The 55,258-nt window shown below is 71.8% G+C and carries 55 protein-coding genes and 3 pseudogenes (2 of these 58 only partly in view); 25 read left to right on the top strand and 33 right to left on the bottom strand.

The annotated features are described in order from the left end of the window. Positions 1-174 carry the end of a hypothetical protein gene (locus HCC61_RS06155; RefSeq protein ID WP_346777049.1) on the top strand. The gene continues 210 nt to the left of window position 1, outside the view, so the window shows 174 of its 384 coding nt (coding positions 211-384); its start codon lies beyond the left edge, outside the window; it ends in the stop codon at positions 172-174. Between the two features lie 384 nt (positions 175-558). Further along, the gene (locus HCC61_RS06150) at positions 559-1,053 is read left to right on the top strand and encodes a hypothetical protein (RefSeq protein ID WP_169134226.1); all 495 of its coding nucleotides are present in this window, start codon (positions 559-561) and stop codon (positions 1,051-1,053) included. 28 nt (positions 1,054-1,081) lie between these two features. Here the strand turns inward: HCC61_RS06150 and HCC61_RS06145 are convergent, their stop codons facing one another. Next, positions 1,082-1,402 (bottom strand): DUF397 domain-containing protein, encoded by a 321-nt coding sequence (locus tag HCC61_RS06145; RefSeq protein WP_169134225.1) that lies wholly within the window; start codon positions 1,400-1,402, stop codon positions 1,082-1,084. Beyond that, a complete protein-coding gene (locus HCC61_RS06140) occupies positions 1,399-2,166 on the bottom strand; it encodes a helix-turn-helix transcriptional regulator (RefSeq protein ID WP_346777048.1) in 768 nt (255 codons plus the stop codon). Before HCC61_RS06140 ends, HCC61_RS06145 begins: the two co-directional genes overlap by 4 nt. Positions 2,167-2,582: 416 nt before the next feature. On the opposite strand from HCC61_RS06140, the gene HCC61_RS06135 reads away from it, so the two are divergent. After that, positions 2,583-3,062, top strand: a complete 480-nt coding sequence (locus HCC61_RS06135; RefSeq protein WP_169134223.1) for an ATP-binding protein — start codon at positions 2,583-2,585, stop codon at positions 3,060-3,062. 67 nt (positions 3,063-3,129) lie between these two features. Here the strand turns inward: HCC61_RS06135 and HCC61_RS06130 are convergent, their stop codons facing one another. From HCC61_RS06130 to HCC61_RS06120, 3 genes are all read right to left on the bottom strand, one after another. Continuing rightward, positions 3,130-4,923: a phospho-sugar mutase gene (locus HCC61_RS06130; protein WP_169134547.1), complete on the bottom strand. Its 1,794-nt coding sequence runs from the start codon at positions 4,921-4,923 to the stop codon at positions 3,130-3,132. Positions 4,924-5,044: 121 nt separating this feature from the next. Then, positions 5,045-5,863 carry a purine-nucleoside phosphorylase gene (locus HCC61_RS06125; protein ID WP_169134222.1) on the bottom strand — a complete coding sequence of 273 codons (819 nt, stop codon included), beginning with the start codon at positions 5,861-5,863 and terminating at the stop codon, positions 5,045-5,047. A 289-nt stretch (positions 5,864-6,152) separates the two neighbouring features. Further along, positions 6,153-6,590, bottom strand: a complete 438-nt coding sequence (locus HCC61_RS06120; RefSeq protein ID WP_169134221.1) for a gamma-glutamylcyclotransferase — start codon at positions 6,588-6,590, stop codon at positions 6,153-6,155. 199 nt (positions 6,591-6,789) lie between these two features. On the opposite strand from HCC61_RS06120, the gene HCC61_RS06115 reads away from it, so the two are divergent. Together HCC61_RS06115 and HCC61_RS06110 are read left to right on the top strand one after the other, a co-directional pair. Next, a complete protein-coding gene (locus tag HCC61_RS06115; protein WP_169134220.1) occupies positions 6,790-8,250 on the top strand; it encodes an NAD(P)H-quinone dehydrogenase in 1,461 nt (486 codons plus the stop codon). A 204-nt stretch (positions 8,251-8,454) separates the two neighbouring features. Beyond that, a complete protein-coding gene (locus tag HCC61_RS06110; RefSeq protein ID WP_169134219.1) occupies positions 8,455-9,495 on the top strand; it encodes a DeoR/GlpR family DNA-binding transcription regulator in 1,041 nt (346 codons plus the stop codon). A 173-nt stretch (positions 9,496-9,668) separates the two neighbouring features. On the opposite strand, the gene HCC61_RS06105 is transcribed toward HCC61_RS06110, so the two are convergent. Then, complete coding sequence (locus HCC61_RS06105; RefSeq protein WP_169134218.1) at positions 9,669-11,441, bottom strand: biotin carboxylase N-terminal domain-containing protein; 1,773 nt, start codon at positions 11,439-11,441, stop codon at positions 9,669-9,671. 429 nt (positions 11,442-11,870) lie between these two features. Between HCC61_RS06105 and HCC61_RS06100 the strand changes: the two genes are divergently transcribed. Next, positions 11,871-12,362, top strand: a complete 492-nt coding sequence (locus tag HCC61_RS06100) for a hypothetical protein (protein ID WP_346777047.1) — start codon at positions 11,871-11,873, stop codon at positions 12,360-12,362. Between the two features lie 134 nt (positions 12,363-12,496). Here the strand turns inward: HCC61_RS06100 and HCC61_RS06095 are convergent, their stop codons facing one another. The 4 genes from HCC61_RS06095 to HCC61_RS06080 form a co-directional block, all read right to left on the bottom strand. Further along, positions 12,497-13,183 (bottom strand): Maf family protein, encoded by a 687-nt coding sequence (locus HCC61_RS06095; protein ID WP_169134217.1) that lies wholly within the window; start codon positions 13,181-13,183, stop codon positions 12,497-12,499. A gap of 51 nt (positions 13,184-13,234) precedes the next feature. After that, positions 13,235-13,372 carry a hypothetical protein gene (locus tag HCC61_RS06090; RefSeq protein WP_169134216.1) on the bottom strand — a complete coding sequence of 46 codons (138 nt, stop codon included), beginning with the start codon at positions 13,370-13,372 and terminating at the stop codon, positions 13,235-13,237. Between the two features lie 128 nt (positions 13,373-13,500). Next, positions 13,501-13,755 (bottom strand): acyl-CoA carboxylase subunit epsilon, encoded by a 255-nt coding sequence (locus HCC61_RS06085; protein ID WP_169134215.1) that lies wholly within the window; start codon positions 13,753-13,755, stop codon positions 13,501-13,503. Between the two features lie 14 nt (positions 13,756-13,769). After that, complete coding sequence (locus HCC61_RS06080; RefSeq protein WP_169134214.1) at positions 13,770-15,371, bottom strand: acyl-CoA carboxylase subunit beta; 1,602 nt, start codon at positions 15,369-15,371, stop codon at positions 13,770-13,772. A gap of 234 nt (positions 15,372-15,605) precedes the next feature. On the opposite strand from HCC61_RS06080, the gene HCC61_RS06075 reads away from it, so the two are divergent. The 6 genes and pseudogenes from HCC61_RS06075 to HCC61_RS06050 all read left to right on the top strand — a co-directional run bounded on the left by HCC61_RS06075 (position 15,606) and on the right by HCC61_RS06050 (position 24,637). Further along, complete coding sequence (locus HCC61_RS06075) at positions 15,606-16,523, top strand: biotin--[acetyl-CoA-carboxylase] ligase (RefSeq protein WP_169134213.1); 918 nt, start codon at positions 15,606-15,608, stop codon at positions 16,521-16,523. 550 nt (positions 16,524-17,073) lie between these two features. After that, positions 17,074-18,099, top strand: a complete 1,026-nt coding sequence (locus tag HCC61_RS06070) for an adenylate/guanylate cyclase domain-containing protein (protein ID WP_346777077.1) — start codon at positions 17,074-17,076, stop codon at positions 18,097-18,099. 197 nt (positions 18,100-18,296) lie between these two features. Further along, a complete protein-coding gene (locus tag HCC61_RS06065; RefSeq protein WP_346777046.1) occupies positions 18,297-19,112 on the top strand; it encodes an enoyl-CoA hydratase-related protein in 816 nt (271 codons plus the stop codon). Between the two features lie 212 nt (positions 19,113-19,324). Next, a pseudogene (locus HCC61_RS30550) lies at positions 19,325-20,488 on the top strand (diguanylate cyclase); the annotation flags it as partial. 1,204 nt (positions 20,489-21,692) lie between these two features. Beyond that, positions 21,693-23,240, top strand: coding sequence for a histidine ammonia-lyase (hutH, locus tag HCC61_RS06055; RefSeq protein ID WP_206322218.1), 1,548 nt, complete (start codon positions 21,693-21,695; stop codon positions 23,238-23,240). A gap of 173 nt (positions 23,241-23,413) precedes the next feature. Next, positions 23,414-24,637 carry an aromatic acid exporter family protein gene (locus HCC61_RS06050; RefSeq protein WP_169134211.1) on the top strand — a complete coding sequence of 408 codons (1,224 nt, stop codon included), beginning with the start codon at positions 23,414-23,416 and terminating at the stop codon, positions 24,635-24,637. On the opposite strand, the gene HCC61_RS06045 is transcribed toward HCC61_RS06050, so the two are convergent. After that, positions 24,623-24,961 (bottom strand): hypothetical protein, encoded by a 339-nt coding sequence (locus tag HCC61_RS06045; protein ID WP_346777076.1) that lies wholly within the window; start codon positions 24,959-24,961, stop codon positions 24,623-24,625. The two genes, HCC61_RS06050 and HCC61_RS06045, sit on opposite strands and share 15 nt — an antisense overlap. A 164-nt stretch (positions 24,962-25,125) precedes the next feature. Between HCC61_RS06045 and HCC61_RS06040 the strand changes: the two genes are divergently transcribed. Together HCC61_RS06040 and HCC61_RS06035 are read left to right on the top strand one after the other, a co-directional pair. Then, complete coding sequence (locus tag HCC61_RS06040) at positions 25,126-25,605, top strand: hypothetical protein (protein WP_206322137.1); 480 nt, start codon at positions 25,126-25,128, stop codon at positions 25,603-25,605. A gap of 290 nt (positions 25,606-25,895) precedes the next feature. Continuing rightward, positions 25,896-27,122 carry an Ig-like domain-containing protein gene (locus HCC61_RS06035; RefSeq protein WP_169134210.1) on the top strand — a complete coding sequence of 409 codons (1,227 nt, stop codon included), beginning with the start codon at positions 25,896-25,898 and terminating at the stop codon, positions 27,120-27,122. A 150-nt stretch (positions 27,123-27,272) separates the two neighbouring features. Here HCC61_RS06035 and HCC61_RS06030 read toward each other — a convergent pair whose 3' ends face one another. Together HCC61_RS06030 and HCC61_RS06025 are read right to left on the bottom strand one after the other, a co-directional pair. After that, the gene (locus HCC61_RS06030; protein ID WP_169134209.1) at positions 27,273-27,800 is read right to left on the bottom strand and encodes a type 1 glutamine amidotransferase domain-containing protein; all 528 of its coding nucleotides are present in this window, start codon (positions 27,798-27,800) and stop codon (positions 27,273-27,275) included. A gap of 202 nt (positions 27,801-28,002) precedes the next feature. Continuing rightward, positions 28,003-29,349: an MFS transporter gene (locus HCC61_RS06025; protein ID WP_169134208.1), complete on the bottom strand. Its 1,347-nt coding sequence runs from the start codon at positions 29,347-29,349 to the stop codon at positions 28,003-28,005. A 510-nt stretch (positions 29,350-29,859) separates the two neighbouring features. On the opposite strand from HCC61_RS06025, the gene HCC61_RS06020 reads away from it, so the two are divergent. Then, positions 29,860-30,408 (top strand): hypothetical protein, encoded by a 549-nt coding sequence (locus HCC61_RS06020; RefSeq protein ID WP_169134207.1) that lies wholly within the window; start codon positions 29,860-29,862, stop codon positions 30,406-30,408. 483 nt (positions 30,409-30,891) lie between these two features. On the opposite strand, the gene HCC61_RS06015 is transcribed toward HCC61_RS06020, so the two are convergent. Further along, positions 30,892-31,260: a hypothetical protein gene (locus HCC61_RS06015; protein WP_169134206.1), complete on the bottom strand. Its 369-nt coding sequence runs from the start codon at positions 31,258-31,260 to the stop codon at positions 30,892-30,894. A gap of 359 nt (positions 31,261-31,619) precedes the next feature. On the opposite strand from HCC61_RS06015, the gene HCC61_RS06010 reads away from it, so the two are divergent. Further along, on the top strand, positions 31,620-32,054 hold the full coding sequence (locus HCC61_RS06010; protein ID WP_169134543.1) for a helix-turn-helix transcriptional regulator: 435 nt from the start codon (positions 31,620-31,622) through the stop codon (positions 32,052-32,054). A 185-nt stretch (positions 32,055-32,239) separates the two neighbouring features. On the opposite strand, the gene HCC61_RS06005 is transcribed toward HCC61_RS06010, so the two are convergent. From HCC61_RS06005 to HCC61_RS05985, 5 genes are all read right to left on the bottom strand, one after another. Continuing rightward, positions 32,240-32,851, bottom strand: coding sequence for an ATP-dependent Clp protease proteolytic subunit (locus HCC61_RS06005; protein ID WP_169134205.1), 612 nt, complete (start codon positions 32,849-32,851; stop codon positions 32,240-32,242). A gap of 1 nt (position 32,852) precedes the next feature. Then, entirely contained in the window at positions 32,853-33,608 is a 756-nt protein-coding gene (locus HCC61_RS06000) for an ATP-dependent Clp protease proteolytic subunit (protein ID WP_240968498.1), read from the bottom strand. Between the two features lie 274 nt (positions 33,609-33,882). Further along, entirely contained in the window at positions 33,883-34,608 is a 726-nt protein-coding gene (locus HCC61_RS05995) for an MmgE/PrpD family protein (RefSeq protein WP_169134204.1), read from the bottom strand. Continuing rightward, positions 34,608-36,014 carry an MmgE/PrpD family protein gene (locus HCC61_RS31455; RefSeq protein WP_169134203.1) on the bottom strand — a complete coding sequence of 469 codons (1,407 nt, stop codon included), beginning with the start codon at positions 36,012-36,014 and terminating at the stop codon, positions 34,608-34,610. Before HCC61_RS31455 ends, HCC61_RS05995 begins: the two co-directional genes overlap by 1 nt. Before the next feature lie 208 nt (positions 36,015-36,222). Then, positions 36,223-37,947, bottom strand: coding sequence for an SLC13 family permease (locus tag HCC61_RS05985; protein WP_169134202.1), 1,725 nt, complete (start codon positions 37,945-37,947; stop codon positions 36,223-36,225). 163 nt (positions 37,948-38,110) lie between these two features. Here HCC61_RS05985 and HCC61_RS05980 point away from each other — a divergent pair, with 163 nt between their 5' ends. Continuing rightward, the gene (locus HCC61_RS05980; protein ID WP_169134201.1) at positions 38,111-39,157 is read left to right on the top strand and encodes an IclR family transcriptional regulator; all 1,047 of its coding nucleotides are present in this window, start codon (positions 38,111-38,113) and stop codon (positions 39,155-39,157) included. 43 nt (positions 39,158-39,200) lie between these two features. Here HCC61_RS05980 and msrA (HCC61_RS05975) read toward each other — a convergent pair whose 3' ends face one another. After that, entirely contained in the window at positions 39,201-39,842 is a 642-nt protein-coding gene (gene msrA, locus HCC61_RS05975; protein ID WP_169134200.1) for a peptide-methionine (S)-S-oxide reductase MsrA, read from the bottom strand. A gap of 285 nt (positions 39,843-40,127) precedes the next feature. Then, the gene (locus tag HCC61_RS31450; RefSeq protein ID WP_346777045.1) at positions 40,128-40,811 is read right to left on the bottom strand and encodes a hypothetical protein; all 684 of its coding nucleotides are present in this window, start codon (positions 40,809-40,811) and stop codon (positions 40,128-40,130) included. Positions 40,812-41,148: 337 nt separating this feature from the next. On the opposite strand from HCC61_RS31450, the gene HCC61_RS05965 reads away from it, so the two are divergent. Next, positions 41,149-42,495 (top strand): hypothetical protein, encoded by a 1,347-nt coding sequence (locus tag HCC61_RS05965; protein WP_169134199.1) that lies wholly within the window; start codon positions 41,149-41,151, stop codon positions 42,493-42,495. Between the two features lie 80 nt (positions 42,496-42,575). Here HCC61_RS05965 and HCC61_RS05960 read toward each other — a convergent pair whose 3' ends face one another. After that, positions 42,576-43,637 carry a WYL domain-containing protein gene (locus tag HCC61_RS05960; protein ID WP_169134198.1) on the bottom strand — a complete coding sequence of 354 codons (1,062 nt, stop codon included), beginning with the start codon at positions 43,635-43,637 and terminating at the stop codon, positions 42,576-42,578. Between the two features lie 61 nt (positions 43,638-43,698). Here HCC61_RS05960 and HCC61_RS05955 point away from each other — a divergent pair, with 61 nt between their 5' ends. Then, positions 43,699-44,283: a DinB family protein gene (locus HCC61_RS05955; protein WP_169134197.1), complete on the top strand. Its 585-nt coding sequence runs from the start codon at positions 43,699-43,701 to the stop codon at positions 44,281-44,283. A 1-nt stretch (position 44,284) separates the two neighbouring features. Continuing rightward, complete coding sequence (locus tag HCC61_RS05950; RefSeq protein ID WP_169134196.1) at positions 44,285-44,722, top strand: VOC family protein; 438 nt, start codon at positions 44,285-44,287, stop codon at positions 44,720-44,722. A gap of 143 nt (positions 44,723-44,865) precedes the next feature. Here the strand turns inward: HCC61_RS05950 and HCC61_RS05945 are convergent, their stop codons facing one another. Continuing rightward, positions 44,866-45,669, bottom strand: coding sequence for an aminoglycoside 3'-phosphotransferase (locus HCC61_RS05945; protein ID WP_206322135.1), 804 nt, complete (start codon positions 45,667-45,669; stop codon positions 44,866-44,868). Between the two features lie 190 nt (positions 45,670-45,859). Beyond that, positions 45,860-46,231, bottom strand: coding sequence for a hypothetical protein (locus tag HCC61_RS05940; protein WP_346777044.1), 372 nt, complete (start codon positions 46,229-46,231; stop codon positions 45,860-45,862). 10 nt (positions 46,232-46,241) lie between these two features. Here HCC61_RS05940 and HCC61_RS05935 point away from each other — a divergent pair, with 10 nt between their 5' ends. Continuing rightward, entirely contained in the window at positions 46,242-46,766 is a 525-nt protein-coding gene (locus tag HCC61_RS05935; RefSeq protein ID WP_169134194.1) for a DUF1648 domain-containing protein, read from the top strand. 58 nt (positions 46,767-46,824) lie between these two features. On the opposite strand, the gene HCC61_RS05930 is transcribed toward HCC61_RS05935, so the two are convergent. From HCC61_RS05930 to HCC61_RS05915, 4 genes are all read right to left on the bottom strand, one after another. Then, on the bottom strand, positions 46,825-47,829 hold the full coding sequence (locus HCC61_RS05930; protein WP_169134193.1) for a MerR family transcriptional regulator: 1,005 nt from the start codon (positions 47,827-47,829) through the stop codon (positions 46,825-46,827). Further along, on the bottom strand, positions 47,823-48,503 hold the full coding sequence (locus HCC61_RS05925) for a HEAT repeat domain-containing protein (RefSeq protein ID WP_169134192.1): 681 nt from the start codon (positions 48,501-48,503) through the stop codon (positions 47,823-47,825). The genes HCC61_RS05930 and HCC61_RS05925 overlap by 7 nt, the downstream gene beginning before the upstream one ends. A gap of 702 nt (positions 48,504-49,205) precedes the next feature. Further along, a complete protein-coding gene (locus HCC61_RS05920; RefSeq protein WP_169134191.1) occupies positions 49,206-49,586 on the bottom strand; it encodes a nuclear transport factor 2 family protein in 381 nt (126 codons plus the stop codon). Positions 49,587-49,679: 93 nt separating this feature from the next. Continuing rightward, positions 49,680-50,519 carry an NAD(P)H-binding protein gene (locus HCC61_RS05915; RefSeq protein ID WP_346777043.1) on the bottom strand — a complete coding sequence of 280 codons (840 nt, stop codon included), beginning with the start codon at positions 50,517-50,519 and terminating at the stop codon, positions 49,680-49,682. Between the two features lie 241 nt (positions 50,520-50,760). Here HCC61_RS05915 and HCC61_RS05910 point away from each other — a divergent pair, with 241 nt between their 5' ends. Both HCC61_RS05910 and HCC61_RS05905 read left to right on the top strand, forming a co-directional pair. Then, entirely contained in the window at positions 50,761-51,084 is a 324-nt protein-coding gene (locus tag HCC61_RS05910; RefSeq protein ID WP_169134189.1) for a helix-turn-helix domain-containing protein, read from the top strand. A 28-nt stretch (positions 51,085-51,112) separates the two neighbouring features. Next, a pseudogene (locus HCC61_RS05905) lies at positions 51,113-51,367 on the top strand (sporulation protein); the annotation flags it as partial. Between the two features lie 35 nt (positions 51,368-51,402). On the opposite strand, the pseudogene HCC61_RS30545 reads toward HCC61_RS05905, so the two are convergent. The 4 genes and pseudogenes from HCC61_RS30545 to mca all read right to left on the bottom strand — a co-directional run. Beyond that, positions 51,403-51,540 (bottom strand): annotated as a pseudogene (locus tag HCC61_RS30545) (aminoglycoside phosphotransferase family protein); the annotation flags it as partial. A 139-nt stretch (positions 51,541-51,679) separates the two neighbouring features. Then, positions 51,680-52,345, bottom strand: a complete 666-nt coding sequence (gene msrA, locus HCC61_RS05900) for a peptide-methionine (S)-S-oxide reductase MsrA (protein ID WP_169134188.1) — start codon at positions 52,343-52,345, stop codon at positions 51,680-51,682. 78 nt (positions 52,346-52,423) lie between these two features. After that, a complete protein-coding gene (locus HCC61_RS05895; RefSeq protein ID WP_169134187.1) occupies positions 52,424-52,795 on the bottom strand; it encodes a hypothetical protein in 372 nt (123 codons plus the stop codon). Between the two features lie 4 nt (positions 52,796-52,799). After that, positions 52,800-53,669 (bottom strand): mycothiol conjugate amidase Mca, encoded by an 870-nt coding sequence (mca, locus tag HCC61_RS05890; protein ID WP_169134186.1) that lies wholly within the window; start codon positions 53,667-53,669, stop codon positions 52,800-52,802. Between the two features lie 124 nt (positions 53,670-53,793). Here mca and HCC61_RS05885 point away from each other — a divergent pair, with 124 nt between their 5' ends. Both HCC61_RS05885 and greA read left to right on the top strand, forming a co-directional pair. Next, positions 53,794-54,291: a DUF4307 domain-containing protein gene (locus HCC61_RS05885; protein WP_169134185.1), complete on the top strand. Its 498-nt coding sequence runs from the start codon at positions 53,794-53,796 to the stop codon at positions 54,289-54,291. A gap of 131 nt (positions 54,292-54,422) precedes the next feature. Continuing rightward, the gene (gene greA, locus HCC61_RS05880) at positions 54,423-54,920 is read left to right on the top strand and encodes a transcription elongation factor GreA (protein WP_169134184.1); all 498 of its coding nucleotides are present in this window, start codon (positions 54,423-54,425) and stop codon (positions 54,918-54,920) included. A 202-nt stretch (positions 54,921-55,122) separates the two neighbouring features. Here greA and HCC61_RS05875 read toward each other — a convergent pair whose 3' ends face one another. Next, positions 55,123-55,258, bottom strand: the final stretch of a protein-coding gene (locus HCC61_RS05875; RefSeq protein WP_169134183.1) for an ABC transporter permease. The gene runs 731 nt beyond the window's last position; the window shows 136 of its 867 coding nt (coding positions 732-867); its start codon lies beyond the right edge, outside the window; the stop codon is at positions 55,123-55,125.

The following is a 55,258-nucleotide window of genomic DNA, read 5'->3' as shown; positions in this document are numbered from 1 at the left end:
TACATCTCGGGCCGGACGTTCGGCATCTCGTGTTCGGGCACGTACTGGCGGGCGTTCGCCGACTGCTCGAACCGCGTCCGCTACGTCACGCCGGCACTGAGCGGTTCGAAGCGTGTGGCCATTCACTGCCCGGCCGGTACGCGTGCGGTGCGCGGCGGTGCGTACGGTCGCTGATCCGGGTTTCCGGGCCGGGAAAGGAGCCGGTTTCCGGACCGGCTGAACCGGCTGAACCGGCTGAACCGGCTGAACCGGCTGGACCGGGATTCCTGACCGGAATTCCGGACCCGCTCCAAGGACCGGGTTCCTGAGCCGAACCCCCAAGGCCCGCTGAGGAGTTCAGCAGAAATCCTCAGCGGGCTCCGTCATGTCCGTACGAAGTCCTCAGTCCGTACGAAGTTCTCGTGTGCCCTTCGCCCACCGGGCCTCCGAGCCCGCGGCATCCGATGAGCGCCGGGGAGATTGCCGCCGCCGTGAGCGGGGAGGCGCCGCACAGGGGTGCCGGCCGCTGCGGCGGTGCGACGGCGCCGTACCGCGAGAGGGAACGAACGGGACGAGGACATGAGCGAGAGCGTGCGGGACAGGGGCGGCGGGCCCGTGGAGTGGAGCGGCGGTGTCGCCGCTCCGGGGATGATGATCGGCGGCGCCGTGCTGGTGCTGGTCTTCCTCGTGCTGGCTCCGATCTATCCCGACGAGGTCTTCGCCCATGTCGGGGCGCTCGTCGGTGCGGTGGCGCTGTTCGCCCTCGGCTCGGTGCGGGTGCACGTGAACGCCTTCGGCGTCACCGTCCGTTCGGCCATCATCCCGCCGATGCGCCGCCGCATACCGCTCGCCCGCATTGCCGAGGCCTCCGCGAAGCGCGCGCGTCCGCTCCAGCTCGGCGGCTGGGGCTACCGCTGGCGTCCCCGCCGCACCGCGATCTCGCTGCGCGGCGGGGATGCGCTGTTCCTCCGGCTCAACAGCGGCAGGGAGTTCGTCATCACCATCGACGACGCCGATCGCGCCGCGCAGGCCGTCAACTCCCAACTGGCCCGCGACGGGCGGGAGAAGGGCTGAGCCGGTCGGTGTGCGGGGTGCGGGCGCGTCAGGCGTCCGCGCGTGCCTCGTGTGCCGCGTGGGCGACGAAGGCCGACCAGGCCTCGGGGGAGAGCGCCAGGCCGGGGAGGGCGGTGTCCTTGGAGTCCCGTACGTGCACGGTCTCCGGGCAGGCGGCCACCTCCACGCAGTCGTCGCCCTGCGAGCCGCTGTAGCTGGACTTGTGCCAGGAGAGGGCGACTTCGAGGCAGCTGTCGCCCTGCGAGCCGCTGTAGCTGGACTTGAACCAGGAGAGGGCGACTTCAAGGCAGTTGTCGCCCTCGGATCCGCTGTAGCTGGACTTGAACCAGGTCAGTTCGCCGGTGCTCATAGCGCTCCTCGCAATCGCGTCAGCAGGCTCGCAGAGTCCGTCGGGGTCAGAGCCTGTGATCGCATCCTGGCATATCGCTGGTGGAGCACGCTGATGTCTTTTGTGTCGGACAGCAGTTGGCCCGTCTGCTGCCCCTCCGAGTAGCCCAGCCATCGGTTGTCGGGGGCCTCCAGAAGCTGCATCGACCCGTCGGTGCCCGCGTGGTCCGGCTGGCACAGCGGCATCAACTGAAGCTCGACGTTCGGCAGTTCGGCGCAGCCCAGCAGATGGTCGATGAGCGCCCGTGTCGCCTCGGCGCCGCCCGTGCGCCGCTCGATCACGGCCTGCTCGATGATGAAGCTGAGCGCGATCGGCCGCCTGCGGTGCAGCAGCTCCTGCCTCGCGATACGGGCCGTCACGCGCTCCTCGACCTCCTCCGGACCGGGCGGCGGCGGGACGCTCAACGTCACCGCCCGCGCATACGCCTCCGTCTGCAACAGGCCCGGCACCACCCGGCATTCGTATGTGTAGAGGCTGACCGCTCCCGCCTCCAGCTGCGCCCACTGGCGGAACCAGGAGGCCAGCCCGGGCTGCCGCGACAGATGCTGGGCCGCCTTGCGCAGCGCGCCGAAGGCGCCCAGAACATGCTCCGCCCGCTCGATGAAGTCCCGCTGCGGGAACCGCCGTCCCTGCTCGATGGAGGCCACCGTCTGCCGCGAGTACTGCACCCTCGGCGCGAACTCCTCCTGCGTGAGCCCCGCGTGCTCGCGGAACGCCTGGACCACCGCCCCGAACGTCCTGAGGCTGTCGGAGGTCTCCGGCTCCCCGCCCCAGCCCGTCCCGGCCGTACGTGCCGGGCCGGTTCCCCCGGGTGTCCCGCCCGGCCCGCCTTCTCCGGGTGCCGCGTCCGGCCCTTCCGCCGTATCCGGCCCGTCTGTTGAGTCCCGCCCGTCTGCCGTGTCCGGTCCTCCGGCCGTGCCGCCCGCGTATTCCGCACCATCCGTCATGTCAAGGCCCGCCCCTTCCCCCTGCCTTCAGCGGGAGCCTCCGAGGGCATCGGTCCAGCCCGCGCTCGCCGCTCTCAACTCACGAAGAGTGACTGCACGTAGCTACTCCTGTCCACCATGTGTATGCGTACGCTGACTCAGCGTACGAGCCGGCGAGCTGGTGCGGAGCCCGCGCGAGCGGCAGCCTGCCCGCCATGCCAGCCCGCATCCAGGCCCGCAGTGAGGCCCGACAGACCTTCCGGGACCAACAGCCCGTCACCGTCCGCGTGTTCGCCCAGCGCTTCAGCGCCACCCCGCGCGGGGCGAGACTGGCGCGGCTGCTCGCGCTGTTCCAGCTCGACGCGTGGGACGTCCCGTACGGCAGCACGGCGTCCGACGACGCCGCCGCGATCGTGGCGGAGCTGGCCGCCAACGCCGTCACCCACGGACGAGTCCCCGGACGGGACTTCCGGCTGGGCCTCGCCCTCGCGCCGTACGACGGACTGCGCATCGAGGTCACCGACACCCGCGACGAGGCCCGCCCCTCGCCCGTGCAGGGCGATCCCTCCGACCCCGAAGCCGAGGCCGGGCGCGGCCTGTTCCTCGTCGACGCGCTCGCCTCGGACTGGGGCGTCCGCGAACGGGTCGGGGGCGGTCCGGGCAAGACGGTCTGGGCCCGGCTGAAGCTGGAGTGACGGGAGCGGTCCGCGGGAGCCGGAGCCGGAGCCGGGGCCGGGGTCGTGGGGCCGGGGGAGCCGCGGGTCAGACGCCCGCGGCCGCGCCCAAGTCGGCCTTGAGCGCGGCCAGTACGGACTCCGCGCCCGTGCGTGCCGCGGCCAGCGCCGCCTGGTCCCGTACGGGGACGACGACCTCCAGATAGCACTTCAGCTTCGGCTCCGTACCGCTGGGACGCACCACCACGCGGCCCTTCTCCACTCCCGCCAGGGGGTCGCCGGCCAGCCGGTAGCGCAGCCCGTCCGTGGGCGGAAGGAGGTCCGAGCCCTCGCTCAGGTCCTCGGCGGCGACGACGGCCAGACCCGCGAGGGAGACGGGCGGCGCGGAACGCAGCCGCTCCATCGCCTTCGCGATCTGCGCCAGGTCGTCGACCCGTACGGACAGCTGGTCGGTGGCGTGCAGGCCGTGCTCGACGGCGAGGTCGTCCAGCAGATCGGCCAACGAGCGGTCGGCCTGCTTGAGTTCGGCGGCGAGTTCGGCCACGAGGAGCGCCGCCGTGATGCCGTCCTTGTCGCGTACGGCCTCGGGGTCGACGCAGTAGCCGAGCGCCTCCTCGAAGGCGTAGCGCAGCCCCCCGACCCGTGCGAGCCACTTGAAGCCGGTCAGCGTCTCCTCGTACGGGAGGTCGGCGGCGTGCGCGATCCGCGACAGCAGCGACGACGAGACGATCGACGTGGCGAAGGTGCCGTGCGCCCGCTTGTGCACGAGATGCGTGGCGAGCAGCGCACCCACGTCGTCGCCGCGCAGCATGCGCCAGCCCTCCCCGGCGGACGGGTCGGGCACGGCGACGGCGCAGCGGTCGGCGTCCGGGTCGTTGGCGACGACGAGGTCCACCGGGCCGGAGGACGCCGCCGTCGCGCGGGCCGTGGCGAACGCGAGGTCCATGGCGCCCGGCTCCTCCGGATTGGGGAAGGAGACCGTGGGGAAGTCCGGGTCGGGCGCAGCCTGTTGACCCACCGGCACGGGCTCCGGGAAGCCCGCGCGGCGGAAGGCGGCCAGCACGGTGTCCGAGCCGACGCCGTGCAGAGCGGTGTGCACGATCCGTACGTCACGGGGCGTGCCCTCGGTCAGCACCGCCCCCGTACGGGCCAGATAGCTCTCCACGATGTCCTCGCCGAGCACCTCCCAGCCCGAGTCGGCAAGGGGCACGTCGGCGAGCGGCCCGACCGCCTCGATGCGGGCGGCGATGTCGGCGTCGGCGGGCGGGACGATCTGCGAGCCTCCCCCGGACTCCGTCCCGGAGTGCCCCCGGCCCAGATAGACCTTGTAGCCGTTGTCGCGGGGCGGGTTGTGGCTCGCGGTCACCATCACGCCCGCGGCGGCGCCCAGCCGCCGGACGGCGAAGGCGAGCACGGGCGTGGGCAGCGGGCGCGGCAGCAGCACGGCCCGCAGCCCGGCGCCCGTCATCACGGACGCGGTGTCGCGGGCGAAGTCGTGGCTCTTGTGGCGGGCGTCGTAGCCGATGACGACGGGACCGGGACCGGGCCGGTCCGGATCCTCCCGGCCGCCGATGTCGTCGCGCCCGTAGTCGTGGCGCCCGTACTGGTCGCGCAGATAGGCGGCGAGCCCGGCCGCGGTGCGGATCACGACGGAGCGGTTCATCCTCATGGGACCGGCGCCCAGCTCACCGCGCAGTCCCGCCGTACCGAACTCAAGGGTCCCCGAGAAGCGCGCCGCCAGCTCCGTGCGCGCACCGGAACCGTCGCCGTCGGCCCGTGCGGTGCCGCCGTCGACCTCGATGAGCTTCGCCAGCTCCTCACGGGTCTCCGGATCCGGGTCCTCGGCGTGCCAGGCCCGGGCTCGCGCGACCAGCTCCGTCATCTCGTCCTGCACAGCTCCGCCTCTCTCTTCCCGTGGGCACCGGCGCCCGGCGGTCACGCCCGGCGGGTCGAGCCCGGCACTTGCGCCCGGCCGGTCGGGCCCGGCGGTCACGCCGGACCGCTCACATCCGGTTCAGCACCCGCGCCAGCAGCGAACCCATGCGGGCGGCCGACTCACGGCCCGCCTGAAGCACTTCCTCATGGTTGAGGGGTTCACCCGTCATGCCCGCCGCGAGATTCGTCACGAGAGAGATGCCGAGCACCTCCGCCCCGGCCTCCCGGGCCGCGATCGCCTCCAGCACGGTGGACATTCCCACCAGGTCCCCTCCGATCGAGCGGACCATGCCGATCTCGGCGGGGGTTTCGTAATGGGGGCCCGGGAACTGCACGTACACGCCCTCTTCGAGCGACGGATCGACCTCCTGGCAGAGGCCGCGCAGGCGGGGCGAGTACAGGTCGGTGAGGTCGACGAAGTTGGCGCCGACGATGGGGGAGGTGGCCGTGAGATTGATGTGGTCCTTGATCAGCACCGGCTGCCCCGGGACCATGTCGCCCCGCAGACCGCCGCAGCCGTTCGTGAGCACGACCGTCTTGCAGCCCGCGGCGACGGCCGTACGGACGCCGTGCGTGACTGCCGCTACACCGCGGCCCTCGTAGAAGTGAGTCCGGCCGAGGAAGACCAGCACCCGCTTGTCGCCCAGCTCGTGGGAGCGCACGGTGCCCGCGTGGCCCTCCACGGAGGGTGCGGGGAATCCGGGCAGCTCGGTCACCGGGAACTCGGACTCTGGGGCCCCGAGCGCGTCCGCGGCGGGCACCCAGCCGGAGCCCATCACGAGGACGACGTCGTGGCAGTCCGCACCGGTCAGCTCCCGCAGCCGGTCGGCTGCGGAATCGGCGGAACGGTACGGATCGTCGGCGGTGTTCGATACGGATTCGTTCACGCGATGAGCGTAGCGGTTATGAGCCTACGCGCGTAGAGGACCCCGGGTTCGCGTTCGGTTCGTTTCGGGGTTCGGGTTCCGGGTTCGGGCTTTGGGTTCGGGCTCTGGGTTCGGGCCTGGGCTCCGGGTGCCGGGGCGGGTACCGGGCGTCCGCGGGCGGGCTTATCGGCTAGCGGGTCAACCGGCCCTGGCGGGGCGCCGGTTGTCGGCGGTCGGCGGTCGGCGGTCACGCCGGTGAGCGGGCCGGGTGCGCGCAGGCCACCCCCGGCCATGCCCGGCAGGGCCACGGCTAGCAGGGCCGCTTGCGGATCTCCATCACGTAGTCGTGCGGCGCCCCCGCCGACTCCGCCGCGTCCGCGATGTCCCCGAGGTAGCGGGCCGAGGGGAGGCCGCCCTCATAGCCGTTGAGGACGTAGCACCAGGCCGTCTCGCCGCCGTCCAGCGTGTGCACGCGCAGCTTCGTACGCCGGTAGATGCCCATGCCGACGCCCTCCCAGCGGTCCATGGACTCCTCGTCCATGGGCGCGATGTCGTACAGCGCCACGAAGACCTGCGCACCGGGCGCCTCGACGACCGTCGCCAGCGCGCCCTCCCAGCCCATCTGCTCGCCGCCGAACGTCAGGCGCCAGTCGGTGACCCATCCGGTGCCGCGCAGCGGTGAGTGCGGGGCTCGGCGCGACATCAGCCGCGCGTCGAGGTTCGCGGCGTAAGCGGCGTAGAGGGACATGACGACGAGGGTACGGGAGTCCTTCGCCGGGCCGGTGGTGGCGATCGGGGTGGCGCAACCCGGCCTCACCCGTCGGGGAGCGGTCCGGCGCCGAGCGGCCCCGCCGGCGGCAGGTCACGCGCCCGGCGGCCCCGGCCGGCCCGTACCCGGCACCGGGCGAAGGCCCCCGCGCCCCGGCGGGTCCCGCTCGTACGGGACAATGGGGAACGTGACTCGGATCGTGATCATCGGTGGTGGACCCGGCGGCTACGAGGCCGCCCTCGTCGGGGCGCAGCTCGGCGCCGAAGTGACCGTCGTGGACTGCGACGGCCTGGGAGGCGCGTCGGTGCTCACCGACTGCGTGCCCTCCAAGACCCTGATCGCGACGGCCGAGGTCATGACGAACTTCGACTCCTCGTACGAGGAGCTCGGCATCCGCGTCGAGGACAGCACACACGACCCGGACGACCCCGCCCGCGTCGTCGGCGTCGACCTCGGCAAGGTCAACCGCCGGGTCAAGCGCCTCGCGCTCGCGCAGTCGCACGACATCGTCGCGTCCGTGACGCGGGCCGGCGTACGGGTGCTGCGCGGCCGGGGGCGGCTGGAGCCGTCGCAGGGCCCGGACGGTTCGCGGGAGGTCGTGGTCACGCCGACCGGCGACGCCGCGGGCGAGGCCGAGGAGCGGCTGGCGGCCGACGCCGTGCTGGTCGCGACCGGCGGGCATCCCCGTGAGATCCCCGACGCGCAGCCGGACGGCGAGCGGATCCTCAACTGGAAGCAGCTGTACGACCTGGACGAGCTGCCCGAGGAGCTGATCGTGGTCGGCTCGGGCGTCACGGGAGCCGAATTCGCGGGCGCCTACCGGGCGTTGGGCTCGAACGTCACGCTCGTCTCGTCGCGGGACCGGGTGCTGCCGGGGGAGGACCCGGACGCGGCCGCGGTGCTGGAGGACGTCTTCCGGCGGCGCGGGATGAACGTGATGGCCCGTTCCCGCGCGGCCTCCGCGAGGCGCGTCGGGGACAAGGTCGAGGTGGAGCTCCAGGACGGCCGCACGATCACGGGAAGCCACTGCCTGGTCGCCGTCGGCGCGATCCCCAACACCGCGGACATGGGCCTGGAGGAGGCCGGGGTCCGGCTGAAGGACTCGGGGCACATCTGGACGGACAAGGTCTCGCGTACGTCCGCGCCCGGCGTGTACGCGGCGGGCGACTGCACGGGCGTGTTCGCGCTCGCGTCGGTCGCGGCGATGCAGGGCCGCATCGCGATGTACCACTTCCTCGGGGAGACGGTCACGCCCCTCAATCTGAAGGCCGTGTCGGCGAACGTCTTCACCGACCCCGAGATCGCCACCGTCGGCTACAGCCAGGCGGACGTCGACAGCGGGCGCATGGACGCCTGGTCGGTGAAGCTGCCGCTGCTGCGCAACCCGCGGGCGAAGATGCAGGGCATCAGGGACGGCTTCGTGAAGCTGTTCTGCCGCCCCGGCACGGGCATCGTGGTCGGCGGTGTCGTGGTGGCACCGCGAGCGAGCGAGCTGATCCACCCGCTGTCGGTGGCCGTGGACAACAACCTGACGGTGGGGCAGATCGCCAACACCTTCACCGTGTACCCGTCGTTGACGGGCTCGATCGGCGAGGTCGCGCGGCAGCTGCACACGCGGAAGACGGCGCAGGACGCCTGAGCAGAGCCCGGTACGGGGCCCGAAGTGACGGGCTGAGGCCGCTGGTTGAAGTGACCGGCTGAGGTGACTGGCCGAAGTGACCGAAGCGGACGAGCCGTTCGTCCGGTTCTGTCTATATCATGCGGCAAGTGCAGCTATGGACAGCTTCCAATAATCGGCGAAAACTGCTGAAAGCAGACGGTCGTTGGGGTTACTGTCAGTTCCGTGTTCGCTGCAGAACGTCGCCAACTGATCCTGGAAATGGTGCGCGCCAACGGGGCCGTCTCGCTCCGTGAGCTCGCCCGCGTCGTCCAGACCTCCGAAGTGACCGTGCGCCGGGACGTACGGGCTCTGGAGGCGGAAGGACTGCTCGACCGGCGGCACGGCGGTGCCGTGCTGCCGGGCGGTTTCACCCGCGAGACCGGCTTCCCGCAGAAGTCCCATACGGCGACCGCGGAGAAGACGGCCATCGCCGATCTCGCCGCGGGTCTCGTCGAGGAGGGCGAGGCCGTCGTCGTCGGTGCGGGCACCACGACGCAGGAGCTGGCGCGCCGCCTGGCGCGCGTGCCCGGCCTGACGGTCGTGACCAACTCCCTGCTCGTCGCACAGGCGTTGGCGCATGCCAACCGGGTGGAGGTGGTGATGACGGGAGGCACCCTGCGCGGCTCGAACTACGCGCTGGTGGGCAGCGGTGCCGAGCAGTCCCTCCAAGGGCTGCGCGTCTCGCGTGCCTTCCTCTCCGGCAGCGGCCTGACCGCCGAGCGCGGGCTCTCCACGTCCAACATGCTCTCGGCCAGCGTCGACAGGGCGCTGGTGCAGGCGGCGGCGGAGGTCGTCGTACTCGCCGACCACACCAAGCTCGGTACGGACACGATGTTCCAGACGGTCCCCACGGACGTCATGACGCGGCTGGTGACGGACAAGCCGCCGCCTCACGAGGACCGCGCAGGCACGGAGTTGCAGGCCCTGGCCGACCAGGGCGTGCAGATCACGGTCGCCGGCACGGCCCCCGCGGGCGCCGGCGAGGCGCCCGGTCACGTGCAGGGCGGCGGCGGACGTGGCGGCCGCGACGGGCGCGGCGGCCGCGGGGACAAGGGCCCGGACGGGCAGGGCCGCCGGGAGATGCCCCCGATGCCGGGGCAGCGGCGCAACATGCCGCCGGGCGCGGGCGGTTCGCCGGCGCCGCAGCTACGCAGCGCCCCCCAGCCGGGCGAGCAGCAGTCCGTGCCGGGCCGGGTGGCGGACCTGGCCCCGAGGCGCCGCTGAGCGCAGGCGCTGCCGCGCGGGTCCATGCGAACCTCCGGTCCGTACGAACCTCCGCCCGTACCGGACTCGTTGAGCGGATACGCAGACGCGCCCGCCGTCCCCTTGGAGGGGCGGCGGGCGCCTCTGTGCCTCTGTGCCTCTGTGTCGGACGGTGCCCGTGGCGGTGAGCCCCGTCAGTCCTTGATCTCGCAGATGACGGTGCCCGCGGAGAGCGAGCCGCCCACCTCGGCGTGCAGGTCCTTCACGGTGCCGGAGCGGTGGGCGTTGAGGGGCTGCTCCATCTTCATCGCTTCGAGCACGACGACGAGTTCGCCCTCCTCGACCTGCTGCCCCTCCTCGACCGCGACCTTGACGATGGTGCCCTGCATGGGCGACGCGAGGGCGTCGCCGGAGGCGGCGCCTCCGGCCTTCTTGGCCGCCTTGCGCTTGGGCTTCTTGCTGCCGCCCGCCGCCGGTGCCGCGGTGGCGCCGAGGGAGGAGGGCAGCGAGACCTCCAGGCGCTTGCCGCCGACCTCGACGACGACGGTCTCGCGTGTGCCCTCGTCCTCTTCGCTGTCGGTGCCGGGCGCGGCGAAGGGCTTGATGTCGTTGACGAACTCCGTCTCGATCCAACGGGTGTGGACCTGGAACGGGGCGCCTTCGCGGCCGTTGACCTCCGGCGCGAAGGCCGGGTCCTGCACGACGACGCGGTGGAAGGGGATGGCGGTGGCCATGCCCTCGACGGTGAACTCCCCGAGCGCCCGGGCCGCCCGCTGAAGGGCCTGCTGCCGGGTGGCGCCGGTGACGATCAGCTTGGCCAGCAGGGAGTCCCAGGCGGGGCCGATGACGCTGCCGGACTCCACGCCCGCGTCCAGCCGTACGCCGGGTCCCGCGGGCGGGTCGAAGGTGGTGACGGTGCCGGGCGCGGGCAGGAAGTTGCGGCCGGGGTCCTCGCCGTTGATACGGAACTCGAAGGAGTGACCGCGCAGTTGGGGGTCCTCGTAGTCGAGGCGCCCGCCGTCGGCGATGCGGAACATCTCCCGCACCAGGTCGATGCCGGTGACCTCCTCCGTGACCGGATGCTCGACCTGGAGGCGGGTGTTGACCTCCAGGAAGGAGATCGTGCCGTCCTGGCCGACGAGGAACTCGCAGGTGCCCGCGCCGTAGTAGCCGGCCTCGCTGAGGATGGCCTTCGACGCGCGGTACAGCTCGGCGTTCTGCTCCTCGGTGAGGAACGGCGCGGGCGCCTCCTCCACCAGCTTCTGGTGGCGGCGCTGGAGGGAGCAGTCACGCGTGGAGACCACGACGACGTTGCCGTGCCGGTCGGCCAGGCACTGGGTCTCGACGTGCCGAGGACGGTCCAGATAGCGCTCGACGAAGCACTCGCCGCGGCCGAACGCGGCCACCGCCTCGCGTACCGCCGACTCGTACAGCTCCTCGACCTCGTCCAGCGAGCGGGCGACCTTCAGGCCGCGACCGCCGCCGCCGAACGCCGCCTTGATGGCGATGGGCAGCCCGTGCTCCTCGGCGAAGGCCACGACCTCCGCCGCACCCGAGACCGGGTCCTTCGTGCCGGCGACCAGCGGAGCACCCGCGCGCTCCGCGATGTGCCGGGCCGAGACCTTGTCGCCCAGGCCGCGGATCGCGTCCGGCGGCGGGCCGATCCAGGTCAGGCCGGCGTCCAGGACGGCCTGTGCGAAGTCGGCGTTCTCGGAGAGGAATCCGTATCCGGGGTGGACGGCGTCGGCGCCCGAATCGGCCGCGGCCTTAAGCACCTTGTCCATGTCCAGGTAGCTGGCCGCCGGGGTGTCACCGCCCAGAGCGAACGCCTCGTCCGCGACCCGGACGTGCAACGCGTCCCGGTCCGGCTCGGCATAGACGGCGACGCTCGCGATCCCCGCATCCCGGCAGGCACGGGCGACGCGAACAGCGATTTCGCCGCGGTTGGCGATGAGCACCTTGCGCACGATGTCTCCCTACTTGGCGCTGCGCCGCAAGAGGATCAGCTGTGTTGGTGGTTGAACGTGTTGAGTGTGCTGAGAGTTTAGGTACTGGCGACACCACTGGCCGAGCCGCCCACGGGCGTGAGCTTTCCCACACGGACCGTGACGTGCGGCCGTCACAGTCCTTCGTGTTCCCCGTCATCCCAAGGTACGCCGGGTTTCCCGTGAAGCTCCGGGATCTTCGGATGTGGTCAACGTCTCCGCAGCCCACAGCGCGACGAGCGGACGGGTCTTTGTGGGATCCCTATGAATCGCGGAGGGAAACTTTGCTTCACGTCCGGGCTCTTGCCCGGCGTCATACCCGTAAGTAGCGTTCGCGGTGCCCTGGCGACGTACTCCAGGTAACGAAGCACATCGGTCATGGCCGGTGAAAAGCGGAAGAGGGTGGACGGGGTGGGGCTCCGACGATCGGTGGCCGCGGCCGCGGCGCTGATACTGGTGGTCGAGGCGTTCGGCATCGTTCTGCTGAACATCTTTCTCGGGATGGTCGTCGACGACCAGCAGATGTCCATGGCCGGACTCGAACCTCGCTCGATGTCGCTCTCGGCCGTGGTCGCCGGCGCGGTCTTCGGGGTGTATCTGCTGCTGTGCGCACTGGTGTTGGCCATCACCGCCGTCCGCGACAAGGCGCCCACCGGAGTGCTGCGCATCGTGCTGATCAGTGCGGCCGTCGTGCACGGGCTGCTCGGCGCGGCCTCGGTCGGGCTGGTCGGCTGGCTGGCGTTCCTGTTCATGATGGTGGTGCTCGGACTCATCGTCTGGTCGCTGGTCTCGTACAGCGTGGAAGAGGAAGCGGCGAAGGGCGGTTCGGAGCCCGGCTCGGACGGCCCGCCCGCGGCGGGCGCACCTGGCGGCGGCCCGCACCCGGAGCCGTCCGCGACGTAAGAGACGTAGACGCAAGAGACGTAGGCGTAAGACACGTAGACGTAAAGCACGTAAGAGCCGTGCGCGGCGGCGCTGTTGGCCGCGCCGCCGCGAACCTCTGCGTTCCCAACTCCCCGTGTCCCCAACTCCCCGCGTCAGGGCCACAGATCGGTGATGCGGACGTCCAGCTCCGCGAGGAGGTCCCGCAGCAGCGGCAGCGACAGCCCGATGACGGTGCCGTGGTCGCCCTCGACGCCCTTGACGAACGGCGCCGAGCGCCCGTCGAGCGTGAACGCGCCCGCGACGTTCACGGGTTCGCCCGTCGCCACATAGGCGGCGATCTCCTCGTCGTCGGGCTCCCCGAAGTGCACGGTCGTGGACGCGGTGGCCGAAGTGCTCGTGCCCGTACGGGTGTCGATCACGCAGTGCCCCGTACGCAGCACCCCGGAGCGGCCCCGCATCGCTTTCCAGCGGGCCGTGGCCTCCTCGGCGTCGGCGGGCTTGCCCAGCGGCTCACCGTCCAGGTCCAGCACGGAGTCGCAGCCGACGACGAGCGCGTCCGCGGACTGCGGCAGGTCCGCGACGGCGCGGGCCTTGGCCTCGGCGAGTATGAGCGCGAGTTCGCCGGGCGTCCGCGCGGACAGCGCGTCCTCGTCGACGCCGCTGACGATCACCTCGGGCTCGAAGCCGGCCTGGCGCAGCAGTCCCAGCCGGGCGGGGGACGCCGAGGCGAGAACGAGGCGGCGTGCGGGGCCCGCCGGTCGCGGCTGCGGCGAGTGCTCGGTCGGGGAGGGCCCGGTCGGCGAGTGCTCAGGCGTGGAGGGCTCAGTCGGGGAGGGCATGGCCGCAATCGTAGGCAACGCCGCGTACGGCCCACGCGAACGGGATACGGGCTAGGCGTCCGGCCGCACGTTGGCCAGCAGGAAGGAGGAGATCACGACCACGGGCAGCAGCCAGTACAGGCGCCGCAGCATCGCAAGGGTCGCGCGCATCTCCTTCGGAGGCTCGTCACGAGGGTCGGACCACAGCATGATTCCCATGCTGCGGCGAGCACGGCGGGTGCGCCTGAGTACGCGTACTCATTCGGGACGGGGCGCGGGCACCCGCCGCGGAACCCGGCCGCGAGCGTGCGAACGGGGACCGCGCCGCGGCAGCGGTGTCACGCGGGCCAGTACGTCGTACGCCAGGCCCTCGGGCCCGGCTGCGGCACCCGCCGCGGGACCGTGCGAGCGGGATCGGACCACTCCTGCGCGGTACGCCGGGCAGGAGCCTCGGACGCCGCCGCGGCGGCCCGCGCCCTGACCACCGCGAGCGCGGCGGCCAGCTCCTCCGGAGTCGGGTTGCCCCGCACCACCTTGACCGGCGGGATCGGCGGGTGCTCCCCTCGCTCCTCTGTCGTCGTCGGGTCGAGCATGGCCAACGGCCTCCTCACAGCGGGATGTTGCCGTGCTTCTTGGGGGGCAGCTGCTCCCGCTTGGAGCGGAGCGTGCGCAGACCGCGCGTGATGTGGCGGCGGGTCTCGGACGGCATGATCACAGCGTCCACATACCCGCGTTCGGCCGCGGCATACGGATTCAGCAGCGCGTCCTCGTACTCCTGCGTCAACTCCGCCCGCAGCGCCTCGCGTTCGTCGTCGCCCTCGACGCCGGCGAGCCGCTTGCGGTAGAGGATGTTGACCGCGCCCTGCGCGCCCATGACGGCGATCTGCGCGGTGGGCCAGGCGAAGTTGAGGTCGGCGCCGAGGTGCTTGGAGCCCATGACGTCGTACGCGCCGCCGAAGGCCTTCCGCGTGATGACGGTGACCAGCGGCACCGTCGCCTCCGCGTAGGCGTAGATGAGCTTGGCGCCGCGGCGGATGATGCCGTCGTACTCCTGGTCGGTGCCCGGCAGGAAGCCGGGTACGTCGACGAAGGTGATGACGGGGACGTTGAAGGCGTCGCAGGTGCGCACGAAGCGCGCCGCCTTCTCGCTGGCGTCGATGTTGAGACAACCGGCGAACTGGAGCGGCTGGTTGGCCACGACGCCCACCGACTGCCCCTCGATCCGCCCGAAGCCCGTGATGATGTTCGGCGCGAACAGGGCCTGCGTCTCCAGGAATTCGCCGTCGTCGAGGACGTGCTCGATCGCGGAGTGCATGTCGTACGGCTGGTTCGCCGAGTCCGGGATCAGCTTGTCGAGTTCGCGGTCCTCGTCGGAGGTCTCCAGGTCCGCGTCCTCGGGGTAGACGGGCGGCTCGGAGAGGTTGTTCGACGGGAGGTAGGACAGCAGCGCCTTGACGTACTCGACGGCGTCCTTCTCGTCCCCGGACATGTGGTGTGCGACGCCGGAAGTGGAGTTGTGCGTACGGGCGCCGCCCAGCTCCTCGAAGCCGACGTCCTCGCCCGTCACGGTCTTGATGACGTCGGGCCCGGTGATGAACATGTGCGAGGTCTGGTCGACCATCACCGTGAAGTCGGTGATCGCGGGGGAGTAGACGGCGCCGCCCGCACAGGGGCCGACGATGAGGCTGATCTGCGGCACGACGCCGGAGGCGTGCACGTTCCTGCGGAAGATCTCCGCGAACAGGCCGAGCGCCACGACGCCTTCCTGGATGCGCGCGCCGCCGCCGTCGTTGATGCCGATGACCGGGCAGCCGTTCTTCAGCGCGAAGTCCATGACCTTCACGATCTTCTCGCCGTAGACCTCGCCGAGCGAGCCGCCGAAGATCGTGAAGTCCTGCGAATAGACGCAGACGGGGCGGCCGTCGACGGTGCCGTAGCCGGTGACGACTCCGTCGCCGTACGGGCGGTTCGACTCCAGGCCGAAGTTGGTCGAACGGTGGCGCGCGAACTCGTCCAGCTCCGTGAAACTGCCCTCGTCGAGCAGGAGATCGACCCGTTCCCTTGCCGTCAGCTTGCCCTTCGCGTGCTGCTTCTCCACCGCACGCTGCGAGCCCGCGTGCGTCGCCTCCGCGGCGCGGCGCTCGAAATCCGCGATCTTGCCCGCGGTGGTGTGGATGTCAGGGCTCGCCTGCTCGGACTGCTCGGACATCTGCGTGGAGCTCCTACTCGTCAGCGTGCGGCTACCGGTTCGTAGGCTATCCGCGAAGGAGCCTTCCGTCGGTGCGGCGTTGGCCACACTGGAGCACGAGGGGCGTGCCCGCGGGGTGCGTGCCGGGTGCGTGCGCGGCGCGTGCGGCGCACACCGTTCGTCCGGCCCGCCCGCCGGCGGTGCCCGTCCCCGCCGCGCAGGCGGTGCCCACGGGTGCGGGCCTACGCTGGCGCCATGACGCCGAACCCCTCCGACGACCCGGGCAGCCGCTGGTCCGACCTCAGCCGTCCACCCCTCAACGCAGCGTCCCTGCGCAGGGCGTTGACCGGTGCGGACAGCATGTGGACATCGCTGGACGTGGTCGAGCGCACCGGCTCGACCAACACCGACCTCGCCGGACGGGCGCGCGACGGCGACGCGGTGGAGGGCGCCGTGCTCGTCGCCGAGGAGCAGACCGCGGGCCGTGGCCGGCTGGAGCGCGGCTGGAACGCGCCCGCACGCTCCGGGGTGTTCGTCTCGATGCTGATCGTGCCGCCCGTGCCGCAGGAGCGCTGGGGGTGGGTGCCGCTCCTGGCCGGGGTGGCGACGGCCACCGCGCTGTCCCGCACGGCGGGCGTCGACACGAAGCTGAAGTGGCCCAACGACGTGCTGGTCGACGTCGAGGGCGAGGAGCGCAAGACCGGCGGCATCCTCGCGGAGCGCACGGACGTGGCGGCGGCGAAGGGCGCGGGCGGGAGCGGCGGCGCCGGCGTCGTACTCGGCATCGGGCTCAACGTCTCGCTGCGCGAATCGGAGCTTCCCGTGCCCGCGGCGGGGTCGCTCGTCCTCGCGGGCGCCCGCGCGACCGACCGCGATCCGCTGCTGCGCTCGGTGCTGCGCTCCGTCGAGGACTGGTACGGGCGCTGGACCGCCGCGGACGGCGATCCGCTCACGGCCGGTCTGCTGGAGGCGTACGCGGCGGGCTGCGTCACGCTCGGGCGTCACGTACGGGCCGAGCTGCCCGGCGGCGAGCAGCTCGTCGGCGAGGCGGTGGCCGTCGACAGCGACGGACGTCTCGTGATCGCCACCGAGGACGGGGTGCAGCGGCCGGTCGCGGCGGGGGACATCGTGCATCTGCGGGGCAGCGGCGGTACCGGGGGCGACGGCGGCTAGGGCGGCGGGGGCGGAACCGGCGGCTAGGGCGGCGGGGGCGGCGCCGGGCGGTGACCCGCGGCCCCGGGCCCGCACGGGCGGGGCCCGCGCCGGTGCCCGCCGGGCGCACGTCCGGCGCACTGTACGTGTTCGGCCGAGCCGGTGGTCCGCCGTGGTCCGCTTCTGATGGTCCGTTCGCAGAGGGACCAGTTCAGCGCGGTGCTGCCGTATTGTTGGCACGCGGCGGAGGGGACACGGATGTGACGCGTCCCGGTGATCCCCGGAAGATCTCAGCAAGAGAACGGAAGGGCAGTGCGCAGGGACGACCGGACCTGGCAAGGGGCGGACAGTGGCCGACGATGAACCGGACATTCCCGCGCGTACGTCCGGGCCGCAGTCGGAACCGGAACCGGAGCCGGAGCGCGAGCAGGTGCCGGAGGGCGGCCCGTCGCGTGAACGGCCGGAGCAACCGCAGGCGTCCGGCCCCGGCACACCGGGCACACCCCGCCCCGCGGGCACCGGAGCGGCAGGTACCGGAGCGCCGGGCGCCGGCGCCGCCGACCTCCCCGAAATCCCCGACGAGGACGAGGACGACCCCAGCGCCCTCCGCATCGAGCAGCTGATCCTCGGCTCGAAGCGGCAGTACACCCCGTTCCAGGCGGCCCGCGCCGCCGGCGTCTCCATGGAGCTGGCCTCCCGTTTCTGGCGTGCCATGGGCTTCGCCGACGTGGGCCAGGCCAGGGCGCTCACGGAGGCGGACGTGCTGGCGCTGCGCCGCCTCGCCGGTCTCGTCGAGGCGGGTCTGCTGAGCGAGACCACGGCCGTGCAGGTCGCCCGCTCGACCGGGCAGACCACTTCGCGGCTGGCCGACTGGCAGATCGACTCGTTCCTGATGGGGCTCACGGAGCCGCCCGAGCCGGGGATGACCCGCAACGAGGTCACGTATCCGCTCGTACAGCTGCTGCTGCCCGAGCTGGAGGAGTTCCTGGTGTACGTGTGGCGGCGCCAGCTCGCCGCCGCCACCGGCCGGGTCGTGCAGGCGATGGACGACGAGGACACCGTCGCGCGGCGGCAGGCCATCGCGTTCGCCGACCTCGTCGGCTTCACGCGGCTCACGCGCCGCCTCGAGGACGACGAACTGGGCGAGCTCGTCGAGGCGTTCGAGACCACGGCCGCCGATCTCGTCGCCGCGAACGGCGGCCGTCTGATCAAGGCACTGGGCGACGAGATCCTCTACGTCGCCGAGGACGCGGGCACCGCCGCCGAGATCGGGCTGCGCCTGATCGAGACCATGGCGAACGACCCGACGATGCCCGAGCTGCGCGTCGGCATCGCCTTCGGCACGATGACGACGCGCATGGGCGACGTCTTCGGCAACACCGTCAATCTCGCGAGCAGGCTGACGTCGATAGCTCCCAAGGACCGGGTGCTGGTCGACGGCGACTGCCGCGCGGAGCTCGTCGGCTCAGGCGACGCCCCGGAGTCGGAGAAGGAGACCGAGGACCTCTCCGGCTACCGCTATGCGCTTCAGCCGCTGTACCAGCGGCCGGTGCGGGGACTGGGAGTCGTGGAGCCCTGGATGCTGAGCCGCCGCTGAGCGCCGCCGCGCTGCGGGCGTCCCGGATCCGGACCGGACCTCGACTCGTTCCCCGACCGGCCCCGGCCCCGGCCCCGGCCCCGGCCCGGACGCGGACCCGTGCCGGACCGGGCCCCGGAGGGGAGCCCGCCCGGGTTCCGTGAGCCCGCCGTACAGTTGCCCGCGTAACTGGTGAGCGAGCGTTAACCGGAGGGGTCGTGAGCACGGTGGGCGAAGAGCGTTACGGCGAGTGGATCGCGGTCCGCAAGGACGCCGGGGCGGCGCCGCACGTGGCCGAGCTGGTGCTGGACCGCCCGAAGGCCATGAACGCCGTCTCCTCCGAGGTCGCCGCCCGTCTCGCCGAGGCGTGCGCGGCGCTCGCCGCCGACCGCGACGTGCGCGTCACCGTGCTCACCTCCAGCAACGAGCGCGCGTTCTGCGTCGGCGCCGACCTCAAGGAGCGCAACTCCCTCACCGACGCCGAGCTGGGCCGCCACCGCCCCACGGCACGCGCCGCGTACACGGGCGTACTGGAGCTGCCGATGCCGACGATCGCCGCCGTGCACGGCTACGCGCTCGGCGGCGGCTTCGAACTCGCCCTGTCCTGCGACCTGATCGTGGCCGACCCCAGCGCCGTCGTCGGGCTGCCCGAGGTCTCCGTGGGCGTCATCCCGGGCGGCGGCGGTACGCAGCTGCTGCCGCGCCGGGTCGGCGCCGCCCGCGCGGCCGAACTGATCTTCTCCGCGCGCCGGGTCGAGGCGGCGGAGGCCCGCGAGCTCGGACTCGTCGACGTGCTGACGGGGGCCGGTGAGGACCGCGCGGAGGCGCTCGCGCTGGCCGCCCGTATCGCCGGGAACTCGCCGGTCGGTCTGCGGGCCGCCAAGCGCGCGCTGCGCACCGGCTGGGGGCTGGACCTGCGGGCCGGGCTGGAGATCGAGGACGCGGCCTGGCGCACGGTCGCCTTCTCCGGGGACCGCACCGAGGGCGTGGCCGCGTTCAACGAGAAGCGGAAGCCGCAGTGGCCGGGCGGATGACGGGCTGACGACGGCCCGGGAGGCGTCGTCGGGGCGGACAAGATCCGGAACGTACGCCGGTAACCCGTACGGCAGGTGCGGGGCGGTGCGGACCGCGGGCCCACGCGCGGGCCCTTACGGGCGCAGCCGCACGGCACGTACCGTGCGCGGGGCCGTCCGGTGGGAGCAGCCGTCCCGAGAAGATTGTCCGGACTGGTCCTAGCCTGGCTCTCATGGGAGAGGACATACGTCTGCGAGCCGTCGTGGAGCTGGCGCAGGCCATGGCCGGAGCGCAGCGCTTCCGCGAGGCGCATGCCCGCCGCTCCACGCAGCGCGAGGTGGCGCACGCCGCGGCGCTACGGGCGTGCGAGGCCATGGGCGGCAGCTTCGCCGCCCTCTCCGTCTGGGACCGCGGGCGGGGACGGCTGGACGTACTGGTCAACGTCGGTGAACTGGCCCCCGGCGAGAGCGAGTTCCCCGACGGCGAGTCCTACCCCGTGAACGACTTCCCGGAGATCACCGAGCCGCTGCCCGAACGGTGGGCCGCGGACGGCGAGGACGGCGCAGACGGCGAGGACGAGCCGGCGGCCTGGATCGAGACCGCCGGCGGGACGGGCGCGGCCCCCGGGGAGGGCGGCCCCGTAGTGGAATCTCGTTCCGCCCGCGTCGCGGCTCTCCGCCGCCGCGGACGCGGCTGCTGCGTCGTCGCCCCGATAGTGCTGCGCGGACGGGCCTGGGGCGAGCTGTATGTGGCCCGCGCTCCCGGGGCCCCGGTCTTCGACCGCTCCGACGCGCGGTACGCGACGATACTGGCCGAGATCATCTCCGCGGGCATCGCGCAGAACGAGCAGCTGGAGGAGGCGCGGCGGCTCGCCTTCACCGACCAGCTGACGGGCCTGGCCAACCGGCGGGCCGTAGAGAGCAAGCTCGACGACGGTCTCGAGCGCCACCGCGAGGACGGCACGGTCGTGAGCCTCGTCGTCTGCGACGTGAACGGACTGAAGCGCGTCAACGACGAGTTCGGGCACGCGGCCGGCGACCGGCTGCTGGAGCGCTTCGGGATGGTGCTGTCGCTGTCCGGCGCGAAGCTGCCGGGCGCGCTGGCGGCGCGGCTGGGAGGCGACGAGTTCTGCCTGCTGACGGTCGGCCCGCCCGCCGATCGGGTTCTGCGGGCGGCGGAGGAGGTCTGCCGCAAGGCGCTGGGGCTGCGTGGCGGTGACGGCGTTTCGTGCGGCATCGCGTCCACGGGGGACCCGATCGGGCCCGTACGGTCGGCGGCCCGCCTCTTCCGCCTGGCCGACGCCGCGCAGTACCGGGCGAAGGCGGCCCGTGCGCTCGCGCCCGTCGTCGCGGGCCGCGAGGGCGGCACCGAGGACCCGGTCGTACGGCTCGCGGACGCGTCCGAGGCGGAGGAGGCGGCGCCGTCACCGGCACCGGGCGACCGCCGCCACTTCCGCGGCCGGGCGGACGGGCCGGACGGCGCGGAAAGCCCGGACGAGGCGGACCCGGATCCCGGGGCGGACCCAGGGGCTGCGGACGGAGCGGACGGAAGCGGTACCCGAATACGGAACCGCAGCTTCGGCGCCGGGGGCGGCGGCCTGGAGGCCGCGAAGAGCCCGTACGTTCCGCCGGTCGCGGACCCGGGCGTGGGTGCGGGTGCGGGGGATGTGCCGCCGCGGGGCGTGGGTTCCGGGGCGGTGGGCGTAAGTGGCCGTGCGGGCGCGGGAGTTGAGGTCTCCGGTGCGGAGCCGGTCGGGGGAGATCTGCGGGGTTCGGGTGCGGACGGTGCGGCGGGTGTGGGCGTGGGTGCGGGGGATGTGTCGCCGTGGGGTGTGGGTTCCGGGGCGGTGGGCGTAAGTGGCGGTGGGGGTGCGGGAGTTGAGGTCTCCGGTGCGGAGCCGGTTGGGCGGGATCTGCGGGGTTCGGGTGCGGACGGTGCTCCGGGCGTGGGGGATGTGCCGCCGTCCGGGGCGGGCTCGGCTGTCTCGTACGACGCGGTGGGCGTAAGTGGCCGTCCAGGTACGGGAGTTGACGTCTCCGGTGCGGAGATGGCGGGGGAGCCGGGTGCGGACAGTACGCCGGGATCCGAGGGGACCACGCGCGCCACGCGCGCCACGCACTCGACGCAGCCCGCGCGATCCGGCCGCGCCGGCAGGCGCGGTCCGCGGGAGCCGGGGTCCCCGGCCGTGAGCCGCTGACCCCACGTCAACGTGATCCGGCGCACCCGCCGTGACCCGAGTCGCGTCCGCCCCGGCCGGTCGCCGCGCACCCAAACCTGGTCGGCCTCCCGGCGGCTGCGGGCCGCCGGACCGCAGCCGAGGCATCGCGCGTGCGCCCCCAACTGCGGTGCGGAGCCGCCCCGTACAACCGACGGCGCAGGTCGCCGACCGCCGCCGGGCGGTACTCGATGCCCCTCCGGGGCGCGGCCCCACCCGGGGCCGCCCGGATGTGTGGCCCGTACACCGCAGGCCCGGCCACCGCCGCCGCGCGGACCTCGTACTGCCCGGCCCGGGCAAGGGCGACGCCCCGCGCGGCAGCGCCCCACGCCAACCCCGGCCGTGACAGGAATCGATTCACTCTTTAGGGTGCCTGAATATGAGTATGCACACCGTGGTGCTGGGCGACTCCGGCACGACCCCCGAAGACGTCATCGCCGTCGCCCGGGACGGCGCCCGCGTGGAGCTGTCGGCGCAGGCGCTGGCGTCCCTCGACGCCTCGCGCAGGCACATCGAGGAGCTGGCGGCCAGGCCCGAACCGGTCTATGGAGTCTCCACCGGCTTCGGGGCCCTCGCCGTACGCCACATCAGCCCCGGTCTGCGCGCGCAGCTCCAGCGCAACATCGTGCGCTCGCACGCCGCCGGCATGGGCCCGCGCGTCGAGCGCGAGGTCGTGCGCGCGCTGATGTTCCTGCGCCTGAAGACGCTCGCGTCCGGCCACACCGGCGTACGGGCCGAAGTCGCCCAGTCCTTCGCGGCGTTGCTCAACGCCGGCATCACGCCCGTGGTGCACGAGTACGGCTCGCTCGGCTGCTCCGGCGACCTCGCCCCGCTCTCCCACTGCGCACTGACGCTCATGGGCGAGGGCGAGGCCGAGGGCCCCGACGGCACCGTCGCACCCGCCGCGGAACTTCTCACCGCACACGGAGTCACCCCCGTCGAACTGCGGGAGAAGGAGGGCCTCGCCCTCCTCAACGGCACCGACGGCATGCTCGGCATGCTCCTCCTCGCCTGTGCCGACCTCGCCCGCCTCTTCACCTCCGCCGACATCACCGCCGCGCTCACCCTGGAGGCGCTGCTCGGTACGGCGAAGGTCCTCGCGCCCGAGCTGCACGCCATCCGGCCGCACCCGGGCCAGGCCGCCTCGGCCGCCAACATGCTGAAGGTGCTTGCCGGTTCGGGACTCACGGGGCACCACCAGGACGACGCGCCGCGCGTGCAGGACGCCTACTCGGTGCGCTGCGCCCCCCAGGTCGCGGGAGCGGGACGCGACACCCTCGCCCACGCCCTCACCGTCGCGCGGCGCGAACTGGCCTCGGCCGTCGACAACCCGGTGGTGCTCGCCGACGGCCGGGTCGAGTCGAACGGCAACTTCCACGGTGCGCCCGTCGCGTACGTGCTCGACTTCCTCGCCGTGGCCGCCGCCGACCTCGCCTCGATCGCGGAGCGCCGTACCGACCGGCTCCTCGACAAGAACCGCTCGCACGGCCTGCCGCCGTTCCTCGCCCACGACGCGGGCGTCGACTCCGGACTGATGATCGCCCAGTACACGCAGGCCGCGCTGGTCAGCGAGATGAAGCGGCTGGCCGTACCGGCCTCCGTGGACTCCATCCCCTCCTCGGCGATGCAGGAGGACCACGTCTCGATGGGCTGGTCGGCGGCGCGCAAGCTGCGCGGCGCCGTGGACGCCCTCACGCGGGTCGTCGCCGTGGAGCTGTACGCGGCGGCGCGCGCGGTCGAACTGCGGGTCGCGGACGGCCGGTCGGCGCCGGCGGCGGCGTCCCGCGCGATCGTGGACGCGCTGCACGAGGCCGGGGTGGACGGGCCGGGCCCGGACCGCTTCCTCTCGCCGGACCTGGCGGCGGCGGAGGAGTTCGTACGTACGGGAGCGCTGGTGCGCGCGGCCCAGTCGGTGACCGGCGAACTCGCCTGAGAAGGGCACGCACCGGTCCGCGGTCCGTTCTGGTGCCCGGTCTGGTGCCCGGTCTGCGGTCCGCGCTGCGATCCGCTCTGTGGTCCGCGCCATAGTCGCGTGCAGTCCTGCGCTCTCCGGGTACGTGACCGCGGCGTCAGCAACGCCCGCCACACGCACCAGGGGAGTCTTCGATGGCAGAACGGTCCGCGCCGCCGCAGCGGACGGAGGCGGCGTCGCAGGCGTCGACGGCACGGGCACGGCAGTGGCTGCGGCGGGCGGCCGGTTCGGACGGGCACGAGCGGCACACGCTGGCCCTGATCGGGAAGAGCGCCCTGGCGGCGCTCGTGGCCTGGTGGATCGCGCACGATCTGATGGGCGCGCGGTCGCCCGCGTTCGCGCCGTTCTCGGCGGTGCTGATCATGCAGGTCACGGTCTACCGCTCGCTCCTCCAGTCGCTGCGGTACGTGGGGGCCGTGGCGCTGGGCGTCGCGCTCCAGGTGCTGATCGGATTCCTCCTCGGACCCGGCCTGCCGACGTTCGCCCTCGTGGCGCTCGCCGCGATCGCCATCGGACGGTGGCGCCCGCTGGGGTCGCAGGGATCGCAGGTGGCGACGGCCGCCTTCTTCGCCTTCTCCACCTACGTCTCGGCCACCACGCCCGGCGACAAGCTCGCCCAGCTGAGCCAGATCATCGTGCTCGTCCTCGTCGGGTGCGGGGTGGGAGCCGTGATCAATCTGCTGGTGGTGCCGCCGATGCGGTACCGCAGCGCCGAGAGCGGCATCCACACCCTCGCCCACTCGCTGTGCGACCTGATCGGCGACATGTACCCGGCACTGCGCGAGCACCGGCTGGAAGAGGAGCGCACCCGGCACTGGCGTCACCGCGCCTCGCAGCTGGGGCCGATCGTGGACCAGGTGCAGGCGGCGGTGCACACGGCGGTGGAGAGCACGTACTACAACCCGCGGCGGCTGCTGCAACGCCACCGGGGGCGTGCGACGTTCGCCGGATACCGCGCGGTCATCGACGCCCTGGAGCGCGTGACGTACCAGCTGGCCTCGACGGCCCGCAGCCTGGACCAGTGGCACGACGGCCAGGACGACGACGCCTACGGCGGCTTCCTGCGCCGCTACGGCGACTTCCTGGCGACGCTCGCGCACATCACCGATCTGTTCGGCGGGCTCGACGAGGACCGGCTGCGAGAGCAGGCGCGTGAGCTGTGCGAGGCGGCGGAGCAGGCACAGCGGTACCGCACGCGGCTCGTGGAGGAGGCGGAGAAGAGCGCGCTGCCGGTGGGCGACCCGTCCCGCCCGTACGGGATCCTGCTGGCCGAGGCCACACGGCTGATGGACGAGTGCCAGCACACCTGCGACGTGCTTCAGCAGTCCGTCGACGGCGGCGGGTCACCCTGCGCCTGAGCCGCTCCTGCGGCGCCGGGCCCGCGCCACCATGGCGCCGCCCGCTCCGGCGAGCCCGAGCGTGCTCAGCACGAAGGGCGTGCTGGAGCCGTCCTGCCCGTCACGCGCGGCGGACGCCTCGCTGGTCCGGTCGAGGCCGGAGCCCTCCCGGTACCCGGAGCCCTCCCGGTACGACGTGGAGGACGTCTCCGAGTGGGACGTCACCGCGTGGTGCGCGCCGCCCGGAACCTCCTGGGTGGCCTTCGCCGACGGGACGAACCAGAGCGCGCACAGGACCGCACCGGCGGCGGTCGCCGTCATCAGGGAACGGCGGTGAGCGGAGATGCTGGATCGTCCGGCTGCGGACACGGTGCAGGCCCCTTCCGAGTGCGGCTTCCGAGTGCGGCGGTGCGCCGGGCGCACCATGAACTGGCGGCACGGTGGCCGATGTTATAGACAGCCGCGGGTCGTACGGAAGCCGAGCCTCCGTTCCGGCCTACGCTCCCGACATGGCTGCCGACGAGACACCCCGCTGCGAACCTTCCGACACCTCCGCACAGCCCTCGCCGCACATCCGGCTCCGCGTCGACCTGGTCGTGGAGATCGCCGACGCGGAAGTCCTGACCAGGTCGGCCCTCGAACACATCGCCCGCGACGAGCTGATGCCGGACGAGGAGCGCACGCACGCCGAGGAGATCGTCAGCGGGGACGCGGGGGAGGCGCTCGCGTGTCTCGTGGATCCCTTCGACCTCGTAAGGGAGTTGCCGGGGGTCGAGCTGGCGCACGCCAGTTGGGGCAGCGAGGAGATGGACGCGGACGACCTGGACGCCTTCTCGTTCCTGGACGGGGCGTACGGCCTCGACGAGCGCGACGACGAGCGGGACGACGAGCGGGATGACGAGCGGGACGACGAGGGCGGCGAGCCGTCCGGAAGCCTTCGCGAGGACGCCCACGAGGTCCTGCACGGATCGGCCGGCGTCCACCGCTGAATCCGGCGCCGGGCTCCCCGCCGGATCTCTCCCCGAACCCCTCAGTCCCGGGCACGGCCCCGGCCGCCGCACCGCCCCACGCGGGCGTCCGCACCGGTCAGGGCCGTATTCCCGGGACTTTCCGCACGGGTACGTGGCCTGGAACACAGTTTTGTAACTCGTGGAACCGGTCACCAGCCCCGGAGCGTTCCATCCCGTAGAGCTGGGTCCACACATGTCCGGGTTGTCCGGCGGGGGGTGTACGCGGCGATATCGGGGAGCTTGGGATTCTGACGCAATGGGAGAAGCCTGTGACGACGCTGGGTAGGCACCGCAAGGCCGTTGTGGCCACGGCAGCGGTGCTCGGCGGTGTACTCGCGCTGGGTGCGTGCAGTGCGTCCGGTGGCGGCGACGACGCGAAGAACGCGAACGCGGAGGCCCACGGGAAGAAGAGTTCGGAGGCCCGAATAAAGATCGCGTCCAAGGACGGATCGGAGGGCGCGAGCATCAACAACGGCGGCGACGTCTCGGTGAGCAAGGGCAAGCTCACGAACGTGAGGCTGACCGCCGTCGAGGGCGGCACCAGCGTCACCGGGACGATGTCGGGGGACGGCAAGTCGTGGAAGCCGCAGCAGCAGCTGGAGCGCGCCACCCAGTACAAGATCACGGCCAAGGCGAAGGACTCGGCGGGCCGGAAGGCCGTCGAGAACTCGATGTTCACCACCGTCTCGCCCGACAACAGCTTCGTCGGGACCTACGCCGGTGAGGACGGCCAGACCGTCGGCGTCGGCATGCCGGTCTCGATCAACTTCGACAAGTCGATCACGAACAAGAAGGCCGTCCAGTCCGCGATCAAGGTCAACTCGACCAGCGGCCAGAAGGCAGTCGGGCACTGGTTCAACGACACGCGCCTCGACTTCCGCCCGCAGGAGTACTGGAAGCCGGGCTCCAAGGTCACCCTCGACCTCCGGCTCGACGGCGTCAAGGGCGCCGCGGGCATGACCGGCGTGCAGAACAAGAAGGTCACGTACAACATCGGCCGCTCGCAGGTCAGCACCGTCGATGTCAACAGCCACCAGATGACCGTCGTGCGCGACGGGCAGAAGCTGAAGACCATCCCGATCTCCGCCGGCAGCGCCGACAACCCGACGTACAACGGGAAGATGGTCATCGCCGAGAAGCACAAGGAGACCCGGATGGACGGCGACACCGTCGGCTTCGGGCGCAAGGGCGAAGAGGGCTACGACATCAAGGACGTGCCGCACGCGATGCGCCTGTCGACGTCCGGCACCTTCATCCACGGCAACTACTGGGGCGCGCCCTTCGGTTCGGGCAACACCAGCCACGGATGCGTCGGCCTGAAGGACACCCGCGGGGCGCACGACAACAGCACCGACGGCGCGTGGTTCTTCTCCAACTCGCTGGTCGGCGACATCGTCGAGGTCAAGGGCTCCCCGGACAAGACCGTGCAGCCGGACAACGGCCTCAACGGCTGGAACATGAGCTGGGCGGAGTGGACGGCGGGATCGGCCGTCTGATCCGCACCGTTCGTGCATGAGACGCGGGGCCGGGCTCAACGAGCCCGGCCCCGCGTCCTTCTCTTTCCGGCGTCTTCCGGCGTCTTCCGGTGCCGACCGCCCGGCCGGATCTTCCGGGCCGGATGTCACGGACCTCAACAGCCCGACGGATCAGCCGAGTTGGGTCACCACGGCGTCGTTGAACGCCTTCAGGTCGTCCGGCTTCCGGCTGGTGACGAGCGTGTACGTGCCCTCGTCGACGACGCATTGCTCGTCGACCCAGTGAGCGCCCGCGTTGCGCAGATCCGTCTCCAGGCTCGGCCACGAGGTGAGCCTGCGGTCGCGTACGACGTCCGCCTCGATCAGCGTCCACGGGGCGTGGCAGATCGCCGCGACGAGCTTGCCCGTCTCGCAGAACGTCTTCACCAGGCGCACGGCGTCGTCGTCCAGGCGCAGCGCGTCCGGATTCGCCACGCCGCCGGGCAGGACCAGGGCGCCGTACTCCTCGGCGGAGGCCTCGTCGACGGTCTGGTCCACCTGGAAGGTGTCGGCCTTGTCGAGGTGGTCGAAGGCCTGGATGCGGCCGGGCGTCGTGGACACCAGCCGGGGCGTGTGCCCGGCGTCCTTCACGGCCTTCCACGGCTCCGTCAGCTCGACCTGCTCGACCCCTTCAGGGGCCATCAGAAAGGCGATGCGCATTTCTGGCCACTTCCTTCCACGCCGCCGCGCACGGCGCGCACGGCGCGACGAGGGTTCTCCCTTTCCCGGACCGGGTCCCCGACGCGGTAGGGGTCATGCAGTCGTCGTCCGGCCGTACCCGCACCCGGGCAGACGGGCGGACGGGCACCCGGGCCGATGGCCGGAGGAAGAGGACCGGCCGGCGGCCCGGCGACCCGGATGGTCAGGCCTCCGCCCGGTCCGCATCGTCGAGGGCGCGGTGCACCGTCGAGAGCAGCACGGCACCGGCGGTGACGCTCACGGCTCCGAGGATGAACGGCACGTGCGCGTTGTAGTGCTCGACGAGCTTGCCCGCCGCGAAGGGCGCGAGACCGCCGCCGATGAAGCGCACGAAGCCGTACGTGGCGGAGGCGACCGGACGCGGCACCGGCGCGATGCTCATCACCGCTGTCGTGACAAGGGTGTTGTTGACGCCGATGAAGGCGCCGGCGGCGATCACCGCGCCGATCACGACCCAGCGCTCGTCCGGGAAGACCCCGATCACGGCGAGGTCCGCGGCCATGAAGAGCAGATTGCCGTAGAGGGTGCGGGGCGTGCCGAACCAGCCGCGCAGCGCCGGCGCCCCGAACACCGCGAAGACGGCGACGAGCAGGCCCCACGCGAAGAAGACCCAGCCCAGCTCGATCGCGTCGAGGTCCATCAGGAACGGGGCGTAGCCGAGCATCGTGAAGAAGCCCCAGTTGTAGAGCAGCCCGGTCACGCTGGTGGTCGCGAGCGCGCGGTGCCGCAGCGCCGCGAGCGGCTCGACGAGGGACTCCGGGCGTTCGGGCGCCTTCGTACGGGGGAGGAGGACGGCGGTCGCCACGAGCGCCACGGCCATGAGCGCCGCCACTCCGAAGAAGGGCCCGCGCCAGCTGACGTGCCCGAGCAGACCGCCGAGCAGCGGCCCGGTGGCGATGCCGACGCCGAGCGCCGTCTCGTACAGCACGATCGCGCCCGCGAAGCCGCCGCTGGCCGATCCGACGATCACGGCGAGGGACGTCGCGATGAACAGGGCGTTCCCCAGGCCCCATCCGGCGCGGAACCCGATGATCCCGTCGATGGTGCCGGTGGTGCCGGCCAGCGCGGAGAAGACGACGATCAGGACGAGGCCGACGACGAGGGTCCGCTTGGCGCCGAGCCGGCTGGAGACCCAGCCGGTGATCAGCATGGCCACGGCCGTCACCACGAGGTAACTGGTGAACAGCAGCGTGACCTGGCTCGGGGTGGCGTCGAGCTGGCTGGAGAGCGCGGGCAGGATCGGGTCGACGAGGCCGATTCCCATGAAGGAGATCACGCAGGCGAAGGCCACGGCCCATACGGCCTTGGGCTGACGGAAGGGGCTCTGCGTACGGGGGTGGGGGGTGTGACCGGCGTCCGGCCCGGATGTTCCGGGGTGCCCGGACGTACCGGTCGCCGGGGTGCTGGAGTCGGTGCGTCCGGTGCTGTCTGCGTGGTCGGTGCTGTCCGCGTGGTCGGTGCGGTCCGGCCCGGCGGATGCCTGGGATATGGCTGTCTCCGGCCCGTTCATGTCAGGGGCGTCCCTTCGGTCGTGCGGATCCGTGCGGAGCGGCCCGGGTGGTGGGGCTCGGCGCCGAGGTTGCGTACCCAGGTCGGTGCACGCCACAAGGAAATATATCGATGGTCGATACAACTAGACAAATGACAGGTGTCACGAACGCCGCGCCCCCGGGCGGTAGTTGATCAAGGTGGCGGGCCCCTGCGGAGGCTTGTGGGAAATCGATTTCGTGAAGATCGTCGCGAGTGACCTGCGAATTCCGCGCCGGGACAGTGGCCGATTGGCGGGTCATTTTCCGCTTCTAGCGGCCATTTTCGGATCTGTTCCTTGTGCCTGAAGTGTGGAAACCATCGTTCGTTGACGTGTCTCGGTCAGGCTTGTACGGTCCCGCAACGAAATCGATTGCTCGCACTTCCGCAGGTCACCGGAAGGCCGGGGGAGTGGCGAGGGGTTACTGGGTTCCGCGCCAGCAGGGATGCGTATCTACGCGCGTTCCTGTCCCCACCTGGAAGGAAAGACCCAATGACGTTCAAGACGAAGATCAGACGCAAGGCGGTCATCCGCGGCGCCTCGGCCCTGGCCGTCGGCGTGCTGGTCGCCGGCGGACTGGCCGTGCAGGCCAGCGCCGGTGAGACCGAGGGCAAGCACCACCGGGCCAACGCCGAGATCCTCGACGAGAAGTGCGCCGTCCCGCCGGACTTCGACGCGGCGATCATCAACACCGTGCACGACGTCGCGACCCAGCGCGGTGTCAACGACAAGGTGATGCTGGCCGCCTTCGAGACCGGCTGGGTCGAGTCCCACATGAACAACCTCAACTGTGGCGACAGCGACTCCCTCGGCGTCTTCCAGCAGCGGCCGAGCCAGGGCTGGGGCACGCCCGAGCAGGTCATGGACCCGGTCTACGCGACCAACGCCTTCCTCGACCAGGCCATCCCGAACGACCAGGGAGACCCGGGCATGACCGCCGGGCAGCTCGCCCAGAGCGTTCAGCGCTCGGCCTTCCCCGACCGCTACGACGAGAGCGAGGCCAAGGCCCGCGAGATGATCAACACGGCGGCCAACAGCTGACGTTCGGGCGAAACGGCTCCGCACGGGGCCGGCGCCAAGGGCCATGCGCCATGGGGGCATGCGCCAAGGGCCATGTGCCATGGGGGACATGGCCCGGAGGGGGCCTCGCCGCCGGCGGAGCCCCCGCCCTCCGGGGCACGCGCGGCAGGGGACGGGCCGCGCCGGTGATTCGAGGGGTGTGGGGAGCAAGTCCGGCTCCCCGTACGGAACGAGGCGAGCGGCCGTCCTGTCGGCGTCCTGATCCACGTCCTGATCCAGGTGCGCGAGGCCGCGCAGTCCGTTCCACGGCGGACGGCACCGGAGCCACCGGTGCCGTCGGCCGCTTGGTCGCTTGGTCGCAAGGCTGCTTGGTCGCGTGGCCGCTTGGCCCCGGTCCCTGACCGGCCGCCCGTGCGGGACCGGTCCCGACTCACTTGCGTCGCCCCGGTACCTCATGGGCGTAGCGGCGACCGGTACTTCATGGGAGTAGCGGCGAAGCGCCCTTCACACGTCCTCGTCCATGCGGATCGCCTTGCGCAGATTCTCCTGTGCCCTGTGCGAACCCCCCTCGCTCTGCTCCAGCAGCACCGCCGCGATCGCGTCCAGCTTCCGCTGGAGCGCGTGCTCCGCGCGCCGTTCGGTGTTCTTCAGCAGGGCCAGCAGCAGCAGACTCACGGCGGCCATCATGTCGCCGACGAAGATCATCCAGGCCACCGGGACGCCCGCCAGGTGCACGGCCACGAACGCGGCGATGAGGAGCACGCAGAAGCCGTAGAAGGCCGGTGAACCGGTGATGTTGGAAGCCGTCTCGGCGAGACGCTCGAAGCGGCCTCGTTCGTCGCCGCCTCGCTCGGCCGGGTGCTTAAGCGTCATCTTCGTCCGTTCCGTGGTCGGTGCGGCAGCCTGATGTGCGCTGACGTGCGCTGACACGTGCTGATGTGCGCTGACGTGCGCCGGACTGCGTTGACGTGCGGGTACCCGGGCGACGGCGGTAAGACTCCCGGCCGTGGCCTCGCCGCGGGGTGCTGCCGGTGCGCTGGTGCCGCGTCCGGTTACGCCGGTGGCGGAACGGCTCCGGGCCCCCTTTCCGTACGGCGGGCCGCTTCTAATCTGAAGTGGTGAGCAGCCACGAGGACGAACACACGGAGTCCGAGGCCCGCGAGGCCGGTGAAGCGAGTGAGGCCGCGGCGGTGCGCGGGGCCCGCGGCGCCCGCGAGGGCCGTGTCATCGCGTTGCGGCCCGGTGCCTCGCAGGCCCGTGGCCCCGGCGGGGGTGCGGACGAGCGGGAGGCCAGGGAGCCGTTGTGGCGGCACCTCGTCGGCGGGGTGCTGCGCCGTGAACGCGTGGCCCAGCAGCGCACGCTCAAGGACGTCGCGGAAGCGGCCCGTATCTCGATGCCCTATCTCTCCGAGGTGGAGCGCGGCCGTAAGGAGGCCTCGTCCGAGGTCCTCGCCGCCGCCGCGCACGCACTGGGCCTGGGGCTGGGCGACGTACTGACGCGTGTGCAGAGCGAGTTGGCCCCGCCGGTAAGGACGGCGCAGCCCGTGCGGACGGCGTTCCGGCGGAGCGGTACGCCGGGGAACGGTGCGCAATCGTCCGCCGGTGCCCGGCCGTCGCTGCGCCGTGGGGCCGCCCCGAGGCAAGGCGACGTGCGTCTCGCCGCGTGAGCGGCAGTCGGTCCATTGGTGGTAGTCGGTCCGCTGCGTGAGCGGCAATCGGTCACGCATCGGCGGTGGTTGGTGCGCTGCGTGAGCAGGGTCGGGTCCCCGCCGTGTGAGCGGTGGTGGGTCTCATCGGGCGTGCGGCGGCGGGGCGTTCGCGCGCCGCCGCACGCACGTGACGCGGGTGTCGCTCAGGCCGCGACGCCCGCGAGCTGCCGCCTGCTGAGCACTTCGTCGGCCAGCCCGTACTCCACCGCCTCGTGCGCGGTGAAGATCTTGTCGCGGTCCATGTCGGCGCGCAGCGTCGCGACGTCGTGGTGCGTGTGCCGGGAGAGGATCTCCTCCACCTCGGAGCGGATGCGTGCCATCTCCTTGGCCTCGACGGCCAGATCGGAGACCGTGCCCCGGCTGCCGCCGCTCGCCGGCTGCCCCAGCAGCACCCGGGAGTGGCCCAGTACGAAGCGTCGTCCCGAGTCCCCGCCGGCCAGCAGCACCGCGGCCGTCGACGCCGCCTGGCCGACGCAGAACGTCGAGATCGGAGCGCCGACGAAGGTCATCGTGTCGTAGATCGCGGTCAGCGAAGTGTAGGAGCCGCCGGGGGAGTTGATGTAGATCGCGATCTCGCGCTCGGGTGCCGAGGACTCCAGGTGGAGCAGCTGGGCGATGACGACGTTGGCCACGCCGTCGTCGATCTCGGTCCCGAGGAAGATCACGCGGTCGGAGAGGAGTCGGCTGTAGATGTCGTATGCGCGTTCCCCGTGCGGGGTGCGCTCCACGACCGTCGGGATCGTGTACTGGCTCATCTCAGAGACCCACCTTCCGCTTCGAGGCCGCGGGGCGCACGTCGTCCAGCGACTGCACGACCCGGTCGACGATTCCGTACTCCAGGGCCTGTTCGGCCGTGAACCAGCGGTCGCGGTCGCCGTCCCGCGAGATCGTCTCCTCGCTCTGGCCGGTGTGCTCGGCGGTGATCCGCTCGATGGACCGCTTCATGTATTCGAGGTTCTCGGCCTGGATGGCGATGTCGGCGGCGGGACCGCCGATGCCGGCCGAGGGCTGATGCATCATGATCCGCGAGTTGGGCAGCGCGAAGCGCTTGCCCGCCGCCCCCACGGTGACCAGGAACTGGCCCATGCTGGCGGCGAATCCCATGGCGAGCGTGGACACGTCGTTGGGGATCAGCCGCAGCGTGTCGTAGATCGCCAGTCCCGAAGTGACCGAGCCGCCGGGGCTGTTGACGTACAGGCTGATGTCCGTACGCGGGTCCTCGGCGGAGAGCAGCAGCAACTGCGCGCAGACGCGGTTCGCGGAGACGTCGTCGACCTGGCTGCCGAGGAAGACGATGCGCTGGTTGAGGAGCTGGGCGGCGAGATGGTCGTCGAAGCGCGACGGAGGGGTGTCGCCCTCCTCGGCGCGCGGCGGCGAGGGGGTGTGCGAGTGCGCGAGCGGGGACGCGTGCGAGTGCGCGAGTGGTGACGTGGGTGCGGACGCCATGCGTGGCGACGCATGCGGCGAACTGCGTGCCGAGGGCTGTTCCTGCGGGGCTACGAGTGGGGACATGGGACCTCCTGCCGTGACGCGGCGCGGCGGAAGTCGCCGCGCTCACTTCACTCTTGGCCCGCGGGGACGCCCGCGACCGGATTCTCGGCCCGCAGCAGATCTGCCCAGGGCAGGGGGCGTTCGGCGGCGGACGCCGCGGGCCCGCGGGCCCGCGGGAGGTGAGCGCGGGGCGGGTCCGCCCGTCGACGGTCTCGGTCGGGCGGCGTCGGGCTCCGCCCCGCCCGGCCGGGTCGCCGGGCCGGTAACCGGGCCTCGCCCGGGGCGTCGGGGCGTGTCAGGTCGTCCGCAGGACGTCTTCCGCGAGCCAGCGCGTGCCCAAGTTGTCGGTCAGGGCCCGTGGTTCGGCCTCGGGTGAGAGCAGGGCCAGTAGGCCGCGTCGTCCTTCGAGTGGGTGTGGTGGGGCGGTGAGGCCCCGTTCGCCGAGGAGGGCGGCCTCCAGTCCGTCCGCCGCGGCCAGGGCCGCGCGCAGCGCCGTGACCTCGTCCCGCTCGTCGTCGCCCGCGCTGACCGTCGTGGACTGCGTGGCGGCGAGCCCGAGTGCGTGCAGCCCGCTCGTGGGGGCGGTCGATCCGGCCAGCGCGGCGCCGACGACGGCCAGCGCGTCCGGGCGTACACCGAGTGAGGCCGCCAGCCTGCACGCGACCTCGCAGCCGAGCACCGTCGCCTCCGCGGCACGCGCCGCGTTGCGGTTCGCGGCCACGGCCGCAGTCGCCGCCACCAGCGGGTGGACGCCGGAGTGCGTGAGTGCCGCCGCCGCTTCGAGCACGTACGTACGGGCGTCCTCCGGCGGGTACGCCGAGCGCAGCGCGGCCAGGCACTTCTCCAGGCCGGTGCCGTCCGCCGGAGCCGAAGTGGCGGCAGGGGAAGGGGTGTCGGTGGTCCCGGACGCGGTGCCGGGCGGAGGCGCGTGCAGTCCGTGGACCGCGGAGCGCAGTCCGTCCGGCACCGGCTGTCCCGTCGTCACGGCGAATCGGACAAGCGAGGCGCTGACGTCCGCCATCAGTTCTCCTCCTCGGCGCAGGCGGTCATGAGGGTGGTCAGGTAGCCGGGTCCGTCGGCCGCGACGGCCTCGGTCACGGCGCCGGTCCGGCCGGGCAGCACCGGTTCGACGAGCCGGGAGACCTTCGTGCGCAGGTCCGCGTCCGTCATCGGCTGCTGCTCGCTGCCCCGTGCCGCGGGCACGTGGTGCCGCAGCGTCTCGCTGCCGGAGGTGGTGACCTGGATCCCGGCCTCGGCACGGTCGCGTTCCGGCGAGGCGAGCAGACGCACCTTGGCGCGGAGCTGCTTCATCGCCTCGGAGCGTACGAAGCCGTCCTCGTACGCCCCGAGGTCCACGACGCCCAGCAGCAGCCCGGCCGCGACGCCGTGCACCGTGGAGAACCGGGCCTGAAGTCCGTCGAACGGGTCGGCGTTGCCGGTCAGTTCGGGCACCAGCGGGTGGCAGTGCAACGCGACGTCGGTCACCGCGTCGGGGCCGCCCGCGTCCCGTACGGACGCGGCGAGGTGTTCGGCGGCCTCGATGGCCGGGTGCGTGACGATCCCGCAGGGATAGGGCTTGAAGGTGTTGCGCCGCAGCTCGAACCGGCAGCCGGTGCCGGTGCCGGTGCCGGTGCCGTTCCCGCTCCCGGTGGCCTCGCAAGTGCCCGAACTCCCGGGCCCGCCCGGCCCGTTGAGCCCTCCGAGGAACGCCTCCTCGTCGAACTCCCTCGTGAGCCGCCGTACGAAACCGTCGAGCGCCGTACCGACCGGCGGTGCCGGTGCGTCCGCGGCGGCCAGCCGTGCCGCGAGTACGCCGTTGGCCGCGGCCTTGCCCGCGTGGAACGGCTTCGTCATGGTGCCGAAGCCCTCCCGCGTGCCCAGTCCCCGGCAGATCCCCCACGACAGCGCCGTCGCCAGCCGATGCCCGCGCAGTCCGAGCAGCAGCGCGGAGGTCGCGGCGGCACCGAACGCCCCGCAGGTGCCGGTGATGTGCCAGCCCAGGTCGTAGTGCGAGGGCGAAACGGCCATGCCCAGGCGGAGTTGGAGCTCACATCCCCACGCGTAGGCGGTCAGCACCTCGGTGGCGGACGCGGCGCCCGCCTCCGGTTCGAGCGCGGCCAGCGCGCCGAGGCAGGCGGCTCCCGGATGGATGACGGTCGCGAGATGGGTGTCGTCGAAGTCGTCGAGATGGGCGGCCGTCCCGGTGGCGAGGGCGGCGTCGACGGGTGCGACCCTCCCGCCCCGGCCCGGGACGCGTGCGCTCCCGGTCGAACCGGCCGTGATCGCGTCCACGGCAGGGTGCCGCGCGGCGCCGATCGCGGTGCCCGTGACATTGAGCAAGGTGCGGCGTGCCATCGCCAGTACGTCCTCGGGCAGAGGCCGCTGGACGGCTTCGTCGATCACCTCGGTGATTCGGGTGCTTTCCACTGCGGTGCTTCGTCCTCCCGCGTATCGCCGTGGTCGTCGGTCATCGGTCGTCGGTCATCGGTCGTCTGTTGTCGGTCGTCTGCTATCTGTCACCTGTCATCTGTCACCTGTCATCTGTCACCTGTCATCTGCCGTCTGTGGTTTGCCGGTTGCCCGGTGGCCCTTGCCGCTTGCCGCTTGTCACTTGCCGCTTGTCGCCCCGGGCCGGTCAGAGCCCCACCACCGGAGCCAGTGTCAGCACCCCGGCGACCAGGACCGTCACGCCGATCACGTCGAAGACCAGTCCTGAACGGACCATCCGCGTAATGGGGATGAGGCCCGAGCCGTAGACGATCGCGTTGGGCGGAGTGGAGACCGGGAGCATGAACCCGTAGCCGGAAGCGGCCGTGGCGACCAGGCCCGGGATGAGCGGATCCACGTGGAGCGCCTGCGCCATCGGCAGCACGATCGGCAGCACTATGCCGACGCTCGCGGTGTTGCTCGTCGTCTCGGAGATCACCAGCGCGGTGACCGCGGCGAGGATCGTCACGCTCGTCAGCGAGGAGACGCCGATGAGTTCGGAGAGCCCGTCGCCGAGCGTCTCCGCGAGCCCCGTGTCCGAGCTCAGCGTCCCCAGCACGATGCCCGCGCCGAAGAGCAGGATCGTGCCCCAGTCGATCCGCGCGGCGTCGGCCCACTCCAGGGTCGCCTTGCGCCGGGCGCCCGACGGGACGCCTGCCGGACGCGGGAGCGGAAGCACGAAGAGGAGCGTGGCCGCCAGGATCGCCGCCACGCCTTCGGTGACGTGTGCCACCACCCACTCGACGAGTGCGTGATGCTCGCCGAGCACCGCCTGGAGGATGCCGGGCCCGGTCCACAGCAGCACCGCCGCCGCGAAGGCGACACAGGTGTTGCGCTCGCCGGGGCTGAAGGGGCCGAGCCGCGACCGTTCGGCGGCGACGTACTCCTCGGCTCCCTCCAGCCGGCTGGTCTCCGGCCGGTTCAGCAACAGCAGGACCAGGCACAGCAGTACGAACATGACGAGCACGATCGGCGCGAAGAGCAGCACCCAGTCGAGGAACCCGACGGTCTCGCCGGTCTGCTTCTCGACGAGCTGGCGTCCGATGAGCTGGTGCGGTGCGCCGACCGGTGTGAACAGCCCGCCGATGCTCGCCCCGTAGGCGACGGCCAGCAGCAGCGCGACGCTGATGCGCGAGCGGCGCAGGTCCGTGACGGAGGCGCGCTTCCCCTCCTTCCCCTCGTCCGTGCCGGACGTACCCTCCGTGCCGGAGGCCGCCTCCGTTCCGCCGCCCCGGGACGTGCTGATCGAGCTGACGGCGCCGATGACGCCGAGCGCGATCGGGAAGAGCATCGCCACGGTCGCCGTGTTGGAGATGAACGCGGATATCGCGGCGGCCAGACCGCCGAAGACGACGATGGTGCGCGCGGGGGAGCGGACCACGCCGGGCACCGCCAGCATGCGCAGGGCGATCCGCCGGTCCAGGCCGTGCACGGTCATCGCGCGGGCGATCACGAAACCGCCGAGGAACGTGAAGATCGTGTCGTTGCCGAAGGCGCCGAAGACGGTGTCCTCGTCGCCCACGCCCAGCAGCACGCACAGCGAAACGGCGAGCAGAGCCGTGACCGCGAGCGGTACGGCCTCCGAGATCCACCAGATCATCACCAGCGCGAAGATCGCGGCCAGCGACCGCTGCGCGGGCGGGAGTTCGCCCCCGGCCAGCAGCACCACGGCGAACGCGAGGGGGCCGAGGAGCAGTCCGGCCCGGCCGCGGATCCGGTCGAAGCGCTCCTGGCGGTCGTGCGCCGCGTCTGGACCCGTCCCCGCACCCGTCCCGGCGCCCGTCTCCGTATTCGTCTCCGCACCCGTCCCGGTGCCCGTCTCCGGTCGGCCTTCCGGCTCCGTCCCCTGTCCAGTCGCCGTCGTCGTGTCCACGCCGGCCTCCCGTCGGTAGCGCCTGCCCGCCTCTGTCCGCGTACCGATCCCGAAAGGGGTGCCCATAATGCGGTACGACGTTTTGAATCGCGGGCACGATAGGGTCGCCGGGCGGCCGGGCGCAAGACCCGGTGCCGAAGGTCCGGGGGAGAGTGCGAGCGGCGTGGCGGACAACGTGGCGGACGAAGGGACCGGTCAGGACGCCCGTTCCGGCCGGAACGGGCAGGGCGGCGGCCGGAACGAGCAGGGCGGCCGTACGGGCCGGGACGGCGGGCACGGCCGGCAGGCTCAGCCAAGCCAGAACGGTGTGCCGGGCAGCGCGCCCGGCGTGCAGTCCATCGACAGGGCCATGGCTCTCCTGTCGGTCTTCTCCACCGCCCGTCCCGTCGTGGGAGTCTCCGAACTCGCCCGCGCCACCGGGCTCGCGCGCGGCACCGCGCACCGGCTGGTGACGGCCCTCGTCTCGCACGGCCTGCTGACGCAGGTGCCGGAGACGACGAGCTACTGCCTCGGCCCCCGCCTGCTCGGGCTGGCCGACGTGGCACGGCAGCAGATCTCGCTGGAGGCGCAGGCCGGGCCCGTCATGGCCTGGCTGCGCGACCGCAGCAGCGAGACGGTCGGCCTCCACATCCTCGACGACCTGCCCAGCAGGCGCACCATCGCGCAGGCGGAGTCCCCGCACGCGCTGCGGCGCACCTACACCGACCTGGGCTCGCCGCGGCCTCCTTACCAGGGCGCCCCCGGCAAGCTGCTGCTCGCCTTCGCGGACGAACGGCTGCGGCGGCGCGTACTCGACGGGCCGCTCCCCACGGCGGACGGCGGCGAAGAGCTCGAACCCGCCGCCCTCGCGGCCGAGTTGGCGTCGATCAGGGAGGACGGCTTCGCACTGTCCCTGGAGGAACGCGTGCCCGGAGTGGTGGCGATGGCGGTCCCGGTGCGCGACCACCGTGGCGCGGTCGCGGCGGCGTTGAGCATCTCGATCCCGTCGGTACGGGCAGGACGCGACGAACTCCTCGCGCTGGTACCGCTGGCCCGCGAAGCGGGCGGACGGCTCTCCGCCCGCCTGGGCCACACGGCCGGGACACCGCGGGGGAGGGCCGACGGGTCACAGGGAGACGTGGTCCAGGCAGACGTGGTCCAGGCAGACGGGTCCCAGGCAGACATGGCTCAGGGAGACGTGTCCGGCGGCGGCACGGGCGAGGAGCCCTGAGCGGACCGCGGGCCCTGAGCGGACCGCGTCCGGTGCCCCGTGCCTACGCCGCGAAGGGGACCCCGGTGCCGCCGAGACCGCAGTAGCCCAGCGGATTCCGCTCCAGATACTGCTGGTGGTGCGCCTCGGCCGGATAGAAGGGGTGGCCCTCCGCGGGGACGATCTCCGTGGTGATCGCGCCGTATCCGGCCCGGCTGAGCAGCCGCTGGTACGCCTCACGCGTCTCGTGCGCGGCGGCCCGCTGGGCGGCGGAGTGGTGGAAGAGCACCGAACGGCAGTGCGTGCCGACGTCGTTGCCCTGACGGAAGCCCTGCGTCGGGTCGTGTGACTCCCAGAAGAGCTTCAGCAGCCTCCCGTACGGCACCTTCGACGGGTCGAAGACGACGCGTACCGTCTCGGCGTGCCCGGTGCGGCCGTCCGCGATCTCCTCGGAGATCGGGTTCGGCGTGCTGCCGCCCTGGAATCCGGCAACCGTCGTCCACACACCGGGAGTTCGCCAGAACCGCCGCTCGGCGCCCCAGAAGCAGCCGAGCGCGAAGTCCGCGGTCTCGAAGCCCTCCGGGCGGGGGCCGAGGAGCGGGGTGCCGAGCACGGCGTGCTTCTCCGGTACGGAGAACATCCGCTCGGTGCGGCCGGGCAGTGCCTCGTCGGGGGTCGGGAGGCGCATGGTGAAGGCGTTCAGCATGCTGCTCCTTCGTCGGTGCTTCGTCGGTGCTTCGTAAGTCGGTCCTCGGTCCGTCCTCGGTCCGTCCTCGGTCCCTCTTCGATCTGTCGTCGGTCCGTCGTCGGTTCGCGTGGTCCCGTTCGCCGGTCCTGCGCCCGCGTACCGCGAGCACTGCGTGGCACGTCCCCTGCGGCATACCCCGCGGCACCCCGTCGCGACGCGCCCTCCGCGGATCCGTCGGCGCCCGGCGCCGACCCGTTGCCCGCCGAGGGGCAGCGTCCGTCGAGGGTCAGCGCCCGTCGAGGGTCAGCGCCCGCGCAGGTCCGCGTAGAGCACGATCTGGGCCGCGAGGACGGCGACCGCGGCCAGTTCCACCACGGACAGCGCGACGAGCGGGACTCTTACGGGACCCGCCGACCAGAACACGACGACGGCGGCGACGGGCGCCGCGCAGAAGGTGATCAGATCGACCGCGAGCTGGAGGCGCTTGCGCGACCGACGCCTGCCGTCGTTCCGGTGGGACGTCTCCCAGCCGAAGATCTGCGTCCCGCCGCCGAACTGCCCCCGCTCGGCGTCCAGTTCGGCGATCCGCTGCCCGCCCTGACCTCCGCCCTGACCTCCGCGCTGCCCGAGCCCCGGTTCCTGGCCCGGTTCCTGGTCCCGTTCCTGGTCCCGTTCCCGCCCCTGTTCGCGGGTCAGGTCCGCGAGCCGGGGCGAGAGCTCCTCGCGTACGTAGCGGCCGATGGCGGAGATCTTCTCGTCGTTGACCAGATAGGTCCACCCGAGGAGGACGGACACCGGAGGCAGCAGCAGCAACAGCGCTGCCTGTCCGTCCCGTTGCAGCACGGCGGTGACGACCGCGGCCATGGAGGCGAGCGTGGCGTAGAGGAGGTTGTCGCGGAACCCGATACGGGCCTGCTGCTCCCCCTTGACCCGCTCGTATTCCAGCATGAGCAGCCCACCGACGGTGACGTCCTGGCTCGTGGTCACGGTCCCCCCTTGTGCCGATGTCCGAGTCGGGCGCGGTGGTCCGGCGAGCGCGGGCGGCCGTCCACCGTGGCGCGTTCAGGATTGCGACACATCAGGCGGTGGGCCCGCAAGGCCGCCCGGCGCCGGAGCGCGCGGAGCGGCGCGGAGCTGCGGGGAGTTGCGGGAGCGGTGGGGGAAACGGACGGGAAGGGACGGGGCAGGGACGGCGGGAATCCCGGGTCCGGCACGGTCCGCAGGCGGTAGGGTGTCGGGCGCCGAATTGCCGTGATCCAGCCGCGAAAACACCCGGTGCGTGCGACCCGATCCAATCCGATGCATATTCAACGGGGACAGCAGAATGACCGCACAGTACAAGGACTCCAGGCTCTACAAAGCCTCCCGGGAACGAATCTTCCAGGCAGGTCACGATGCGATGCAGCCGTGCGGATTCTCGGTCACGTCATCGGATCCGGGCACCTTCACCGTGCACGCCGTGTATCAATACCGGGAATCCCCGGGGCCGAACGCCGGAGTCATGGAAGGGCTGACGGCGCTCGCGTTCAACAGGTTATTCTCCGGGACTTTCGGCGAGAGCATAACCCTGACCGTGGACGAGGACGGCCGGGTGCATGCAGCCAGCATCTCCCGCCCGAAGACCACGCTCATCGACGGTGGAAAGAACCGGGAGAACGTTCTGGCCATCTGGGAGAAGATGGACGAATATCTTCTGCGCATCTCGACGGTCGTTAACGACCACAGCGACCGCAGTGTCAACATCGGCAACAACAGCGGCATCGTGCAGAACGACAGCGTGGGCGACGTCCGGCAGACCAACGACCACGGCGGCAGGGGCCGCGGCCGCCCCGGGAATTCGGCGTCCCCGGCCCGCGACGGCGACGGCGGCGGCGAAGAGGGCGACGACGACGAAGAGAGCCGCTGGGACGTCGGGATCATCACCGTCCTCAGCGAGGAGACACAGGCGGTGCGTCTCGCGCTCGGACTGCGAAGCCGCCGCATCGGCGGACTCCACTTCTACGAGGGAGAAGCCGACGCCGGCGGTACTTCGCTGAAAGTCGTCGCGACCCGCGCCCTCGCACAGGGAAACCGGTCCGCCATGGCGGCGTACGAGAATCTGCGACGGCACCACGACCCGCGGATCTTCGCGCTGGTCGGAATCGGCGGCGCGATCCGTTCTGAACTTGCGCTGGGAGACGTCGTCGTATCGGACCGGATCGTCTACTACGACCTCCGCAAGGAAACCGGCGAGGGCATCCGGCACAGGGGAGAGGAACGCGTGGCACCGCCCGCGGTCGGCCATGCCGTGAACGCCTTCTTCAGCGACCACGACCCCGCCGAATTCACCGTCGAGGACCCCGCCGGCACATCGCACGACATGCGGATGTGGACGGGACCGATCGGCTCGGGCGACGCGGTCATCGCGGACCACGAGGCGGAGACGCTCCGATATCTGGCGGCGTTCAACGACAAGGTCCTCGCCGTGGACATGGAATCGGGCGGTCTCAGCGCCGCCTGTCACGAACAGTCGGCGGCGTCCGGGCGGCTGCAAGGCTGGATCGTCGTACGAGGCGTCTCCGACGACGCCGGAGCCGGGAAGAACGACGACCACCACAGAATCGCCTCGTGGCACGCGGCCGTGGCGATCCGGAAGATGCTGCCCTATCTGGCCCCGTCGACTTCCCCGTAGCCGGTCCCGGTCCCGTTATCCGGTCCCGTTATCCCGTCTCGTTGTCCGGACTCGCTGTCCGGTCCCGTCACCCGGGTCCGTCAACCGCTCCCGGCCATCGACGCGAGGCGGCGGGCGAGCGTCGCGGCGGCCTCCCGCAGCTCCGGGGGTTCCAGCACCTCCGCCTCGTGGCCCAGCCTGGCCACGTGCACGGCGATCCAGTCCAGGTCGTCCCCGCCGGCGACGAGCACGCACCACCCGTCGCCGTCGTCCTCGACCCGCCCCACCTGGGGCGGCACCGACTCCCGCACGCGCTCCGGCGGTGCGTGCACCCGTACCCGCGCGAGATGCCGGTACGGAGCCTCCGTCACGGACCGCTGCACGTACGCCACGGGGTCCGGATGCTCCCTCGTCCGGAAGCGCCACGTCGTCGCCACCACCTCGCGCATCCGGTCCAGCCGGAAGGTGCGCCAGTCGTCGCGGTCGACGTCCCAGGCCATCAGATACCAGCGGCGGCTGGTGGCGACCATCCGCACCGGCTCGACCGTGCGCTCCCGCTCGCGCCCGCGGTGCCGCTCCCGCTCGCCGTCCCGTTCGCGCCCGCGGTGCCGCTCCCGCTCCCGTTCGCCCTCGCCTCCGCCCCCGCGCCCGCCCCTGTCCACGGGACCGCGGCGCCCGGCGTACCGGAACCGCACCCGTACCGAATCGCGGCAGGCGCGCGCGAGGGTCACCAGCAGCTCCGCGTCGATCTCGACCCCGGGGCCGACGAGGGTCTCGGTGGCGCCGTGCACCGCCCGTACCTCGGCGCGCAGCCGGGGCGGCATCACCTGGTCCAGCTTCGCGAGCGCCCGGAGCGCGGCCTCGCCCGCCCCGGCCACCGTGCCCCCCGACGCCAGCCGCAGGGACACCGCCGTCGCGATCGCCTCCCCGTCGTCGAGGAGGAGCGGCGGAAGCCGGGCGCCCGCGCCGAGCTGGTAGCCGCCGCCGACGCCGGGCGCCACGCGCACCGGGTAGCCGAGGGCGCGCAGCCGCTCCACGTCGCGCCGCACCGAGCGGTCCGTGACGCCCAGTTCGGCTGACAGCTCGGCGGCGGTCCAGGACGCCCGGCGCTGCAACAGCGCCAGGAGCCGCAGCACCCGCTCGGTCGTCCCCTCCGCAGTCACGCGCCGATCGTTCCACAGAACGCGGAACGACTCTGTCCGCGATATGGGCAAGGCTGCCCCCATGACCGAACAGAACTGGAACGCCCTGCTGCGGGACCAGACCGAATGGCACTGGACCCACCAGCTTCGCGACCGCCTCGGCGGACTCACCGACGACGAGTGCTTCTGGGAGCCGGTGCCCGGCTGCTGGAACGTACGCCCCCGCGGCACCGGTGACGCACCGGTGCGGGCCGGATCCGGCGCGATGACCATCGACTTCGCCTTCCCCCAGCCCGATCCGGCCCCGTTCACGACGATCGCCTGGCGGCTCGGGCACGTGATCGTCGGCGTGCTCGCGATGCGCAACGCGTCGCACTTCGGCCGCGCGCCCACCGACTACGAGTCCTTCGAGTACGCGGAGACCGCGGCGGGAGCCCTGGCCCAGCTCGACGCGGAGTACGCCGCCTGGACCGCCGGCGTGGAGTCCCTCGGCGAGGCCGGGCTCTCCCGTCCGTGCGGTGCGGCCGAGGGGCCGTACGCCGAACATCCGCTGGCGGCGCTCGTCGTGCACATCAACCGCGAGCTGATCCACCATCTCTCCGAGGTGTGCCTGCTGCGCGATCTCTACCTGCACACGCCCCGGCAGACCCGGCGGGAGGCGAGCTGAGATGGCACGGGAGCTCCAGTTCACCTTCGACTGCGCCGACCCGGCCGGGCTTTCGGCGTTCTGGGCCGAGGCCCTCGGCTACCGGCTCCAGGACCCGCCCGGCGGTTTCGACTCGTGGGAGCAGGCCCTCGAAGCGCTGGGCGTACCGCCCGAGAGGCGCAACGACGCCTCGGCGGTGACCGATCCGGAGGGCCGCGGGCCGCGGCTGTTCTTCCAGCGGGTGCCCGAGGGCAAGCAGGCCAAGAACCGTGTGCACCTCGACGTACGGGCCGCCCCCGGCCTCGCGGGCGACGCGCGCATGGCGGCCCTGGAGGCGGAGGCGGAGCGGCTGGCGGACCACGGTGCGACCCGTCTCCGGCGCCACGAGCCCGCTCCGCCGCTGGGCGCGGGCCACATCGTGATGGCCGATCCGGAGGGCAACGAGTTCTGCCTCGACTGAGCACTCACGCGGGCGTTCGCTCACCGGCGGCCGCCCTTCCGCCCCGCCCAGCCGGCCTGCTCGGCGTCGAGGTGCGGGCGCGGGGTACCGGGGCCCGGGGCGCCCGGTGAGCGTCAAGTACCGGGCCGTCAGGGCCCGTTGGCTCAGTCCGCCAGTTCCCACAGCAGCCGGTAGTAGGCGGTACGCGCGGGGTCCGGCTCGATGCCGTAGGCGTCGAGCAGCGGTTCCTCCCAGCCCGGCCCGTAGTTCCACTGCGTGCTCCACGTGGCGACCGACAAGTCGGCCCAGCGGTCGGCGAGTCCAAGCGCGCCGAGGTCGACGTGCCCGCTGCACGTGCCGTCGTCGCCGATCAGGGTGTTGGGAGCGCAGGCGTCACCGTGGCAGACGACGAGCCGGTCGACCGGCGGCGGTTCGGCCAGTACGTCGAGGGCCCGCTCGGCGGTGCCCAGGTGCCGGAAGTCCGCGTGGCGGTACGCCATGTCGATTCCGCCCGCCGCCGCCCGCGCACGCGCGGTCTCCAGGCGCCTGCCGGCGGACCAGTCGAACGGGCAGTCCGCTGTGGGCAGTTCCTCGTGCATCGCCCGCAGTCCCTCGCCGATGGCCCGTACCGCCGTGGCGGGTTCGCGCTTCCAGCGGTCGTCGACCGCCGTCCGCCCGCGCAGCGCTGCCGTGACCATCCACGACCCGGTCTCGTCCGAGCCCTCGTCGAGCACATGAGGCACAACGGTGAAGTCCGCCGCCCAGCGAAGGCGTACCGCTTCCGCCGACAGGTCGACGCCGCTGCCCACGGGCGTCCACTTCACGAATTGCGCAGCGTCTCCGTCGCCGACCCGGAAGGTCAAGCCGCCGATCTCGTTCCTCCAGACGGCCTCCAACGACCGCCCTGCCGCCAACTCCCGGACGCACTCCGGGACTTCGACCTCTCCCTGGGGCGATGAGGCGATCAACGGACCCTCCTCCCTTGTCGGTGCACGCCCGGGCTCGCCGGGCGCGGCGGTACCGGGCGCGGGTGCGTACGACGAAGCCCGCGGCGGACCACAGGCGAGCAGCAGGCAACTCGCGTCACCGCCAGCGTCATTGCCCACGTCACGTCATTGCCCACGTCACGTCACTGCCCACGCCACGTCACTGCCCACGTCACTGCCCGGGAAGGTGCAGCCACCGGAGGGCCGCGTCGGCGCAGTCCTCGGGGCTGGTGTTGAAGGCGATCGGTGCGCCGGGCGCGTGCTGCCGGACCAGGTTGACCACCTTCTCGAAGAGTTCGAGCAGCGGCTCGTGCGTACGGATGCCGCCGCCGATCACCACGCAGTCGTACTCTTCGCGGGTCAGCGCCTCCACGATCGCCTCCTCGGGGTTCTCGTCGAGTGCCGCCAGACACCAGTCGGCCCGGATGCCCGACTCGTCGAAACGGGCCCGGCCGCGCGCTATCGCGGCCTGCACCGGCTCCGGGTCCCAGCCGTCGAGCTTGGCGGGATCGAGCCCGACCACCAGCACTCGTGCCGCTGTCACAATCGGCTCCATGGTGCTCTCCCCTTCCGTTCGGCCATGGCTGCTGCCCAGCATCGTCCTGCTCGCCACGCTGGTCACCTGGGGCGCGGTGCGCTACCCGCATCTGCCGGACCGGATACCGAAGCACATCGGCGTTCACGGTGTGGACGCATGGGCGGCCCGGTCGGTCGGCAGCGCCTTCGTGCTGGTCTTCGTCTACGTGGGGGTGACGGTGCTCGTAACCGCCTGCGCGGAGCTGACGTTGCGATTGACGCCGCGCAACGAGATGCCCCACGGACACGCGGCCCGGGTCGCCGGCGTGCCCTTTCAGACGCTCAACCGGCCCGGCAGCCGCGCTTCGGCCCGCCGCTCCGCACGAGCGCTGCTGGTGCTCAACGCGTGCGTCGGTGTCTCGTTCCTCGTCGGATGCGCGGTGCTGTGGCGCTCCACGCCCGATCCCGATGTGCCGGGCTGGATGTTCGCGGCACTCGTCGTGCCGCTCGTCGCGGGCACGGCACTGACAGTCGTCGTGGCCGTGAACGACCGGAAGAACTGAGCGTGTTCGAGCCTCATCCGAGGCATGCGAGGGGCGAGATCCGTCACCGTGCGTCGCGTCACCGTGCGTCGCGCAGCTGAAGCAGGTACGCCGCGGTCAGCGCAACGGCCCGGTTCCCGTCATTCGCGAGTTCCACGAGCGCGCGTGACGCCGTGGCCCCCGGGATGTCCGCCAGCGCCTGGGTCAGCCGTACGCGCGCGGACGCCTCGGTGGTGTCGCGGCCCAGGTGGCCGACGAGACCGGTCGCGATCCGTTCCGCCGTCGCCGTGTCGCCCGCCAGCATGCTCAGTGCGTCGGCCGCGTCGGTGTCGTTCCGTCCTTCCACGATCATGTCGATGAGCGTCGGGAGCGCATCGGCCACTCCACGAGTCCCGAGCGCCAGGGCCGCATGACCGCGGACCACGGCGTCGGGGTTCGCGAGGGCGTCCCGCAGCCGGGCGGTGGCCTCCGCACCGGGCATCTCGGCGAGGGACTGAACGGCACGCTCCCGCACCGCGGCCACCGATGAGCCGAGGCCTTCCGCCAGCAGTGCCGTGCCGCCCTCGCCCGACCGGGCCAGGGCCCAACGAAGCGCTCCGGCGACGTTCGGCTCCGTCTCGCTCAGCACCGCCTCCACCAGGGCCTCCACCGGCACCGGGGCCTCATCGGCCGTGGAGAGGGCCGCACGCTGGCGCGCCCCGGCGCTCTTCGACCCCAGAGCCTGGAGGAACGCGACGACCTGGAGCACGTCCTCCCAGTCGCCGGGTTCCGCGGCGTCGATCCGGCGGAGCCGTGTGAGCAACTCGGTCTCGGCCGCGATACGTTCGCGCGTACGCCGGATGAGATCGTCGACGAGCGCCGAAGGCGCGAAGCCGGGCTCGTCGAGCGCGCGCCCGATCTCACGCAGCGACAGCCCCAGCGACCGCAGGCTCTCGATGTGGAAGATCCGCCGGATGTCCTCGCCGGAGTACTCCCGGTAGCCGGAGCCGCTGCGGCCCGACGGCCGCAGCAGCCCCAGCGACTCGTAATGCCTGAGCATGCGGGCACTGACCCCGGACCGGCGCGCCACCTCACCGATCAGCACTCCTGCTCCGCCTCCCGGCCGGACCCGCCGAGGGCCACGACGCGCTTCGCCTCCTCGATCGCGAAGTCGAATCCGGTGTCCGGATCGCGCAGCAGCCGTTCCGTGGCGAGCGCGTGCGCGCGCACATGCCGGTCGGGGGCCGACTCCGCAGCACGCACTGCGGGGACGACGACGTCGCCCAGCGCGGCCAGCGCCCGGCTGAGGCTCAGCTGCGACTCCCGCTCACCACGCCCGAGTTGCGTCGCCAGCGCGGCGGCCAGTCCGGACTCCTCGCCTTCGGGTACGAGCACGACCGCGGCCCGCCAGGCGCTCCGCGCCACCTCCTCGTCGGCGTCGGACAGGAGCGCCCGTGTGATCGCCGGCCACGCCCGCCGGTCCCCGATCTTGGACAGCGTGTGCAGCGCCTGGCTCCGTGCCTGCGCACGCTCCGAGCGGACTTCGCGGAGCAGCGCGGGCAGGGTCACGGACACCGGGTGGCGGGTGAGCGCCCAGGTCAGCATGTCGCGGACGAAGAACTCGGGCTCGATCGCGCACCGTTCGACGAGCTTGTCGACGAAGCGGGGATCCGGGGTCGTGCCGACCGCCAGCGCCGCCCGCAGCCGCACCGACGAGCGGCCGTCCTCCAGGCCCTTGAGCGCTCGCGCCGCGACCGCGTCCTGTGTCGTCGTGGTCATCGGGACCACCTCCTCGGCAAGCAGTGAAGGCCTTGCCACCGTGTCAAGGTCAAAGGGGTGGCTTCCCGGCCACCGTCCGCCTGTCTGGCGCCGGACGCGGTCCCTCAGCGCCGTGCATGCGGGGCCGTGTGCGCACCGGGCCCCGAGTGTTCCCCGAAGTCGAACTCGCCGATGAGCACCGTAACTCGGACGCGCGCGGTCAGCGCGCAGTCACGCCCCGCCCGCCGGCGCGACCCCGACCGGACAGGAGACCCCCGTACCTACGAGGGTGTACCTGTGTGACCCATGGCGAACTCGACAGCAGGCACGAGGCGAGCGGCGGTCTACTGCCGGATCAGTCAGGACCGGGGCTACGTACACGCGGCCGTGTGCAGGCCCGTCGACCGACTGATCCGTTACCCGCAGGCCCGTTCGTCGTGCGCAGGTCAGGCCCCCGCAGCCGCTATGGAAATCCGAGCCGACGAAGAGGAGTTGGAGGAACTTGCACGCGACATGGGGGAGCGTCCTATCACGCGCAAGGACTCTCCATGACAGCGGATCGAAGCGCTGATCGCCGAGGAAGCCATCGGCTCTGTCGAAGTCGTTCGGGACGAGGGCGAACGCAACGAGACCCAGGACTCCCGAAGGCCCGAGCCGCAAGGCAGAGGCTTGGTGCCGGTCAAGGCCAGGATGTTCGTGCCGGGGCGTCGCATTACTGAGGCATCAGACGAAGAAGGCGTTCATTCCCGGTACGTCATCGGCGAACGTTTCGATCTCGGCGATGCGTCCATCGCGTAGCCGGCAGACCGTGGCGAGGTGTTCGTCGAGGACGACGTCGCCACGGCGGCCGGTGTTGTGCTGTATCAGTGCCAGATTTCCTCGGCTTGTCAGCAGGCGTTCCAGCCGGAATTGGACGCCGTGGTCGGCCACTTTCTGCATCTGGGCGATGACGGCATCGGCGCCGACTGCGGTGCCGGATATGGCGTGGTCGCCGGGCACGGTCCAGGTTGCGTCGTCGTGCAGCAACGCCCGCAGGGCTGGCCAGTCTCCAGCCAGCAAGGCCGCGTAGGCGCGGCTGCCGAGGTCGTGTGCGGTCGTGTTCATCGAGCGTTCCTTCCTCACCGGGTGATCGTGTCGTTACGTCGGGATGGGCGGATCGTGGGGTAGCGCGGTGACCGGACAGAGCTGGGTGTGCGCTCACGCGGCTGCCGTGGACCATCCGGCCGCGTGGTCCCGGACGAACTGTTCGAACGTGCGGGCTGGCCGGCCCGTCAGGTCGGGCACCGCGGTGCTGACCACGTCGTCGCGGCCCGATCGAGCACCGGCCTCAGCCCTGGCGTAGATTGCGGCGAATTCCGCAGAGAACCCGACAGTTTGCAAGTCCGCGGCCAGCGCTTCCTCGTCGGTGTGGACCACGCGGACCGGTTTCGCGGCGGTCGCGGAGATTATCGCCGCCGCTTCGACGTAACTCAGGGTCCGGGGGCCGGTGAGCAGGTAGTCGCGTTGATCTGCCTGGGGCGCGGCACGATCGGCCAGCAGCAGCGCAGCGGCGCAGGCAGCGATGTCGCGTAGATCGATCCACCCCATGCGGCCCGCACCGCTTGCGGTGCGAATTTCGCCGTCTCGCAGGATTTGCCGCCCTACGGGATGCGGGCTGAGGAAGTTCTGCATGAATCCGGACGGGCGCAGCACGATCCCGCCGGACTGGTCACGGACGCGAGCGGCCAGTTCTGGTGCACGGGGCTGCAGAGGCACAGCGGAGCTCAGCAACACGACCGTGCGCACGCCGCGACGGTGCGCCTCGTCCAGGAAGGGAATGACAGGGTCCGCCGGGTCGGCGCTGTTCGGCGGGGTGACCAGGAAGATCCGGTCCTGCCCGTCCAGCGCGGCAGCGTGGGTGCCGCGATCGAACCAGTCGAACGGCACCGAGTCCGGGTCTTCAGCGACCGGTGCGCGGCTGGCCACCCGCACCGGCACGCCGTGACCGCGTAGGAGCGTCACCAGTTCTCGGCCGACTTTGCCGGTCCCGCCGGTCACGAGAACACCCGGCCCCGGATCGTCCCCGGGGCGGTACCGGGTGTCGTCCCCAGTAGTAGGCACGATGTCTCCTTCGGTGTCTTCGCGGACCCTGGGGTCGGGGGCGCGACGTCGTCAACGCGCTGGCGGGTGTCGAACAGGGTGCACTGCTACGCGCATAGTTCGATGTTTGGCTAATCATCGATAGAGAAAACCGTACGCTACAGTTAGATGAGCGTCAAATGATGGAGTGGAGGTCTCCGTGTCACGTACGCTTCCCGGTCCTTCGATCGAGTCGCTGGACCTCACCACGATCCTGAGCGCACTCGCCGAACCGGGCAGACGGGCGATGATGACCGAGCTTTACCGGCAATCCGAACCCGTTGACTGTGCGGTCGTGGTGGAGAAGGTCGATCTGGGTCTGAGCAACGCGACAATCTCCCACCACTGCCGCGTCTTGAGGGAGGCGGGGCTGGTCAGGACGATCGCTGAAGGACGGCATCGCATCATGACGGTCCGTCGAGACGAGGTGGAAACACGCTTCCCCGGGCTGCTCAACGCCGTCCTCACCTCAGGAAGTTCCTGATCGGTCAAACGTGCCGTCGCCTGCCCTCACCGACCCGAAGTACGCGCGCACGCTCGGTTTCTGCCGGATGGTGCTCGCGCAGAGTCAGTTGCTCAGCGGCGAACTCGAAGCGGCCGTCACCACCGCCGGCCTCGCAGTCGACGGCGGTGACAACCTCCAGTCCTCCCGATTCCAGCGCTACGTTGGGGACTTCCAGCGTGAGGTGTCGCAGCATGCAGGGAGCGCCGCGGTGCAGCAGTTCAACGAGCAGGTGCGCGACGCCATGGCCGAGCTGGACGAGTAGCCGTCACCCGGCCAGCCAGTCCCGCAGTCCGCGTGTGTAGCCAGTCGAAAGAGTGCGTTCTCCCCGAACCGGATCAACTCCGCGCCCTCGGCGTCGAGTCCGACCGACCGGCATGCGGCTTCCATCACCCCCGCGGCACGCGCCGACGTGAACTCTCCTCCGGAACCTTGCACTTGGTCCGACGGCGGGATGCCCAATCAGCTCCCCTTGGTCGGCCCACGGCCGTCACCCGTCGAGGCAGGCGACGAGTGACGGCAGGCACGAGTCAGACCGTACCTAGCCAAGAGGGGCGGGCAGACCGCGGAGCGGAGATCAGCCGTCGGTCTTGACGACCCCGACCGGGCAGGAGACCCCCGTACCGCCGATCCCGCAGTAGCCCGCCGGGTTCTTGTCGAGGTACTGCTGGTGGTAGCCCTCGGCCGGGTAGAAGGGGCGCGGGGCGGCCGGGAGGATCTCCGTGGTGATGGCCGCGTGGCCCGCGGAGGTGAGGACCTTCTGGTAGGCGTCGCGCGAGGCCTCCGCGGCGGACTGCTGCGCGGGGCCGTGCGTGTGGATCGCCGAGCGGTACTGGGTGCCGGTGTCGTTGCCCTGGCGGAAGCCCTGGGTGGGGTCGTGGGACTCCCAGAAGAGCTTCAGCAGGGACTCGTAGGAGATCTTGGACGGGTCGTAGACGACGCGCACCGCTTCGGTGTGGCCCGTCATGCCCGAGCAGACCTCTTCGTACGTCGGGTTCGGGGTGTGCCCGCCCTGGTAGCCGACGAGGGTCGTCCAGACGCCGTCGGCGCGCCAGAAGACGCGCTCGGCGCCCCAGAAGCAGCCGAGTGCGAAGTCGGCGGTCTCGAGGCCCTCCGGGTACGGGCCCAGCAGCGGGTTGCCGAGCACGGTGTGGCGGTCGGGGATCCTGAACTCGCGCTCGGCGCGGCCCGGAAGGGCCTCGTCCGCGGTCGGGAGGTGGTTCTTGTGGCTGCCGAACAGCATTGCGTAACTCCCGTCGTGCGTCGCGTACTTCTCGTACTCCTCGTACTTCTCGTACGTCTCGTACGTCCTTCGTGCCGGTCAGGCTCCGGGGCCGGAACTCTTCGCGTCCCCGGGCGCCGCCGGCGAGGAGGAGGCGCGGGAGGCGGACGCGGAGGCCGCGCCGCCGTCACCCGTGCCGGCTCCCTCGCCCCGGTCGCCCGCGCCCGTCCCGCCGTGAGCGCCGTCGGCGCCGTCCGTGCCGCCCGCGGTCTGCGCCGCGGTCGGCCCCTCCTCGAAGTCGACCTTCTTCATGTGCCGGTTCATCGACTTCATCAGCATCCACACCACGGCTCCCATCGCGGCGAAGACGATGAAGCCGAGGACGCCGGGCGTCACCTTGTTCTCATCCAGGTCCTTCACCATCGGAAGGGCCTGGACGACGGCGGTCTGAGCCGGGGTCGTCAGGGTCATGCCTTCAATTGTCGCGGATGCCCGCGAAGAGGTCGTCCTCGGGTAGCGAGGTGTCCACGAGCGACTTCGCGAGCTCGTACTCCTCCGTCGGCCAGACCTCGCGCTGGAACTCCAGGGGAATGCGGAACCAGCCGCCGTCGGGATCGATCTGGGTGGCGTGCGCGACGAGCGCCTTGTCGCGGATCTCGAAGAAGTCGCCGCAGGGCACATAGGTCGTGAGCGTGCGCTCGCGGCCCATCGACTTCCACCGCTCCAGCCACTCGCCGTACGGGGAGTCCAGGCCGCGCTCCAGCAGCCCCTTGTGCAGGGCCTCGGTGCGGGGCCTGTTGAACCCCTGGTTGTAGTAGATCTTCTTCGGCTGCCAGACGGGCCCGGCCTCCGGATACCTCTCCGGGTCGCCCGCCGCATCGAAGGCCGCCATGGAGACCTTGTGGGTCATGATGTGGTCGGGGTGCGGGTAGCCGCCGTTCTCGTCGTACGTCGTCATCACGTGCGGCTTGAACTCGCGGATGAGGCGCACCAGCGCACCCGCGGCCTCGTCCACCTCCTGAAGCGCGAAGCAGCCCTCCGGCAGCGGCGGCAGCGGGTCGCCCTCGGGCAGTCCCGAGTCGACGAAGCCGAGCCAGGCCTGCTTCACGCCGAGGATCTCCCGTGCCTCGTCCATCTCCTTCTTCCGCACCTCGTGGATGTGCTCCTCGATGTACGGGTCGCCCTGGAGCTTCGGGTTGAGGATGGAGCCGCGCTCGCCCCCTGTGCAGGTCGCGACCAGCACGTCCACCCCCTCGGATACGTACTTGGCCATCGTGGCCGCACCCTTGCTCGACTCGTCGTCGGGGTGTGCGTGTACGGCCATCAGTCGCAGCTGCTCTGTCAAGACTCGGTCCTCGTCAACTCGTCATGCCGGGCGACACCTATAGTGACCGAATCGGCTTCCCGATGTATTCCCGATTCACAAGCCCCGCGATACCCCCCTCGATGCGACGAAAGTGGACCCCGCCATGGTTGACGTGCGATCCGCGGACGGCGAGCGCGGCGCCCCTGCCGCCGGCGGTCCCGCGCGGGGGGATCTCGCTCAGGGACGCGCGGTCCCGGAGGGGCGGTACGGGCGCTCGGGCGGCGGCCCCGGCCGGGACGCGCGCACGGACCGGCGGCTGAAGATCGTCGGCCTGGTGCTGGGGGTGCTGTCGCTCGCCGGGATCGGCTGGTTCGGCGCGGACTACATCGGGGGGCAGCCGGTGAGCGCCCAGGTGATCAAGTTCGAGGTCGTCTCCGGCCGTACGGTGGAAGTGCACCTGGAGGTCCGCAAGGACGCGGAGGCGAAGGGCGTGTGCACGCTGCGTGCGCGGGCCGCCGACGGCGGCGAGGTCGGACGCAAGGACGTGACGGTCGCGGGCGGCTCGGATCAGGTCGACAGGGTCGTATCGCTGCGCACCACGAGGCGTGCCACGAGCGCGGAACTGCTGGGCTGCGAACCGCGGGAAACCGAAGGTCACTGAGTTCCTACGCGGCGTTCGTCCTTCTTCCCTTTTCCACCTGAATTGTTAGGCTCGTAGTTTCCGCCCCACCCTGAAGGCGCAGCCTCTGGGCAGGGCGATGTTTTTATTCCCAGTACCGACGAGGAGCACCTGTGACCCAGACCAGCGACAACGTCACCTGGCTTACCCAGGAGGCGTACGACCAGCTCAAGGCCGAGCTGGAGTACCTGTCGGGTCCTGCACGTACCGAGATCTCCAAGAAGATCGAGGCAGCTCGCGAAGAGGGTGACCTCCGCGAGAACGGCGGGTACCACGCGGCCAAGGAGGAGCAGGGCAAGCAGGAGCTGCGCGTACGGCAGCTGGAACAGCTGCTGGAGAACGCCAAGGTCGGCGAGGCTCCCGCGGACACCGGAGTGGTGGCGCCCGGCATGGTCGTGACGATCGCCTTCGACGGTGACGAGGACGACACAGTGACTTTCCTGCTCGCGTCGCGCGAGTACGCGAGCTCCGACATCGAGACGTACTCGCCGCAGTCCCCGCTGGGCAGCGGTGTCAACGGCAAGAAGGTCGGCACGGACGCCGAGTACGAGCTGCCGAACGGCAAGATGGCGTCGGTGAAGATCCTGGAGGCGAAGCCGTACCAGGGCTGACGGAAGCGCGCCGCCGCTCAGGCGGCAGGCGCGAGCGCGGACGCACGCGCGACACGGACGACGGTGGGCCCCGGCCGGAGCGGCCGGGGCCCACTGCTGTCGCCGTCCGGCAGCCTGCCCCGACCGGACGGCCGGGGCAGGCGACCCGTGCGACGCGGACTGCGGATTGCGGGTCGCGGGTCGCGGGTCGCCGGTCGGGGCGTCAGTCCGTCGCCGACTTGTACTTCCGCACCGCCAGCGTGCGGAAGAACGCGACGATCAGGACCGACCAGATCAGCGACGCCCACGCCGGATGCTGCATCGGCCACGCGTCGGGGACCGGATAGTGCGGCGGGAGG

This window comes from Streptomyces sp. HNM0575, assembly GCF_012726265.1.
Taxonomy (GTDB): Bacteria; Actinomycetota; Actinomycetes; order Streptomycetales; family Streptomycetaceae; genus Streptomyces.
This window is presented reverse-complemented; position numbering and strand designations above follow the sequence as displayed.

Excerpts from the sequence above, each read along its gene's own strand:
- HCC61_RS06150 (WP_169134226.1), top strand. The coding sequence starts at position 559 with ATGAGCGAGAGCGTGCGGGACAGGGGCGGCGGGCCCGTGGAGTGGAGC.
- HCC61_RS06145 (WP_169134225.1), bottom strand. The coding sequence starts at position 1,402 with ATGAGCACCGGCGAACTGACCTGGTTCAAGTCCAGCTACAGCGGATCC.
- HCC61_RS06135 (WP_169134223.1), top strand. The coding sequence starts at position 2,583 with ATGCCAGCCCGCATCCAGGCCCGCAGTGAGGCCCGACAGACCTTCCGG.
- HCC61_RS06130 (WP_169134547.1), bottom strand. The coding sequence starts at position 4,923 with ATGACGGAGCTGGTCGCGCGAGCCCGGGCCTGGCACGCCGAGGACCCG.
- HCC61_RS06120 (WP_169134221.1), bottom strand. The coding sequence starts at position 6,590 with ATGTCCCTCTACGCCGCTTACGCCGCGAACCTCGACGCGCGGCTGATG.
- HCC61_RS06115 (WP_169134220.1), top strand. The coding sequence starts at position 6,790 with ATGGGGAACGTGACTCGGATCGTGATCATCGGTGGTGGACCCGGCGGC.
- HCC61_RS06095 (WP_169134217.1), bottom strand. The coding sequence starts at position 13,183 with ATGCCCTCCCCGACTGAGCCCTCCACGCCTGAGCACTCGCCGACCGGG.
- HCC61_RS06090 (WP_169134216.1), bottom strand. The coding sequence starts at position 13,372 with ATGCTGTGGTCCGACCCTCGTGACGAGCCTCCGAAGGAGATGCGCGCG.
- HCC61_RS06085 (WP_169134215.1), bottom strand. The coding sequence starts at position 13,755 with ATGCTCGACCCGACGACGACAGAGGAGCGAGGGGAGCACCCGCCGATC.
- HCC61_RS06080 (WP_169134214.1), bottom strand. The coding sequence starts at position 15,371 with ATGTCCGAGCAGTCCGAGCAGGCGAGCCCTGACATCCACACCACCGCG.
- HCC61_RS06075 (WP_169134213.1), top strand. The coding sequence starts at position 15,606 with ATGACGCCGAACCCCTCCGACGACCCGGGCAGCCGCTGGTCCGACCTC.
- hutH (WP_206322218.1), top strand. The coding sequence starts at position 21,693 with ATGCACACCGTGGTGCTGGGCGACTCCGGCACGACCCCCGAAGACGTC.
- HCC61_RS06050 (WP_169134211.1), top strand. The coding sequence starts at position 23,414 with ATGGCAGAACGGTCCGCGCCGCCGCAGCGGACGGAGGCGGCGTCGCAG.
- HCC61_RS06040 (WP_206322137.1), top strand. The coding sequence starts at position 25,126 with ATGGCTGCCGACGAGACACCCCGCTGCGAACCTTCCGACACCTCCGCA.
- HCC61_RS06030 (WP_169134209.1), bottom strand. The coding sequence starts at position 27,800 with ATGCGCATCGCCTTTCTGATGGCCCCTGAAGGGGTCGAGCAGGTCGAG.
- HCC61_RS06025 (WP_169134208.1), bottom strand. The coding sequence starts at position 29,349 with ATGAACGGGCCGGAGACAGCCATATCCCAGGCATCCGCCGGGCCGGAC.
- HCC61_RS06020 (WP_169134207.1), top strand. The coding sequence starts at position 29,860 with ATGACGTTCAAGACGAAGATCAGACGCAAGGCGGTCATCCGCGGCGCC.
- HCC61_RS06015 (WP_169134206.1), bottom strand. The coding sequence starts at position 31,260 with ATGACGCTTAAGCACCCGGCCGAGCGAGGCGGCGACGAACGAGGCCGC.
- HCC61_RS06005 (WP_169134205.1), bottom strand. The coding sequence starts at position 32,851 with ATGAGCCAGTACACGATCCCGACGGTCGTGGAGCGCACCCCGCACGGG.
- HCC61_RS06000 (WP_240968498.1), bottom strand. The coding sequence starts at position 33,608 with ATGTCCCCACTCGTAGCCCCGCAGGAACAGCCCTCGGCACGCAGTTCG.
- HCC61_RS05995 (WP_169134204.1), bottom strand. The coding sequence starts at position 34,608 with ATGGCGGACGTCAGCGCCTCGCTTGTCCGATTCGCCGTGACGACGGGA.
- msrA (WP_169134200.1), bottom strand. The coding sequence starts at position 39,842 with ATGCTGAACGCCTTCACCATGCGCCTCCCGACCCCCGACGAGGCACTG.
- HCC61_RS05965 (WP_169134199.1), top strand. The coding sequence starts at position 41,149 with ATGACCGCACAGTACAAGGACTCCAGGCTCTACAAAGCCTCCCGGGAA.
- HCC61_RS05955 (WP_169134197.1), top strand. The coding sequence starts at position 43,699 with ATGACCGAACAGAACTGGAACGCCCTGCTGCGGGACCAGACCGAATGG.
- HCC61_RS05950 (WP_169134196.1), top strand. The coding sequence starts at position 44,285 with ATGGCACGGGAGCTCCAGTTCACCTTCGACTGCGCCGACCCGGCCGGG.
- HCC61_RS05935 (WP_169134194.1), top strand. The coding sequence starts at position 46,242 with ATGGTGCTCTCCCCTTCCGTTCGGCCATGGCTGCTGCCCAGCATCGTC.
- HCC61_RS05925 (WP_169134192.1), bottom strand. The coding sequence starts at position 48,503 with ATGACCACGACGACACAGGACGCGGTCGCGGCGCGAGCGCTCAAGGGC.
- HCC61_RS05920 (WP_169134191.1), bottom strand. The coding sequence starts at position 49,586 with ATGAACACGACCGCACACGACCTCGGCAGCCGCGCCTACGCGGCCTTG.
- msrA (WP_169134188.1), bottom strand. The coding sequence starts at position 52,345 with ATGCTGTTCGGCAGCCACAAGAACCACCTCCCGACCGCGGACGAGGCC.
- HCC61_RS05895 (WP_169134187.1), bottom strand. The coding sequence starts at position 52,795 with ATGACCCTGACGACCCCGGCTCAGACCGCCGTCGTCCAGGCCCTTCCG.
- HCC61_RS05885 (WP_169134185.1), top strand. The coding sequence starts at position 53,794 with ATGGTTGACGTGCGATCCGCGGACGGCGAGCGCGGCGCCCCTGCCGCC.